This is a genomic window from Psychrobacter pygoscelis, from assembly GCF_004335015.1.
In the GTDB taxonomy this organism is placed as follows: Bacteria; Pseudomonadota; Gammaproteobacteria; order Pseudomonadales; family Moraxellaceae; genus Psychrobacter; species Psychrobacter pygoscelis.
In genome coordinates this window covers 1-57671 of record NZ_RQRU01000006.1, presented here as the reverse complement: position 1 = coordinate 57671, position 57671 = coordinate 1, and the positions used below count along the sequence as shown (strand labels likewise).

At 43.9% G+C, this 57671-nt stretch carries 47 protein-coding genes, 2 tRNA genes and 1 pseudogene (1 of these 50 running past the window's edge); 29 read left to right on the top strand and 21 right to left on the bottom strand.

Annotated elements, in window-relative coordinates:
• The 22 genes from EGV92_RS11890 to EGV92_RS11785 form a co-directional block, all read left to right on the top strand.
• Positions 1 to 80: the 3' portion of a head maturation protease, ClpP-related gene (locus EGV92_RS11890; RefSeq protein ID WP_131669523.1), read on the top strand. The gene continues 790 nt to the left of window position 1, outside the view; the window shows 80 of its 870 coding nt (coding positions 791–870); its start codon lies off the left edge, out of view; its stop codon occupies positions 78 to 80.
• Between the two features lie 68 nt (positions 81 to 148).
• Positions 149 to 1384, top strand: coding sequence for a phage major capsid protein (locus EGV92_RS11885; RefSeq protein ID WP_131669522.1), 1236 nt, complete (start codon positions 149 to 151; stop codon positions 1382 to 1384).
• A gap of 76 nt (positions 1385 to 1460) precedes the next feature.
• The gene (locus EGV92_RS11880; protein WP_131669521.1) at positions 1461 to 1754 is read left to right on the top strand and encodes a hypothetical protein; all 294 of its coding nucleotides are present in this window, start codon (positions 1461 to 1463) and stop codon (positions 1752 to 1754) included.
• Positions 1755 to 1768: 14 nt separating this feature from the next.
• Positions 1769 to 2086 (top strand): head-tail connector protein, encoded by a 318-nt coding sequence (locus EGV92_RS11875; RefSeq protein ID WP_131669520.1) that lies wholly within the window; start codon positions 1769 to 1771, stop codon positions 2084 to 2086.
• A 2-nt stretch (positions 2087 to 2088) separates the two neighbouring features.
• Positions 2089 to 2421, top strand: a complete 333-nt coding sequence (locus EGV92_RS11870; protein ID WP_131669519.1) for a phage head closure protein — start codon at positions 2089 to 2091, stop codon at positions 2419 to 2421.
• Entirely contained in the window at positions 2418 to 2906 is a 489-nt protein-coding gene (locus EGV92_RS11865; protein ID WP_131669518.1) for an HK97-gp10 family putative phage morphogenesis protein, read from the top strand. The genes EGV92_RS11870 and EGV92_RS11865 overlap by 4 nt, the downstream gene beginning before the upstream one ends.
• 5 nt (positions 2907 to 2911) lie before the next feature.
• Positions 2912 to 3274: a tail completion protein gp17 gene (gene gp17 / locus EGV92_RS11860; protein WP_131669517.1), complete on the top strand. Its 363-nt coding sequence runs from the start codon at positions 2912 to 2914 to the stop codon at positions 3272 to 3274.
• Between the two features lie 19 nt (positions 3275 to 3293).
• Positions 3294 to 3722, top strand: coding sequence for a hypothetical protein (locus EGV92_RS11855; protein WP_131669516.1), 429 nt, complete (start codon positions 3294 to 3296; stop codon positions 3720 to 3722).
• Positions 3723 to 3809: 87 nt separating this feature from the next.
• Positions 3810 to 4169 (top strand): phage tail assembly chaperone family protein, TAC, encoded by a 360-nt coding sequence (locus EGV92_RS11850; protein ID WP_131669515.1) that lies wholly within the window; start codon positions 3810 to 3812, stop codon positions 4167 to 4169.
• A 47-nt stretch (positions 4170 to 4216) separates the two neighbouring features.
• Complete coding sequence (locus tag EGV92_RS11845; protein ID WP_131669514.1) at positions 4217 to 4504, top strand: phage tail assembly protein T; 288 nt, start codon at positions 4217 to 4219, stop codon at positions 4502 to 4504.
• Between the two features lie 36 nt (positions 4505 to 4540).
• Positions 4541 to 4960, top strand: a complete 420-nt coding sequence (locus tag EGV92_RS11840; RefSeq protein ID WP_131669512.1) for a hypothetical protein — start codon at positions 4541 to 4543, stop codon at positions 4958 to 4960.
• A gap of 78 nt (positions 4961 to 5038) precedes the next feature.
• Complete coding sequence (locus tag EGV92_RS11835) at positions 5039 to 8740, top strand: tape measure protein (protein ID WP_131669510.1); 3702 nt, start codon at positions 5039 to 5041, stop codon at positions 8738 to 8740.
• Positions 8741 to 8798: 58 nt separating this feature from the next.
• Positions 8799 to 9134 (top strand): phage tail protein, encoded by a 336-nt coding sequence (locus EGV92_RS11830; protein ID WP_131669508.1) that lies wholly within the window; start codon positions 8799 to 8801, stop codon positions 9132 to 9134.
• Between the two features lie 11 nt (positions 9135 to 9145).
• Positions 9146 to 10072: a hypothetical protein gene (locus EGV92_RS11825; RefSeq protein ID WP_131669507.1), complete on the top strand. Its 927-nt coding sequence runs from the start codon at positions 9146 to 9148 to the stop codon at positions 10070 to 10072.
• Positions 10059 to 10865, top strand: a complete 807-nt coding sequence (locus EGV92_RS11820; RefSeq protein WP_131669505.1) for a phage minor tail protein L — start codon at positions 10059 to 10061, stop codon at positions 10863 to 10865. The genes EGV92_RS11825 and EGV92_RS11820 overlap by 14 nt, the downstream gene beginning before the upstream one ends.
• Before the next feature lie 8 nt (positions 10866 to 10873).
• Positions 10874 to 11641: a C40 family peptidase gene (locus tag EGV92_RS11815; RefSeq protein WP_131669503.1), complete on the top strand. Its 768-nt coding sequence runs from the start codon at positions 10874 to 10876 to the stop codon at positions 11639 to 11641.
• Positions 11625 to 12197 carry a tail assembly protein gene (locus EGV92_RS11810; RefSeq protein ID WP_131669502.1) on the top strand — a complete coding sequence of 191 codons (573 nt, stop codon included), beginning with the start codon at positions 11625 to 11627 and terminating at the stop codon, positions 12195 to 12197. Before EGV92_RS11815 ends, EGV92_RS11810 begins: the two co-directional genes overlap by 17 nt.
• A complete protein-coding gene (locus EGV92_RS11805) occupies positions 12197 to 17131 on the top strand; it encodes a TipJ family phage tail tip protein (protein WP_131669500.1) in 4935 nt (1644 codons plus the stop codon). Before EGV92_RS11810 ends, EGV92_RS11805 begins: the two co-directional genes overlap by 1 nt.
• Before the next feature lie 3 nt (positions 17132 to 17134).
• The gene (locus EGV92_RS11800; RefSeq protein WP_131669499.1) at positions 17135 to 17323 is read left to right on the top strand and encodes a hypothetical protein; all 189 of its coding nucleotides are present in this window, start codon (positions 17135 to 17137) and stop codon (positions 17321 to 17323) included.
• Between the two features lie 35 nt (positions 17324 to 17358).
• On the top strand, positions 17359 to 17877 hold the full coding sequence (locus EGV92_RS11795; protein WP_131669498.1) for a hypothetical protein: 519 nt from the start codon (positions 17359 to 17361) through the stop codon (positions 17875 to 17877).
• A gap of 324 nt (positions 17878 to 18201) precedes the next feature.
• Complete coding sequence (locus EGV92_RS11790) at positions 18202 to 18750, top strand: N-acetylmuramoyl-L-alanine amidase (protein ID WP_131669496.1); 549 nt, start codon at positions 18202 to 18204, stop codon at positions 18748 to 18750.
• Between the two features lie 343 nt (positions 18751 to 19093).
• Positions 19094 to 20038: a tetratricopeptide repeat protein gene (locus EGV92_RS11785; protein WP_131669495.1), complete on the top strand. Its 945-nt coding sequence runs from the start codon at positions 19094 to 19096 to the stop codon at positions 20036 to 20038.
• 52 nt (positions 20039 to 20090) lie between these two features.
• On the opposite strand, the gene EGV92_RS13975 is transcribed toward EGV92_RS11785, so the two are convergent.
• Positions 20091 to 20264: a YdcA family protein gene (locus EGV92_RS13975; RefSeq protein ID WP_165525615.1), complete on the bottom strand. Its 174-nt coding sequence runs from the start codon at positions 20262 to 20264 to the stop codon at positions 20091 to 20093.
• Positions 20265 to 20432: 168 nt separating this feature from the next.
• Positions 20433 to 21479 carry a protein kinase domain-containing protein gene (locus EGV92_RS11780; RefSeq protein WP_131669494.1) on the bottom strand — a complete coding sequence of 349 codons (1047 nt, stop codon included), beginning with the start codon at positions 21477 to 21479 and terminating at the stop codon, positions 20433 to 20435.
• A gap of 198 nt (positions 21480 to 21677) precedes the next feature.
• Between EGV92_RS11780 and EGV92_RS11775 the strand changes: the two genes are divergently transcribed.
• Together EGV92_RS11775 and EGV92_RS11770 are read left to right on the top strand one after the other, a co-directional pair.
• Positions 21678 to 22565 (top strand): ATP-binding protein, encoded by an 888-nt coding sequence (locus tag EGV92_RS11775; protein ID WP_131669610.1) that lies wholly within the window; start codon positions 21678 to 21680, stop codon positions 22563 to 22565.
• 237 nt (positions 22566 to 22802) lie between these two features.
• Entirely contained in the window at positions 22803 to 24383 is a 1581-nt protein-coding gene (locus EGV92_RS11770; RefSeq protein WP_131669493.1) for an alpha/beta fold hydrolase, read from the top strand.
• Between the two features lie 356 nt (positions 24384 to 24739).
• Here EGV92_RS11770 and EGV92_RS11765 read toward each other — a convergent pair whose 3' ends face one another.
• The 5 genes from EGV92_RS11765 to gyrA all read right to left on the bottom strand — a co-directional run bounded on the left by EGV92_RS11765 (position 24740) and on the right by gyrA (position 31302).
• Positions 24740 to 25822, bottom strand: coding sequence for an MBL fold metallo-hydrolase (locus tag EGV92_RS11765; RefSeq protein ID WP_131669492.1), 1083 nt, complete (start codon positions 25820 to 25822; stop codon positions 24740 to 24742).
• 141 nt (positions 25823 to 25963) lie between these two features.
• A complete protein-coding gene (locus EGV92_RS11760) occupies positions 25964 to 26218 on the bottom strand; it encodes a hypothetical protein (protein WP_131669490.1) in 255 nt (84 codons plus the stop codon).
• A 30-nt stretch (positions 26219 to 26248) separates the two neighbouring features.
• The gene (locus EGV92_RS11755) at positions 26249 to 26917 is read right to left on the bottom strand and encodes a glutathione S-transferase (RefSeq protein WP_131669488.1); all 669 of its coding nucleotides are present in this window, start codon (positions 26915 to 26917) and stop codon (positions 26249 to 26251) included.
• Between the two features lie 328 nt (positions 26918 to 27245).
• The gene (gene rarD / locus EGV92_RS11750) at positions 27246 to 28337 is read right to left on the bottom strand and encodes an EamA family transporter RarD (protein ID WP_242678721.1); all 1092 of its coding nucleotides are present in this window, start codon (positions 28335 to 28337) and stop codon (positions 27246 to 27248) included.
• A gap of 169 nt (positions 28338 to 28506) precedes the next feature.
• Complete coding sequence (gene gyrA, locus EGV92_RS11745; RefSeq protein WP_131669487.1) at positions 28507 to 31302, bottom strand: DNA gyrase subunit A; 2796 nt, start codon at positions 31300 to 31302, stop codon at positions 28507 to 28509.
• Positions 31303 to 32047: 745 nt separating this feature from the next.
• On the opposite strand from gyrA, the gene EGV92_RS11740 reads away from it, so the two are divergent.
• Positions 32048 to 32974: a methyltransferase domain-containing protein gene (locus tag EGV92_RS11740; RefSeq protein WP_242678720.1), complete on the top strand. Its 927-nt coding sequence runs from the start codon at positions 32048 to 32050 to the stop codon at positions 32972 to 32974.
• Between the two features lie 121 nt (positions 32975 to 33095).
• On the opposite strand, the gene EGV92_RS11735 is transcribed toward EGV92_RS11740, so the two are convergent.
• From EGV92_RS11735 to EGV92_RS11695, 8 genes are all read right to left on the bottom strand, one after another.
• Entirely contained in the window at positions 33096 to 34346 is a 1251-nt protein-coding gene (locus EGV92_RS11735) for an ABC transporter ATP-binding protein (protein ID WP_207401798.1), read from the bottom strand.
• Positions 34347 to 34406: 60 nt separating this feature from the next.
• A complete protein-coding gene (locus EGV92_RS11730) occupies positions 34407 to 35981 on the bottom strand; it encodes an ABC transporter permease (RefSeq protein WP_242678725.1) in 1575 nt (524 codons plus the stop codon).
• A gap of 319 nt (positions 35982 to 36300) precedes the next feature.
• Complete coding sequence (locus EGV92_RS11725; protein ID WP_131669482.1) at positions 36301 to 37416, bottom strand: Fe(3+) ABC transporter substrate-binding protein; 1116 nt, start codon at positions 37414 to 37416, stop codon at positions 36301 to 36303.
• 466 nt (positions 37417 to 37882) lie between these two features.
• Positions 37883 to 38758, bottom strand: coding sequence for a 16S rRNA (uracil(1498)-N(3))-methyltransferase (locus tag EGV92_RS11720; RefSeq protein ID WP_131669481.1), 876 nt, complete (start codon positions 38756 to 38758; stop codon positions 37883 to 37885).
• Positions 38759 to 38975: 217 nt separating this feature from the next.
• Positions 38976 to 40754 carry a 3-deoxy-D-manno-octulosonic acid transferase gene (locus EGV92_RS11715; protein ID WP_242678719.1) on the bottom strand — a complete coding sequence of 593 codons (1779 nt, stop codon included), beginning with the start codon at positions 40752 to 40754 and terminating at the stop codon, positions 38976 to 38978.
• A 363-nt stretch (positions 40755 to 41117) separates the two neighbouring features.
• Positions 41118 to 41438, bottom strand: a complete 321-nt coding sequence (locus EGV92_RS11710; RefSeq protein ID WP_131669479.1) for a hypothetical protein — start codon at positions 41436 to 41438, stop codon at positions 41118 to 41120.
• A gap of 294 nt (positions 41439 to 41732) precedes the next feature.
• Entirely contained in the window at positions 41733 to 43235 is a 1503-nt protein-coding gene (locus EGV92_RS13970; protein ID WP_165525614.1) for a tetratricopeptide repeat protein, read from the bottom strand.
• 74 nt (positions 43236 to 43309) lie between these two features.
• Entirely contained in the window at positions 43310 to 44851 is a 1542-nt protein-coding gene (locus tag EGV92_RS11695; protein ID WP_131669606.1) for a cardiolipin synthase, read from the bottom strand.
• 716 nt (positions 44852 to 45567) lie between these two features.
• Here EGV92_RS11695 and EGV92_RS11690 point away from each other — a divergent pair.
• Positions 45568 to 45643 (top strand) — tRNA-Val (locus tag EGV92_RS11690).
• Positions 45644 to 45679: 36 nt separating this feature from the next.
• Positions 45680 to 45756 (top strand) — tRNA-Asp (locus tag EGV92_RS11685).
• Between the two features lie 133 nt (positions 45757 to 45889).
• On the opposite strand, the gene fecE is transcribed toward EGV92_RS11685, so the two are convergent.
• The 5 genes from fecE to EGV92_RS11660 all read right to left on the bottom strand — a co-directional run bounded on the left by fecE (position 45890) and on the right by EGV92_RS11660 (position 52097).
• Positions 45890 to 46660 carry a Fe(3+) dicitrate ABC transporter ATP-binding protein FecE gene (fecE, locus tag EGV92_RS11680; RefSeq protein WP_131669476.1) on the bottom strand — a complete coding sequence of 257 codons (771 nt, stop codon included), beginning with the start codon at positions 46658 to 46660 and terminating at the stop codon, positions 45890 to 45892.
• Positions 46660 to 47688 carry a FecCD family ABC transporter permease gene (locus tag EGV92_RS11675; protein WP_242678718.1) on the bottom strand — a complete coding sequence of 343 codons (1029 nt, stop codon included), beginning with the start codon at positions 47686 to 47688 and terminating at the stop codon, positions 46660 to 46662. The genes fecE and EGV92_RS11675 overlap by 1 nt, the downstream gene beginning before the upstream one ends.
• A gap of 57 nt (positions 47689 to 47745) precedes the next feature.
• Positions 47746 to 48861, bottom strand: a complete 1116-nt coding sequence (locus tag EGV92_RS11670; protein WP_242678717.1) for a FecCD family ABC transporter permease — start codon at positions 48859 to 48861, stop codon at positions 47746 to 47748.
• Positions 48862 to 48873: 12 nt separating this feature from the next.
• Positions 48874 to 49908, bottom strand: a complete 1035-nt coding sequence (locus tag EGV92_RS11665) for a Fe(3+) dicitrate ABC transporter substrate-binding protein (RefSeq protein ID WP_131669473.1) — start codon at positions 49906 to 49908, stop codon at positions 48874 to 48876.
• Positions 49909 to 49997: 89 nt separating this feature from the next.
• Positions 49998 to 52097, bottom strand: coding sequence for a TonB-dependent receptor (locus tag EGV92_RS11660; protein WP_131669472.1), 2100 nt, complete (start codon positions 52095 to 52097; stop codon positions 49998 to 50000).
• Positions 52098 to 52288: 191 nt separating this feature from the next.
• Here EGV92_RS11660 and EGV92_RS11655 point away from each other — a divergent pair, with 191 nt between their 5' ends.
• Positions 52289 to 54451 (top strand): TonB-dependent receptor family protein, encoded by a 2163-nt coding sequence (locus tag EGV92_RS11655; RefSeq protein WP_131669470.1) that lies wholly within the window; start codon positions 52289 to 52291, stop codon positions 54449 to 54451.
• A 108-nt stretch (positions 54452 to 54559) separates the two neighbouring features.
• On the opposite strand, the pseudogene EGV92_RS11650 reads toward EGV92_RS11655, so the two are convergent.
• Positions 54560 to 55255 (bottom strand): annotated as a pseudogene (locus tag EGV92_RS11650) (DDE-type integrase/transposase/recombinase); the annotation flags it as partial.
• Positions 55256 to 55820: 565 nt separating this feature from the next.
• Between EGV92_RS11650 and EGV92_RS11645 the strand changes: the two are divergent.
• The gene (locus EGV92_RS11645; RefSeq protein WP_207401797.1) at positions 55821 to 57500 is read left to right on the top strand and encodes a multidrug ABC transporter permease/ATP-binding protein; all 1680 of its coding nucleotides are present in this window, start codon (positions 55821 to 55823) and stop codon (positions 57498 to 57500) included.
• Positions 57501 to 57671 lie beyond the last annotated feature (171 nt).

Here is a 57671-nt window from a genome sequence, read left to right as displayed (position 1 = left end):
ATGACGCTACCGAAATACCGCAGGATCTGATCAATGATTTGCGTGCTGTAGCCGCTAAATTTGAGCAGTTAAACGCTTAACCCTCAACCAGATTAAACATTAGAAACCCACCATTTGGTGGGTTTTCGCATTTATGGAGATAGGCATTATGTCTGACCTTGAAATTAAAAACACGCTTGAAGCTGTGAACAAGCAATTGAAAAAAGCTAACGAAGAGTTGCTGCCAAAAGCGGAAAATGCGCTTAAAAAAGCTGAGAAGTCTGAAGAGTTATCTGCTCAAACAAAAAATGAGTTAGATAAACTAATAACAACCGCCAACGCTTTGGAGGTTGCTAAAAACGATCTTGAAGTTCGTATTGGTGAAGCGGAGCAGTTATTCGCACGTCACAAAAGTGATGCAGGTAATAAAACCTTCCAAACAGCCGGCCAAATTGTTGCTAACCACGAAGGCCTACCAGAATTTGTAGAGGGTATTCAGGCGGGTCAAAAAATCCGCATTCCAGTTGGCAACGCTATTACATCACCTGATGTTCCCGATGGTATTATCGCACCAACTCGCATCCCTGGTATTGACCAAGCACCTAAACAGCGGTTATTTATTCGCGACTTAATCGCACCCGGCAAAACAGATAGTAATGCTATCTTCTGGGTACAAGAAAGCGGATTTACCAACAATGCAGCTGCTGTCGCTGAAAACGCTCAAAAGCCTTACTCTACCATGACTTTTGATACCAAAATTACACCAGTGGCTACCATTGCCCATATGTTTAAAGCATCCAAACAAGTGTTAGATGACTTTAAACAGTTGATGTCTACTATCGATGTAGAAATGCGTTTTGGTTTAAAGCAAAAAGAAGAAGAGCAAATCTTATTTGGTAATGGTACTGGAGCAAATCTAAACGGAATTATGCCCCAGGCCGAAGAGTTCAATCCTCTTATTAAGCTTGCTGGTGAGTCTACTAACATTGATGTGGTACGTTTGGCAATGCTGCAGTGCCGCCTTGCACGTATGCCTGCCACTGGCACAGTGATGGACTTCTTGGAATGGGCGAAAATCGAACTGACTAAAAACAGTCTTGGTAATTACATTATTGCCAACCCAATGGGGTTCTTGGAAAAAACGCTATGGGCCTTGCCAGTTGTCGATACTGACGAGCCAAACTTCAAAGGCAAGTTCTTAACTGGCGCCTTTGCAAGTGGTGCTCAAATCTTTGACCGCGAAGAAGCTAACGTGGTGATCTCTACTGAAAACGTAGATGACTTTGAGAAAAACATGATCTCTATCCGCTGCGAAGAACGTTTGGCGTTAGCGCTTAAGCGCCCCGAAGCGTTTGTTAAGGGTGAATTTGCTACGGCAGTTGCAGGTTTGAACGCAGATTCTTAGTCATCAATGGTCAGTGGTATCAAAACAATCAAGAAAGACAGCTATTAGCAGCTGTCTTTTTTATGGAGATAACATCATGTTTGTACGCACACTTACCGACGTCATGGTCGGTAATAAAACTATTATGGAAGGCCACACGGCCGAAGCAACAAAAAGCGAAGGGCGTGACCTGATCGCAAAAGGCTACGCCGAAGAAGTTGATGCATTAGACGCCAGTGACGTTGAAGCTAAGGCTAGTGATGTAGCTGATATTGACGACATGACTGGTCCAGAGCTTAAACAGTATTTAACTGAGCGAGGCGTTGAATTTAAATCGAGCTCTAGAGTCGATGATCTGAAAGATTTGGCCAAGTCGATTAACCAGTCTTAAAACAAAGGTTAACCATGATTACTCTTGAGCAAGCCAAATACCAATGCCGAATCGAGCAAGATGAACACGAAGAAGATGCCTTGCTTGAGGGTTATATACGTGCTGCTCGTAGTTATTGCCAAGCTTGGCTAGATCGGACTATCTATGATACTGCGGTACCAAGTGATGACACGGACGGCATTATCGATAACGCCTCTATAGACCAAGCTTGCTTGTTGCTAATTGGACACTGGTATGCCAATCGTGAAGCTGTTGTGATTGGAACGATAACAGCTGAAGTGCCATTGGCAGTACAAGCTTTACTCCAACCATATCGTCGCATGGGGGTTTAAAAATGGCAGTCAAGGCTGGCAAGCTACGCCATCGCGTCAAAATATATAAACCTGTTACCAAATCAGGTCCACTGAACAGTGGATCAAAGCCCACATGGGAGCATGCACTTACACTATGGGCGGAGTTTACGCCGCTGTCAGTTAAAGACGTAATCAATGCCAAGGCGGCGGATAGTCAGATCCGCGCTCGCTGTAAGCTGCGCTATCGCACTGACATCACTAGCAAAATGCGCGTGGAGTACATGGGACTGATGTATGACATCGATGGCGATCCGCTACCCGATGACAACAGCGGCCGTGAATATATTACTTTGATGTTAAAGAGTACGAGATGAGCGATGATTGGGGCAGCATTGAGATCAACGGGCTCAATGAGCTTGATGCCAAGCTCGCTGAACTTGATAACGAATTGGCAGGTAAGGCGCTATTTAGCGCACTTAATGTCGCATTGACGCCGGTGGTTAAGGAGGCAAAGCAAAGAGCGCTGGTCGCACCTGAACCGCACACCATGACTAAAAAAGGTGGTCAAAAAGTGTTAGTGCAACCGGGGCTTTTATCATCTGCTATCCGTAAAAAGCGCCTCCCAAAATCCGAGCACATTGGCGAATTTGCTCAAGGTGCAGTAATGGGCGTCTATGTCGGCAAGGGCACTAAGCAAAAAGAGTTTCCAAATTACTGGCACATCCCCGAGTACGGCAGTGTCAAGCAGCCCGCCACTCCTTATCTGCGACCCGCTTTTGACCACAATGTTGATCTGATGATTGAGCGATTTAGCGACAAGCTCGCTAAAAATATCGATAAATATACGACAAATGGATAACGCTAATGATCGCTGCCGTACAGCTAGAAGCCATCTTAAACTCACTGGTCAGCAATCGCGTCTATGCAGACGTTGCAACCGAACACGACGACAGCACCCTGCCTTATATCACATACACCGACGTCAGCACCGTACCAGAAAACACACTAGACGGCTTCACCGGCCACGAGTGGGTGCGGATGCAAATAGACGTCTGGCACGATGATAAATACGAGAGCATATTATTAGCCAATAAAGTTATTAATGCTATTAACAGCAATATTAAACCCTCTGTATATGGCGGTAAAACTGGCTCGCGCGATACAGAGTCAGGACTTTACCGCCAGTTAATAGAATATGAATTTTGGCAAACCACCCCAACCGAGTAATTAAACCTAGGAGTACACAATGGCAGTAGAAAATCTAGTCGATAGCTTTTATCAACTTTTCGTCAGTACTGACGGTTCAGTGTTTAATAAAGTAAAGCATCTACAGAAGTGTGACCCACTGACGCAAGAAAAAACACTTGATGATGTCACCGCTACAGATGACCGTCGCACCGTCAAAGCTGTCGTTGACTTTACAGAAGATAGTGAGATTGAGTTTGAGTATGTACTTGATCCAACCGATGCTCAGCACACTGTAATCCAAACTGCTTTTGATGACGGTACGGAGCTAACTTGGCAGTTAAAATTTGTTGAAGCATCTGGCTTGAGCCGTGAGTTTAAGGGCATGGTCAGTAAGCTCACACCGAGTGCAGATGACAACAAAAAGAAAATCCGTATGAGCGGCACAATCACTATTACTAGCGAACCAAGCAAGTCCCTTACTCCCTAAGTCAAAGTATTTCTAACTAAACCCATTCTAAAATCAACCCAATGCCCGCTTGCTTAATGCGGGCTTAACTATTTAAGGCAAAGAAAAATGGCTAAATCAACCATGTTAAGTAAAGCGAATATTTTATCTGCTATCAGTACTGCAATGACTCCTGAGCTATTATCAATTCCAGAGCTAGGCGGTGATGTCTATATTAAACCGCATACCGCTGGAGAGCGAGAAGCATTAGAGACTGCTTTTGGTGAGCAGAGGGACAAGAATGGCATTCGTGCCACCGTATTTGTCCATAGCGTTTGCGATGCTGAGGGTAACTTACTATTTGCTGAAGATGACATTGAGCAAGTGAAGCAGCTACCCGCCAAGATAGTCTCTAAAGTGTTTAACAAGAGCAATGAAATCAACGGCATCTCTACTGATGCAGTAGATAAAGCAGGAAAAAACTCTTAAGCCGTCCAACTCGTAGATTTTTATTTAAGCTCGCCGCGCATCTTGGCATGACAGTCGGCGAACTGTCTGCCAAGCTGTCTGCTAGCGAGCTATATGAGTGGATGGCTTATGATAGATTCGACCCAATTGGCGGCTACAGACAAGACATACAGACCGCGCATCTGCTCTATGCAAAATATAGAGATGATGAAAAGAAAATCAGTGACTTCTTACCAATCGATCCAAATCCGATGACTGATGAGCAACGGGCCGAATATGAAAAACGACAACAGATAGAACAGTTACGCTTGCAAACTGAGCGCTTGCAGGCGATGTTTGACAAGCCGTCGCTATAAGTAGTAACTTGATTGCTACTTATAGCGGGGGATGTTATGAAAAGATTTTTAGTAATAGGATGTTTGATAGCCACTTGCCATACATATGCAGATGATGACATTCAAAATGCCATCGATGAGCTAAGTAATAAAGCTCATAATACAGGCATGTACATAAAAAAGAATGAAGACGGTGAAGTGGTTTTGACTAATGAACAGCCACAAAATAACTTTGACAAGTTTTCTAGAAAAGTGCCTTTACACTATGCGCCTGAGCTTTTTGATTCACCCTTAGATCGCTCACCAAATGTCAAAATAGGCATGACCAAAGCACAGGTAGAAGCACATACTACTTGGGGCATACCTTCAAGTGTCAGCAAAACTACGGACGCTTATGGCGTTATAGAGATATGGCATTATGATGTGTCTAAAATGCTTGTTTTTAAAAATGGCAGACTCGTGACAATTTACGAATAAATTTTACGAATAAATAAGAGCCTCAGTCAGTGATGACTGGGGTTTTTTAATGCCCAGAATAAAATAAGGAACTGTAGCATGGCAAAAGTATTATCCCGTCTCGATATTTTGCTACATGCTAATACAGCTAACTATCGTCGTGATATTAGACGAGCCAGTGACGATACAAAGAAAGAGCTGATGAGTATCGAATCAGCCAGCAAGTCACTGAAAAAGAATCTTGCCATTGGTTTTGGCGGTGTGGCTGGTTTGGTTGGCGGGCTAGTCTCACAGCTTGTACCCGTGCAGCGGGAGTTTGACACACTTAATGCACAGCTCATCACTGCGACTGGCGGCATGGATAACGCTAGTAAAGCATTTAGCGCGCTACAAGATTTTGCGACCAAAACTCCCTACAGCTTATCGCAAAGTGTCGAGGGCTTTAGCCAGCTAGTAAACCTTGGCTTGCATCCATCAGAGCAAGCCATGATGTCGTTTGGCGATACGGCGTCAGCGATGGGCAAAGACCTGTCGCAAATGATCGAAGCCGTAGCTGACGCAGCCACTGGCGAATTTGAACGCTTAAAAGAATTTGGTATCAAAGCGAAATCTGAGGGCAATAAAGTCGCTTTCACGTTCCAGAACGTCACAACTACGATCGGTAAAAACGCTAGTGAGATTGAGCAGTACCTTATTGATCTTGGCAAAACAAACTTTGCTGGCGCTATGGCGGAGCGTATGAGTACGCTCGATGGTGCGATATCGAATCTGGGAGATAGTTATAATAACTTGCTACTCAATATCAGCCAAAAAGTAGAGCTGTTAAAAGACTCAAGCATTGGTCAAACTTTAGCAGACAGCGTACGTGTTGGTATTACCGCACTTGATACGCTTAACCAATTCATCGACTCCGGTTTGCTAACAGATATATTACCCGGTGCTGTACTGACTACCGCAGGCGCTTTTGTTTATCTCAACCGCACCGCTTTGGCGTCGGTCGTCGTGCATGGCGCCGCGGCTACGAAAGCATTTGTGAGTAATGCTGCTGCGGCCACGGCCAATGCTACTAGCACCGCACGACTTGCTGCCAGCTTAATGGCCATCGTCAATGGGACGACCCCAGCGCAACTTGCCATGCACAGATATCGCACTGCTATTGTCAGTGCAACCCAAGCCTCGCTTGCTTTTATCCGCACCTTTCCCGCAACCATATCTGGACTACGTGCAAAAAGCGTCGCTGCCATGACTGCAGCTAGGTCTATGCTCAGCTTAAGCGCTGCCAGTAAAGCAGGCGCGGCGTCCGTTGTGTTAGTTGGACGTGGCGCAATGGGCGCGGGCACAGCGTTAAAGTCACTTGGTACTATTATTAACCGTCACCCAATTATGTTTATGGCTGGCGTATTGGCAACCATCGTCGTTGGTACAGAGGGCTTAACTGGGGCGATGGAAAGCTTAGGCGATGCGCTTGGCGTAACGGCGCTAATTATGTCAGACCTTGCAAGCGCTGCAGTACAAGGCTTTGGCATGATGTGGGATTCAGCCAGCAACTTCCTCGGAAGCCTAGTATCTGGATCAGATAGCGCCACCAGCACGGCTGGTAATTATTTCTCAAGCTTATTCGCTGGTACACAGGGCGGCTTTGTTGGATTGATACAAGTAGCAGCGTCTGTGTTTGATGATATGGGTACTGCAGCACTAACTTTTACAAAGTTGACATGGCAAAACACTAAATCCATGGGTGTCGCTGTCAAAAATGTATTTAAAGGTGTTGGCAACACAGCTATTAGTATTTTTGAGGGTATGACAAACGGCATTGTCAGTCGCATCAACTTCGTCATAGGCGGTGTTAATTTATTAATTAAGGGTGCAAGCGCCGCATCTGAGCTGTTTGGCGGTACCAAGTTTAGTGAAATAGGTAAACTTGGTAATGCCAACTTCGGACGCCTCTCGTATGAAGACGCTGGGTTCGGTTGGGATTGGCAGGGTGAAAAAGCCAAAAACCAATTAACTGGACTACGGGATTACACAGATGGAGTGGTTAATCAATTTAACCGCCAAAAAAACGCCGCAGTTAAGACAACATATAGCTTAGATGACTTAGCTATAGCAAACGATACAGCAGCACAGTCCGCAGAAGATGCAGGTAAAGCAGCCGATAAGTCGGGCAAAGCTATTAAAGGTATGGGTAAGAAGGCAAAAGATAGTGCTAATGATATGAAAAGCTTGATAGACAGCTATTATGATTACATAGCGGGTATCGAGCGTGAAATGTATGAGTTAACACCGCCGTTTACTACTGAACTGTATAAAATCCAGTTTGAAATAGAAAATATAAACGGTAAGTTTAAAGACTTACCAAAAATCATGAAAGACAATTTGCGCGAAGCAGCGGCAGAATTAGATCAATATCGATTGGCAGATAAATTTAGATCTATCGCTATAGATATGGATAAAGATTTCGCTTTAGCAGGGAGCAACTCAACTCTGGCGCAATGGGTTTATGATTTAAATGATGCTAGCAACAGCATGTCTCAATTGAATGACACTTTAAAAGAGAATCTTAAACACTTGGCGGCGCGTGCCGATCAATCCAAGTTTGATCTATATCATAAAGAGCAAACAGATGATTTAGTCAAACAGAGTGCCTTATTGTATGAACAGTCACAACTACATAAGCAATTCTTGGAAGCTGATCATGAAAAGCTAGATGTACTAAAAGAATATCAAGCATTAGCTGATAACGGCTATCAAAAAGAGTTTGATTTAATCGAGAAAAAACTTGATGAAGTTGCAGCGTTTAAACGCCAACTGGCTACAGAGACAGCTTATCTAGAAATCAGGCAAAATCTGCGCTCAGAAGATGAGAAGCGTCTTGATGCGCTACGCGAGCAGCTTACTGTCTTGGATGAGATGGATAAACTTGGCGTTGATGTCAACCAACCTCGCAACCAAATATTAAACAGCTTATCTCTTAGCAAATATGAGTCTGCATATCAGTCAGTCGGTAGCAAAGCGGAAAGCGACATCATTGGTATCAACCAGATAGCATCAAAGGCCGCAGCTGAATACTCTGCTATCTATAAGACGTTAGATGCATTACGAGATGCAGGATTAATTGCTGAAGTAGAGTATCAAGATCGACTCTTAAAACTCGAAACTGAGTACGCTGACAAACGCTTAAAGATTGCCCAAGATCTAGAAGAAGCTCAAAGAGCGCTACAGATAGAGCGTATCCAATCCGCCGAAAATATGTTCGGTAGCTTGGCCGCAATCACTGGCGGCTTCTTTGGACAACAGTCTAAAGCTTATCGCGCTATGTTTGTCATGGAAAAATCGATGGCTATAGCACGCAGTATTATGGCGATAAAGACAGGTATAGCTCTGGCTGCAGCACAACCATTCCCAATGAATCTAGGAGCTATCGCTAGTGTTGCTGCCGCCACAGCAGATATTGTCAAAAGCATACAAGAGATTCGCCAACCTGCCATCATTGGCCAAGCCCACAGCGGCTTGGATTATGTACCTCGCGAAGGCACTTACTTACTTGACCAAGGTGAAGCGGTCATCAAGCGCCGTGAAAACGAACGCTTAAGTAAGTTTTTGGATAACCCGAAGAGTAGTAATGATAGTCCTAACATCAACGTTAACGTCTCAGTAACGGTTAATGCCAGCGGCGGCACATCCATTGAGTCTCAAAATAAAATGGGCGCAGAGATGGGCAATGTCATTGCTGCCGTCGCGCAGAAACAGATCATCAAAGAGCTCAGCCCTGGCGGTGAAATTTATCGGCGGATGCGCTAAACCACTAACCCAACCATCTATCCCAGCCCTGCGCTGGGTTTTTTAATGGGAAAAATAAATGAAGACATTTAACTGGCGAATGAACATGGGTCCCAGTAAAGAGACCCAGTTTAGAGTCAATCGTACCCAGTTTGGCGATGGCTACGCGCAGCTATCGACTATCGGCATCAATAATAAATCACAATCGTGGTCTGGCAACAAGACTGGAGACTACCAAACGGTGATCAAACCTATCGAGCAATTTCTTGATGAGCACGCTGGGTCACGACCGTTCCTTTGGACCAATCCGCATGGCCAAACCAAACAATATATTTGCACTGGCTACTCGACGTCTCAGCGCAAAGGCAACATGTGGCAAATCTCCCTTAAGTTCGAACAATTTACTAGCGTATAAGGATTAATGATATGACAGTACAAATACCCGACCCCGGCTTAGGCGATGGTCGTACCGGCGATAATGAGTATGTTTTTAGGTCTAAAGTTAAGTCTAATTTTAGTGATCAGAGTAATGCGGCGAGTCGGTTGGTTGGTACAGAGAATAAAAATGTAATAGAAATAACAGGACTAGGGATGGGCAGTAGTGGATTAGGTGTAATACATGATCAGATACCTAACACAGTACATTATCCAGATTTTGATATAAATCAAAGCAACAAACTGCATAATGGACTATACGCAGTTGATTCAACATATCGCGTCGATAATCCCACCAAAGTGGCAGGTCTTACTACTAATTTTGCACTTTTAAACATAAACTCACGTATTGATGATAAACGTGGGTGTCAGATTGCATTACCCCGTTTTACAAATAAAGTTTTTTTGATGATGCGTACAATGAATGCAGATGAGGCAGGCGGTTGGACAGAGTTTTACAACTCAAAATCAACGAGTATTTATCAAACAACAACCGCATCATCACCAAACGTTTTTGTCACAAGCACAGGTGAGTTGCAACGCTCAACATCATCGGAGCGGTATAAAAATATCATCGCAGAGCTTGAGCTTGATGACGATGCTTATCAAAAAGCGCTAGCTGTTAAACCGATTGTTTATCGCTCCACCGCTCCCGCAGACAATCCTAATTGGCACTACTACTCGTTCAGCGCTGAAAAACTAGGTGAATATGATCCCGCTTTTACACTTTGGCGCAACACTGAAACTGTCACTGATGACGAAGGTAACACAGAGACAGTTGAGCTGGATACTCCGCTTGCCGAGGGCATTAACTTAAATGCTATCGTCGCTTTGCAGCATGCTGTCATTGTCAAACAGGGCAAGTTAATTGCTAGTCTTGAAAAGCGAATTATGGATGTTGAAAATGCTATCGAGTGATTTACAAAAGCTCAGCGTCACCGGGCTTGTCACGCTCTATGAGTTGGATGCTACCAAGCTAGGCGGCGACGTCTATCGGTGGCATGGCCATGTGTCATTTGAAGACTGGCGCTATATTTATGAATACACTAACAAGGCTGAATTTACAGACAAGACCAAGTTTATTGCCCCAGTGGGCAGAGACGATATTTATAAAAAAAATATCATCTGGCAAGGGCAGACTTTCAGCCCCATGCCTATCACCACCGACGGTTTAGAGATTCGTGGTGACAGTAGACCGTCCTCACCATCTCTCGCTATTGCTAATATGATTGATGGTCAACTTGGCGCTGTAGGTGTCCTTTGTGCTTACTTTAATGACTTCGTCGGCGCCAAGCTTAAAGTGATACGTGTCTTAGCTAAATATCTAGACGCTGCCAACTTCGCCGACGGCAACCCGTCTGCCGACCCCACGCAATTTGGTTTCCAGGACTGGGAAATCAACAAAAAAACAAGAGAGTCGCTAAGTGAATCATCAAGCGAAGTGGTCTTTGAATTAAGCACCCCTCTCACAGCTCAAAATCAAAAAATCCCCTCACGCACGATTACAAAATACTGTGATTGGTGTATCAAAGGCAAATATCGTGGCGAGTCATGCGGTTATACCGGCGCTGCTATGTTTACCAAAGACGGTAAGCCTACAGATAATCCAGCCTTGGATGAGTGCGGAGGACTTATTCGAGATTGTAAGTTGCGATTCGGTGAGAACCAGCCACTTAGGCACGGCGGGTTCGCTTCGTCGCGCATCAGTTAAGGTGAGTTATGAAACTGACTAAAAAAGCACAAGCGGCCATCATTGAGCACGCAAAAGAGTGCTATCCGCTCGAATGCTGTGGTCTCATCGTCAATCGGCAGTATGTACCGTGTAACAACATCGCCAGTCGAGATGAGGATTTTGTCATTGACCCACGGGACTTGGTGAAGGCCGAAGCGTTAGGCCAGGTGCAGGCTATCGTACATAGTCACCCCAATGGCACTTGTCAGCCACAGCTTGTAGATAACGAGCAAATTAATAAACACGGTGTCCCTTGGGTGATTGTTGGGTATCCTGATATTGAATTTGGTATCTATCATAAGGGCATTCAACAGCCGCTAATTAATCGTCAATATGTCCATGGTGAGCTTGACTGCTTTACGATTATCAAAGACTACTACGAGCGTGAGCTTGATATTAAGCTTGACGACTTTGAGCGTGTAGACAGGTGGTGGGAGACGGCAGATAGCAGCTTATATCTTGATAATTATGAATCGCAAGGCTTTGTACAAGTCGATGACTTACAGCGCCACGATATCATCTTGTGTGCTGTACAGCCCACTAAACAAGTCAATCACGCCTTAATCTACTTGGGTAGTGACGGGAGCTTAAAATCAGAAGACACTGAGCCGTGCGTAGGAGATCATATTATTTTGCATCATCCGTATGACAGACGCTCAAAGCGTGAGATTTATGGCAACGTCTGGCAGGGACGCACTGCGTTGATTATCAGACATAAAACTTTATTGAGGGATAGTCATGCTAAAAAAAATTGAACTGCACGGCGTATTAGCTGACAAATTTGGCAAGCATTTTGGCAAGCATTTTGAATTAGACGTGGCCACGCCTCGTGAAGCCTGTGAAGCACTAAGTTACCAAATTAAAGGCTTTAGAAAGTTTATGAAGACCGCTCATGATAGCGGTCTTTTTTTTGCCGTGTTTAATGATGATAAAAACATTGGGCCCAACGAGATATCACAGCAGACAGGAGCGTCAGTTATCCGCATTGTGCCAAAAATCATTGGATCTGGTGGAGACACGCTAGGGATACTGCAGGTGGTAGCTGGTGCTGCATTGATCGGTGCTGGGTTCTTCACCGGCAATCCAGGGCTCGTGGCCGCCGGTGCGGGAATGCTACTGGGTGGAGCTGCAACGCTGCTTATGCCCACACCTAATATTGAACCGCAAGACCCTAGTGGTAATAAACCAAACTATGGCTATGGTGGCGCAGTTACTAGTGTCAAATCAGGGAACTGTGTGCCCCTGCAATATGGCCGTGGTCGAATTGGCGGACATCTACTCGGCGGGATGAGTGTAAGCGAGGATACATAATGCAGTTGATCTACGGCTCTAAAGCTGGACAAAAAAAGCCTCACACTCCCCACATTGCAGATGACACAGTTGCATCTATCACCAAGATTACCGCCCTATATCTGTTGGGCGAGGGTGAGATTAAGGGGCTAGTTAACGGCTCAAAAAGTATTTTTTTTGAAAATACACCACTTGAAGATGAACACGGCAATCGCAACTTTGAAAACGTCGAATGGGAAATCCGCCACGGTACCGTTGATCAGACTTATATCCCGGGCGTACCGAGCGCCAGTACTGAGCAGATAGTCAACACCGAACTACGTAGCAGCACGCCTTGGACCCGGCTAATTGCTGATACCCAATTGTCCAGTGTTAATATTAATGTGTCGTGGCCACGCCTGAGCAAAATGGAAGACAACGGTGATGTGAAGGGCACCATAGTTGATTACGCTATTGACGTGCGTACTGATGGCGGCGCTTGGGTAACGATGGTCAATAAATCTCTGACCGCAAAGACATCTGGCCGCTATCAACGCACCCACAATATCACACTACCAGAAGCTGATAGAAACTGGCAGATTCGTGTCCGTAAACTCACCGCAGACGGTGATAACGAGCGTCTATTTAATAAGATGTATATCGATAGCATCGCTGAGATCATTGATGCTAAGTTGTGCTATCCCCACTCTGCCATCATCAAGCTTACCTGGGACTCAAGAGCTTTTAGCAACACACCCAAAGTATCGTTTGAAACTTACGGCCGTTATATCAAAGTGCCCGTTAATTATGATGCAGATACCCGCACTAGCACGGGTATCTGGAATGGTGAATTTAAAGAGGCTTATACAACCAATCCGGCTTGGATCTACTACGACCTGATTACCAATGACAGATATGGACTTGGTAATAAGCTAAAGCCATATATGATCAACAAGTGGGCCATTGAGTATATTGCTAAGTTGTGTGATGTCATGGTCGATGACGGCAAAGGCGGAATAGAACCACGCTATACGTGCAATTTGTATCTGCAAACCGCCGAAACTGCTTTTGACGTATTACAACATATCGCTGGGATTTTCCGTGGCATGGCATTTTGGAACGGCTCGCAAATCGTACTGGACGCTGATACTTACAAAGACTGCGACTATGTAATCACCCGTGCCAATGTTATAAACGGCGAGTTTGTAAAATCAGGTACTGCAGCCAATGAGCGTCACACCATCGCTAAAGTCGGCTACTCGAATCCAGACAACAACTACGAAGTAGATTACGTCTTTGTACGCAATGAGCGAGCCATTGCCGAGCTTGGCATCAATATACTCGATTTGTCAGCCATTGCTTGCACCAGTGAAGGTGAAGCTTACCGATTTGGTTTAGCAGCGTTGCTCACTGAGCAAAACCGCACTCAGACTGTATCATTTGCGATGGGCTTAGACGGAGTATTACCAAGCGTAGGCGACCGTATTGATATCCCTGATATTATGTTTACGGGCCACAATACTGGTGGTCGTATCTCTGGGGTTAATAAAGACCGTACTGTCATTACAGTCGATAGAGATAGTGTGCCGGTGGCCACGGGTGATAAACTGGTAGTCAATCTAGAGTCTGGCAAAGCACAAACTCGTGAGATCGTAAGCATCAATGACCGTGAGATAACCGTAGTCGCCCCATTTGACGATGTGGCCGCCGAAAACGTATGGGCAGTCAGCACTGACGAACTACCAACCATGCCATTTATTGTGCTATCAGTACGTGCAAACGAGGACGGCACTCAGTATAACTACACGGCATTGCAGTACGATGCGACGCTGCAGCAGCAGATTGATAACGGCACTATTATTGATAATAAGCCGCCAATGCCGCCATTGATATCAATGCTCATCGATGCGCCAACGTCAGTATCATTATCATCACGCCACCGCATCGTCCAAGGTCAAACACTCACTACACTTATCATTACGTGGGACCAGGTAAAAGATGCCGTAGCTTATGATATCGAGTGGCGTAAAGACGACGGCGACTGGATTAGACTACCTCGCACGGGCAATATCTCAGTAGACATCGACGGTGTCTACAGCGGTAACTATATCGCTCGAGTGCGCGCAGTCAGCGCTTTTGACGCAGTCTCTAAACCTACCAGCTCAATGCTAACTGCTATCAAAGGCAAAGCAGGTAAGCCGCCAGCGCTTGCCTCAATTAAAGCGACCGGCATCTTGTTTGGTATGCGCATCAATTGGGCATTTGCCCAAGGCTCTGGCGACACCGCATATACAGAGATACAAGTCGCCTCTGCACCCGATACTAATGTTACCCTGCTTGGCCAATACGCTTATCCGACAGATACAGCAGAGATTACCGGACTGCAAGGTGGGTTAACTCAATATTATCGTGGTCGTATCGTTGACAAACTTGGATTTAAATCCGATTGGTCAGATTGGTCAAGCGGTACGGTTGATGACAGCGCTGATAAAGTGCTCGACTTGATCAGCGGTCAGATTGAGCAATCGCATCTTAACCAAGCGCTTGGCCAAAAGATTGATAAGATTGAGACGGTTGAAGCTGGACTAAGCAAAGAGACTCAAGATCGCATCGATGCCATCACTCAAGCTAATAAGCAAATCTTAGCAGAGCGCCAAGCACGTCGTGCAGCGATTGAGCAGTCAGCGATTGAGCAACAACGTCAGCTACACGCAACCGCTGAAGCACTGGCAGATGATATACATACTGTCACTATCGCGCAGTCACAGACAGACTCTCAGCTTGCGACTATCAAAGAGCGGCAGCAGACATTGATTACAGATACCAGCAGCCAAGCTGAAACGCTCAACTACATCTCTGCCGAGCTAGACTTTGGCTACACCGATCGCAACCAATATACAGATAAGTCTAAAGGTGCAGTTTGGACGACTGCCAAGGCCATCGCCCATGCTGACTATGTCAATGCGCAAGCAATCCAAGGTCTATCAGCGGAGTATCAGCGCTCATCTGCTCGCTTTACTGAGCAGATTAATCTTAACGTCAGTAAGACCGCGTCAGTCGCTCAGCAGATTACAAATCTATCAGCGCAAATGGTTGGCGGCTATCAAGGATCTGACTTAAATCAAGTTACATCAGGACTATTACACCAAGAGCGTACTGCTCGTGCCACCGATGTTGCTGGTCTCTCTGAGCAAATTAGTCTGCTGTCAGCGGGCGTCGGTGAGCAGTTTGACCCATTTGCTATTTGGCACTTTGACGCCAATGCAGATGGATGGGCAAATGGCACATACGCAAATGGTTGGATTAACGTCCGCACGGAGACGCTCAATAGTCCCAACTTTGAGATCAAAGGCGGTGCTTATCATCACATTAAGTTTAGATTAAGACGATCCCGTACACCTACGTGGGCAGGTAAGATCATATGGTCAGGCGGTGACGTTGCAATACCTGAGCCTATCTTTGCCGATGATGTCGCCGTCGTTACGGTCAACGTACCGTGGTCGGGAATCATCACTGGTTTTAGTTTAAAACTAGCATCAAGTGCTGACAATCTTAATTACTACAGCATCGATTGGATTGCAGTTGGTCGCCCGAGTCCAGGTGCATCTTACTCAGCGCTACTTGATGAGCGCCGTGCAAGATCATCTCGTGACGAATCTTTAGCTCAATCTATTAACTCGCTAGACAGTAAGCTCAACACGCAAGTTAGTCAATTATCATCATCTATCAACCAGCAATTACAAACCCTCACTACTGCAACTCAGACTAATGCTCAGCAATTAACAGCGCTTAGCAGTGAGCTTGATAGCGTCAACAGTAATCTATCAGCGCAAATCAGTCAGACCAATGACACTCTCACTAATGCTCAGCAAGCTCAAGCGACACAGCTTAGCAAGATTAGCGCCGAGATAGATGCTGGCTTTACTGATAAGACGAAGTACACAGACCGAAACCGCTCTACCCAGTGGACATTTGCGACATCTCTCGCTCATGCAGACTATACGACCAATCAGCGGGTTACTGCTTTGCAGTCGGATTTTAATGATAACAGTGCTTTAATCAGTCAAGAGTTGACAACACTGACTAATGCAAACTCTGCTATCTCTAAATCTGTAGAGACGATTCAGACGAGCGTGGGTAAAAACACAGCATCAATACAGACTCAGCAATCTAGCATCGATGGCTTAAATGCTCAGTACACTGTAAAAGTAGACGTGGGTGGTAGAGTTAGCGGATTTGGTCTTGCGTCAAGCGATACAGTCAGTGACTTTGCTGTACGTGCGGATAAGTTTTATATCGCACCGCCATCAGGCAGCAGCAAGGGCAAAAGTCCATTTATGGTGCTAACCTCGTCACAAAACATCAACGGCACAACAGTACCTGTGGGCACTTACATAGACTCAGCATTTATACATGACGCAAGTATTGATAGCGCTAAGATCAAAAACGGTGCTATTACTAGCGCTAAAATAGATGATGCGGCTATTACGACAGCCAAAATTAACAATGCAGCAATTACCACGGCTAAAATAGGTGTTGCTCAAGTCGATACGCTACAAATCAAGGGGCAAGCTGTATCTGTTGTAGCGGCTGTAAACAAAGATATTGACGCGGATTCTCAAGGCAACAAAGTAGTAGCATTTAACAATTATAGAGGCACTGTACAGACTGTATTAACTCCAGTTTATCTAAATACGCAAGGCAACCTAGCGATATTTGATTTTCACTTACATGACGCAAAAATCGAAGCGCCTAATAACCTTCCGTCTTACGTTGAGATAAGCTTTGTGGTGGATGGCGAGGTTAAAGAGACCATTAGACATAAGAACTCATCATCGGTTATTACCGCAAGCTTTCGCGCATTGGTAACCGCGCCCAATAAAAGTGCAAAATTTGAAATAATTGTAACCTGCGGAGAGTTGTCTAGACTGATGGCGTCCAGCTACAAATTAATAGTTACATCTCTAAAAAGGTGATTTATGTCAGCAATTGAGCTTTATATCATAGATGACAAGGGTTTTTTTAGTCACAAAAGAGTGGGGGATATTGACTCTATTGTCACTGCCCTTGAGTCAGAAGGTGAGTTTTACACGCTTACACCACCACCAGATTATAACCATAGCTGGCGATGGCAAGATGACAAATGGATTACAGACGAGACCGCATAAGCGGTCTTTTTTATTGATTAAATTAAGGAGCAACTATGCCCGAGCGCTATTACACTGCCGCATACACGGCTAAGTGCTTACTACTATCAAGCATCGGCACCGCTGTCAGTGTCGCTGGAGCGGTATCAGCCACAGTTGAAAATAAAGACATCTGGGCACAGCTCAATGAGACTCATGTATATCTCGGGCTTAATGTACCACTGTGGTGGCTATATGCTCTGATCATTATTTTGCCATTTATTGGGGCTTTTTGGTCGCTGACTACTGATACGCTTAAAGGCAAAGGATCTGTTACTGGCAAGCTTCTAACAGCGGCAACTGTCGGACTGGTGGGTGCGTTTATCATTGTCCCCGCAATGACTGAGACACCAAACATTATTGTTATGATGATCGTCTCGCTGTTCGGTAGCTATGCCGGCACAGTATTGCTATTACTAACAGGTCGTCTACTCAACAATCAGTCATTGCAGGAGGACGTTGTCGATTCAGCAGCGGTGAGCATCGCAAATGCGTGGCGATGGGTGCTTAGCAAATTGCCCGGAGGTGACCAATGATCAATATCATCAATGGTAGTCTACCAATCTTGGGGATCGTCCAGTCGCTCTACGCGATACATATTCAGCGATACTATACTCGGCCAAGCGTCACCGGCGCATTCTTTATGCTCAGTCTAATTTTATGGCTATTTTTGTTATGGGCCGACTGGATCAATAACTTCATCCCGGTTTGGCAAACGACCCTTTCAAGATTTATCATATTTGTAATGGTCGGTCTGATCATGTACTTAATTAAAGTTAAACGATGCTCCGCTTACTGACTAACTTAATTCAATTCACACCCCGCTATATGCGGGGTTTTTAACGTCTGGAGAAAATATTATGACAATCGTAACTATCACAGCTGGCCACGGTGCCGGTGACCCGGGTGCGGTCAATGGACATATCACAGAGGCAAATATCGCTACTGACATGCGTAATATGATCACGCTTTATCTTGAGCGTAGAGGTATAACAGTAAGAAACGATGGCCAAGGTAGCGAGAATCAATCATTACGACAAGCTATTCGCTTAATCAAAGATAGCGACTTAGCTATCGAACTACACTGTAACGCATTTAGCAATGCTCGCGCGGGAGGTGTCGAAGCTTTGGCGCAAGCTAAAGACAAAGCAATCTGTCGCAAGCTTTGCGAAGCGGTCAGTGATGTCATGGGGATTGCAGTGCGTGGCAACGAGGGCGGTTTTAAGTCTGAAGGCAGTGGCCAACATTCGCGCCTTGGCTACGTGCGAGCGGGCGGTGTCATTTTAGAGCTATTCTTTATCTCTAATCCGTCTGAACTTGCGACATATCAGGCTAAAAAATGGCTGATCGCACGCGAGCTTGCAGATGTTATTGCTGATCATGTGGGGGTTAAGAGCTGTGTATCTTGACGCACTTTTTGACGCACTTTTATTCAAACTAGCACAAAGTAATGACAATCGGAAACCAGAAACCCCCAAAGCATAAGGGTTTCGTTTGCATTGCTTTGTACTATTTATAGGGGTTTATAGTTCGAGTCTCTCCAGCCCCACCATTTCTTTCTAGTAAGTTAGTATTCTGATTGACTTGGTCTCAACCTACATTAAAACCCGCTATAAAGCGGGTTTTTTATTGCCTAAAATTTACCTTAATCATTAACTATCATGATTCTTACCAATAAACTTATAATTAGTTAATCAGTCAATTCGTAGTACAGTATTGACTCTTTATCCCCTATTGTTTTTAAGGACAAAAATGAAACCGGTGACTGTTTATCAGGGCGTAGCTTTAGTATGTTCCGTGTTATGCTCAATTTCCACATGGTCTGCTAATCCCCCGACACCTAGCAATGTCACCAAAACGACCACCACCACTGTCACTTTTGAGCTCTTGGATGAAGATCACCCTATATATCAATATGAGATGGGCATAAGCAATGAGTTTGGTCGCGGCATGCCGCAAGACTATGGCAAAGCAGTTGAATGGTATCAAAAAGCTGCCGATCAAGGCTTGACAAGAGCTACAGACAGCCTCGGTCTGATGTATGTTAGGGGGCAAGGTGTGCCACAAAATTATACTAAGGCACGTGAATTATTTACCCAAGCAGCCCTCCAAAAATATGGTAATGCACAATTTAATCTAGGCATGCTGTATATGAACGGATTGGGTGTTCCTAAAGATGAAAGCAAAGCCTTTGAGTGGTTTAGTAAGGCGGCCAGTAACGGCTCTGCACCGGGTCAAAATAATCTTGCCTATATGTATGAGGAAGGCAAAATCATTCCAAAAGATATTAGTAAAGCCTTTGAGTGGTATCAAAAAGCAGCGCAGCAAGGACTTGCGCAAGCTCAGAATAATCTTGGCAATATGTACGCTAAGGGAGATGGTGTTGCGCAAGATAGAGCTAAAGCCTTTGAGTGGTATCAAGGCGCTGCTATTCAGGGCTATGCTAAAGCACAAAATAATCTTGGATTGTTGTATGCTAAAGGCAGCGGCGTCACTAGAGATGACAACAAAGCCTTTGAGTGGTTCAGTAAAGCGGCGCAGCAAGATTTTGCTGAGGCGCAATATCGTCTTGCTGTAATGTACGCTAATGGTAGGGGCACTGCTAAAGATAAGACACAAGCAATCTACTGGTACTGGAAGGCTTGTAACAATGGCTATAAAAAGAGCTGTGACAGCTACCAGATAAACCTTCCGTAAGAATTATCTTAGCTTATTTTCGATATTTTATATTTTGTGGTTAAGCAAGTGATTATCGGCAAGTCTTTTTCGATCGACTAATTTTGCCATTTTTGCAAACAAATTTGCCGTCCTTACAGTGTGATACACCGCCCATTTTGCCGGAGCAAGGTGTATTTTGAGCATTACTCTGAACCGCAGGTGCTAGCAGCAAAATAAACATACAAAAAGTTGACCACAACTTCATCTTCAATCCTTAGGCAGGGTAATAGTAAGCCATTAGTTATTTGTAATAACCAGTTATTATCTTGATAACTAAAAAGCCATTCGATTTTAAATTAACTTCTTGAATCTGTCGATAACAATCATATTTTTTCGAGTGATAACTATTATACCCATGCTAAGAGCGACTGAATTAAAGGGGTCGTCTATGTAACTCTCTTAATCTTTCAGTTACCACGCTCATATTATCAATTCTAACCTCCCTACGCTTCGCTAACATCCCCTCGACCAAAGGCTGATACCCTCGCCACGCTATTGGCAAGCTCGGAATAGCTGCTTGGCAATGCGCTATTGCCCATTTACTCACTATACTATCTTGTGACTCATCACTATTTTTCTGAATCTGATAAGGCTTTTCGCCCGTTAATACCTCTACTAGCATTACCCCAAAAGCATAAATATCACTTTGCAAACTTAGCCCCTGCCCTTGCCAGCACTCAGGCGCAAGATATGCTGGTGTACCTTGGGGCATAGTTAGAGCTTCATGATCGCCACCAGAGATGTTTAACCGTCCATCAATAGGCGTGGCCAAAGCAAAGTCATTTAGGACAAGCTCAAATGTAGAGACATCATCTGCTAATAAAAAATTGCTGGGCTTGATATCGCCATGAATCCAACCCGCATCATGCAAATTTGCAAGTATTTTCGCAGCGGTGAGTAACAAAGTTATTTTTTGAGTGCTAGAGATTTTATAAGTTTTTAGATAGTGCTTAAGGCTACCAAATGCATAATAAGGCCGCGCTGCGATACTAAGGTGGTAACGACTGCCTGCCAGCACTACGACCTCTGCCATATCCTCCAATAACGGTACACTAAGTGCTGAGTCGGATAATTGGCGTAATATATGACACTCATAAGCTAAGCTATTACGATTTTGAATCTGTAAGGTTTTAGAATGCTTGGTCTTATCAACGGCGTGCACCTCCCGTTTTAATAGCTCCCATTTTAACAATACCTCGCCAAACTGCCGGTGGGTAGCTCGGCATAACCCTTGCGACTTGTGAATAATAAGCGAGGTGTTGTTAAGGCTTTGTTTTAAGCCCCAAGAATTATCACTTTCAGGCTCAAAGCTAATCCGGCTTGCTTGCAATCTGTTATAGCCATAGCGACAAGCAACGTCATGAACCGCTGCAATTATTGGTTTTACTGCTCTATCAAATTCCGCCTCATTAATTATCATGACTCTGCCATTGTAGATTTTGCTTAGCTATCACCTCTACCACCTCTTCTAAACGCTGTATATGGCTATTCGACAATATTTGTCATCCTATATTGCAACCTACCACGATTACTGGCACTATTTTAATTTCGCGTGAACTACCAGTGAGCTGCTATGTCCCATTATTCTGATCTTAATACCACATCCAATACCTCAGCCATCGTATTAACTGATGAGCTTACAAAATTATTAACGCAGTATCTACGCCAAAAGCTCCCTGCTGCGATAACATTAGACCCAAACCAGCTGGCTTATCGCTGGGTAGGTGGTCGCAGTGGTCATCTCGAACCTATCGAAGTACATCTGCATCTGTCGCTAGATGATCTGCTGGGTATCGACAGTCAAAAGTCCAAGCTTATCCAAAACACTCAGCAGTTTCTGGCAGGATATCCAGCCAACCATGTACTGATGACAGGGACGCGCGGTGCAGGCAAATCCTCATTGGTTCGGGCATTATTACACGAGTTTCATAGTGATGGTCTGCGCATTATTGAGATTGCCCGTGATGACTTGCACGTACTCGACCAGATTCGTTCAGCGATTCGCAAGCTGCCTAGTGATAGCCCCTGCCGCTATATTGTCTACTGTGACGACTTGGCATTTAATGGACAGGATGAGAGCTATCGCAGCCTCAAGAGTGTACTTGATGGGGCACTTGATTCTGAGCAAGATAAGCTGCTGGTCTACGCGACCAGTAATCGCCGTCACCTATTGCCGCAGCTCATGAAAGACAATGTCAATATTTACGATGGTCAGACCGATGAGGTCAATCCTTATGAGACTATCGATGAGACCGTGTCGCTGTCAGATCGCTTTGGCTTGTGGCTGTCGTTTTATCCGATGGATCAGCAGACTTATCTGCAAATCGTTCAGCACTATATCGAGGTGGCCAAAAATGAAGCCGCCAACGCCTCTATAAGCGCCTGCAACGACGAGGTTAAAGCCGCAGCACTGCAATGGGCGTCTAGCCGTGGTGGGCGCTCTGGACGGGTAGCCTATCAGTTCAGCCGTCACTGGATCGGTCAGCAGTTATTGCAATCAGAGTAATCAAGCTGACGATTTCACTAAGCCGCGTGCTCATTTTAATAGGGTTAACCGCCAGTGTTTACGTTATTTATCATATAGTTAACACCTCAAGGCTCACTCTAAATCAGATAGAGTCATTAGCTTATGAGGCGGCATGGTTTTTATAATGTAGCCCTATTAAGACCATTAAACGTTAGTTTTGGTAAATGAGAACGCGCTCTAGTATTTACCATACTCCTACTTAGGAACAACTTGCTCATGCCCGTCAAAGCTCTTCGAGTTACTGCCTTGCTATGTTTGGCCGCTGCTTGCTCTAGTGGTACCATTCCAAAGACTGCAAGCTTAACTAGCAGCTCTAATTCACATGCCAATCTTCAAGCCAATTCACATGTTAGCGCTAGCTCTATTCATTGGCAGCCCTGTAATCAGCTTGGTTATTCAGGTTGGTTTGATGCTTATACGCTCAATATTGATGAGTTACAGTGCGCTACTCTTGAGATTCCCATTGCAGTGTCTACTAATAGCAAGGCTTTCCAGACGGTCAATGACGCTCCGTCGACGCGCACTCAGCCAGCTCGCACTATTAAATTAGCATTATCACGATTGCCGGCTACGGGTGATAAGATCGGTACGCTTATCAGTATCGCAGGAGGTCCGGGGCAGTCAGGGCTAGACACCCGTCCTAACAACTCTGCTAACTCTGCTAGGCTCAGAGAGCATTTTGATATTATTGGCTTTGCACCACGTGGTGTTTATCCGTCGATACCCAGTGTCACTTGTGACCCCAAGCATCGAGTCTTGTACCCAGAAGATAGTGAAGCCTTTGCTAAAGGCTGCTGGCAGCATACCCCTAATGACCTACTGATGCACCTTGGGGCGAACTATTCGGTCAATGATATCGAAGCCATCCGGCAAGCACTTGCTGAACCTAAGATCAGTCTTATTGGCTATTCATACGGTACCAAGATTGCGGCGCTATACGCTGAGCGCTACCCTAATAAGCTACGCGCTGGTGTCCTTGACGGTGTTGTGAACCTCAATGAAGATGAGCTACAGATCCAATTAAACCAAGAAGCTTCAGTACAGCAGACTTTTGAGCGTTTCGTTAAGCAATGCCGCCGAGAGCCGGGCTGCTTCTTTGCAGATACTGAGACCATCAAGGAAGCCGAGGCAAAAATCGCGAAGATTTATAGCTATTTTGATGATCATGACATTCGTGATCTTGATGGGCAACGTATCTCGCCTACCCATTTATCTTGGACTCTTTATGGGCTAATGGCGTGGCCAGATGGTTGGCCGGTATTAAATGAGATACTAAGCCAGCTTGAAGCGCAAGACTTTACCCTGTTAAAGTCGCTGATAGACGATGATAAAAACAATATAGATTTCGCCACATTCACCGCGATAGACTGTGCTGACCGAGCACCTAGCGATACAGAAAAACAGCATTATCTTGAAAATGCCCAACAGGTAACGGCGCAATCAACGTGGGACAATCATCGTCCAGCAACTAAAAATGAGCTGCTCGATGCCTGCTATTACTGGCCAGTAGTTGGCAGCGATAAAGTCCATGCCCCCAAGCTTGATGCAGCAGCACCAGCGCTACTACTGGTCGCACAGACCAATGATCCAGCTACCCCTTACGGTAATGCACTGGCAATGCAGCAATATTTGGACGCGATGCTATTAACCCGCCGCGGTGATGGGCATACGCTGGCCCTCTCCGACGTCAGCGAGTGTGTGGATAGACAAGTAGTGGATTATCTAATAGACCCAGATCGTATTAGGAAGCATAACCAGGCGAAGAATAATAAAATAAATATCTTCTGTGATGATTAAAGCTCAAGTCAGCAAGCCCACTGCCCACTCTTCTTTTATTAAGCGCAGTGTTTTTTGCTATCTTGAAGACGCTTAGCACGCAATTTAGCCGTGGCCTAGATAAGATAGTGACGCTAAAACCACGATGAACAGATAGAAAATAGCAGCTGTTACCGCTAGCCCTGACTGCAGCGGTTATCCTACTCGGCTGAGCGAGTTGCAGTGGCTAGAGTCTGAGGTAGTCTCGCAGCGCAGGAATGCCTCAGCTCTTGCCACTGCCTCGCTCAGATGAGTAGATAATAGCGAAAGGCAGGATTAGCTACCTATTGTTATCCCTCTAAAAATGCTCTGCAAAACTCGGCATGACCCTCACTCTCTTACGCAATCGGCTTTACTATATCGCCTACTTCGAATTGAGCAAAATCTTTGGCAAGCCAGAGCTGACCTTGATAGTACTGTTCGGCTTCTAAGCGAATATCCGCCATATTGGCGGTATCTGAAGCAGGGTCATCAAACAGCTGATAGCGAGCGCTAAAGTGAGTGAGTATCAGATTCGAGACGCCGGTCAGCGCCGCAAAGCGTGCCACCTGCCCTGCGGTGCTGTGCATGGGATCTATCGCGCTTGAATTGCTCTCTGCTTTTGTCTGAATTTTGTTGAGGACAGCATCGGTATAAGTGGCTTCGTGAACCAACAACGTGGCATCAGCGGCGGCTTTGGTCAGCAGCTCTGGGCTGTCATTATCGCCGGCGACGATCATCTTGGTGGTTTTGCTTAGGCTATCGACATAGTCTTGTGACCTAATCACTTGGCCATCAGCTAGCGTCACATCTTCACCACGCTGTAATCGCCCCCAAGACTCGCCAGCCGCTATGCCAGCTTGGTTAAGCTTATCTGTATTTAGCTTGTCCATCTTGAGCTGCTGGGTCAATACAAAAGCATGTGAGGCCACCCGATGTGACAGCGGAATAATCTCCACTGTCAGCTGGTGGCTAGGACTAAAGTTAAAGTGAACTTGACAGCCGCTCACAGCTTCGCTGCTTGACTTACCGGCTAATATATCTTCAATAGCGACAAACTCAATCGGATAGGTAAAGTACAGCTCGGTCGTGAGGGTTAAGGTATCAAGCAGCTGACCGATGGCCTTGGGCGCAATAATGGTAAGCTTAGTCTTGCGCCCAGACATAGCAAGGCTTGCTAGCAGCCCCGGTAGACCGTAACAATGATCGCCATGCACATGCGTAATACAGATAGCGGCGAGCTGATGAACGGACAGCTTGGTGTGAAGTAGCTGGTGCTGAGTGGCTTCGCCGCAGTCAATCAGTAGCCAAGGGCGGTTATATTTGCTTTGCTGCTTGTCACCGGCAAGGTAGGGATTGACACATTCAATGGCCAGTGCGGTGACGTTGCGCTGCTTAGTGGGAATACCTGCTGAGGTCCCCAAAAAGGTCAAATGATACATAATTACTTATACTTATATAATAGTGACTAAAAGCCATTATATCGCTATTCGCTGGCTAATAATTGTCAATGGCAGGGTGGCTAAGTATCGCTCTTAGACCACCAGTACCAACTCACTATCTCCTAGCCTACTGCTGGCGTATCAATGCCACTCACAGCTAAAGACTGGCGAATCTTGATTTACCTGCCCACCTGATTGTAAGCAATTGCGCACCATACTAGACTCGTGCGCTTGCCAGCCTGCATAAAAACTCATAGCACATAAGGCAATGACCAGCAGCTTTTGTAACCACGATTTAATTGAGACAGGATTGGCAGTATAGTGCTCGACTAACTCCTCACTGCTAGATGCCGCTGAAGGGGGTAATGAGTCAGTCGACTTTTGACGTTGATCCATAGTATTGGCCTTTATTGGTTATCGCTGATATTAGAACGCCAACTTACCACCCCTCTCAACCGCGCGATTAAAAGCAGGCCGCGCTTCACAGCGCTTCATCCAATTAAGAATATTGACGTATTTAGTGGTATCCAAATCGACTCTTGAGTTGGCTGCTGCCGCTACAAAATACATTTGAATATCCGCTGCGCTAAATGATGCCCCCGCGAACCAATGATTATTCTGTAAATGCTGCTCCATAAGCTTAAGTGCTTTTTCGATATTGCCGCGGATCATAGTATCTTCAACTTGCTTACGGATACCTTTACTCACAGGCTTGATCAAAGCGGGGGATTTATCGACAATTTTGTTAAAGACCAATCGCATGACCAGCGGTGGCATGGCTGAAGCTTCCGCAAAATGCATCCAAAAAGTATAATTCTCCCAAGCGCTCTCATCGTCGTCCTTTGGTTTAAACTTTTGTTCATTATCATAGTGCTTTAATAGATATTCAATGATGAATCCTGACTCAACCAAAGGTCGGTCATCGACCACCAATATAGGCGCTTTGCCCATTGGATGGACCTGCTCCAAGATCTTAGGCGCGAGATACGATTTATCTCGTTGGTAGCAAGTCAATTGATACGACTCACCAAGCTCTTCTAATAGCCAGACAATGCGAAATGAACGCGAGTTTTCAAGATGATGAAGATGTAGCATTTTATTTCCTTATTCTAAGACAATTCAGTGGTATTGCTATGAATACTATTTCATTAAATCATCAGTTACTAAATGACCACTGCTAGCGTAAAGCAGAATATAAAGATTGAAAATCTCTTCAATCTTATCAACATTAATCAATCGCGGTAGTAATTTCGAAATTTATCATAACGCAGTTGTCACGAATTTCCTATTAGGCTTTGGTGCTAATTTTGCCATGATGATTACCTACATTTTAAACGTGGTTTTTTATAAAACTCTTATCATTTGTCGCCTAACTTCACCAAATGTTATGCAGTTAATGTAGCAGCAGTATCTGGCAAACCTATCACTGTGTCTTCTCACTAGCCCCCAGCCGTTCAAGTTTTTTTTCTATTTTATTTATTTTTTGTTGATAGCGTTTAATTTTGTGGAATCGATGCGCAGCCAACACCCCTTTAATACGATTTTTCTTAATTCGACGCCGCGGCGGGAAGGTAGCAATCTGCGGCTCATGATATCCATGCAAGCGGTTGGCACGTTTACGCTCAAGGTAACCTCGCGCGCCATCGATGACCATCAATACGAGCGCCACAAATAACATCGCATACATAATAGTAGAGCCACTTTCTTCAGCGTGAGCGGATAAAATCGTAAGAGAGAATATGAATAAAAATACAGGCTCAAGATAGCAAAGCGTCCCAAACAAAGACACTGGCAAATAACGACTGGCACTCATGGTCAGTGACATTGCCCCAGTACTAATAATGCCAAGTAGGGGTAGCAGATACCATAATTTCGGGGCCGCTGACAGCATGGTTAAGCCATCAGATTGAATAAGTATGGCGATAACGATCGGTAGTAATAGTACCAAATCTGATAGCAGTCCTGTGATAGGCGGTACCGCCAGCTTTCGGCGCATAAGATAGTATGGAGGATAGCCTAGACACACAAACATTGTGGCCCAAGAGATACTTCCGTACGCCACCACTTCATAAAAAATACCGAGCACCGCAAAGCCAGTTGCCAACCATTGCAACAAACTCATCGATTCATGATAAAAAAATCGGCCAATGACAATCATAACCAGCGGATATAGGAAATACCCTAGCGTGACGTCCAAGCCTAAGCCATTGACTGGACCCCACATAAATAGCCACATTTGCGCCCCTAGTATTGGCGTTGGCAATAAGAATATCAACCACTCTTTAGGGGACTTGAGGGTTTTTAGATAGTCAAAGGTATGCTGCCACTGCTTAAGCAAAGTGACCAATATCACTAGACTCATAAGCATCATCACCAGACGCCAAGCAGCCACTTGTGTCCCTGAAAGTGGCTGTAAAAACAACCCAAACAAAAACAAAATTGAATACAATAAATTAGACAATACCGCCGCTATTGTCCCTTTTGTCATCGATCCCATAGCAGTTATAGTGGTCATTGGCTGCCCTCAATCTGTAAAACTAGTTTCGATATACTATTTGAAACATTAAGTAGAATAAAAAACAAAAGCCTCCAGACACTAAGGTCAGAGGCTTTGTTAAGATATTTAAGCGTTAAAGGGTTATCACTCATGACCCTTTAACGAGATAACGACAGTGGCAGTGAAGTTAGTCGTCGGTATTATCGATATCGCTACCTTCTGACTCACTGCTATCGTCTGAGCCGCGCTCTAAGCCAGCATCAGGTGAGGTCTGCATGTCATCAAGCTCATTGACGCGGTCTAACCCATCATGCGCCCCTTGTTGATCCTCAATACCGCTGTCGCTAGCAAAGACACCGTCTTGTTTCAGTGCTTCGACCAAGGACTCATCCTCTTCTTCGTTTTCGACGCGTGCCATAGCGACCAGCTTTTCATCTTTCGATAAGCGGATAAGGGTCACGCCTTGAGTATTTCGACCTGCCGAAGCCACTTGTGCTACAGGCGTCCGTACCAAAGTACCTTTATTTGAGATTAAGATAATGTCATCTTCAGGCTCTACCTTAGTCGCGCGCACCAGCGCTCCATTTCGTGCACTGGTCTTGATGGCGATGACACCGCCGCCGCCACGTTTTTGTGCATTAAACTCATCAATCAAGGTGCGCTTACCGAAGCCATTTTCACAAGCAATCAATATCTCGTTAACTTGATTATCAATGACTACCAGCGACTTAATGGCATCACCCTTACCGATGCGCATACCGCGGACCCCTTTTGCAGTACGGCCCATAGAGCGAGCATCATTTTCATCAAAGCGAATTGCTTTACCGCTAGAGGCAAAGAGCATCACATCTTGACTACCATTAGTGATACGGGCACTGATTAGCTTATCACCGTCTTCAAGACCGATGGCAATAAGACCATTTGAGCGAATATTGGCAAATTGCTCAAGCTCCACGCGCTTCACCGTACCATTCGCAGTGGCAAAGAACACATAGCGGCCTTCTAGCTCATCACTCATCTGCGGTATCGGCAGAATAGTGGTTACCGTCTCATCTGCATCTAGCGAGATGAGATTGACCAGTGGTCGGCCGCGAGCACCGCGACTGGCTAGAGGTACTTCAAAACCTCGTAGGCTAAAGACTCGGCCGTTATCAGTAAAACAAAGCACGGTTGCATGAGTGGAGGTCACGAGTAGATGGTCGATGACATCGTCTTCTTTCATCGCAGTCGCTGACTTGCCTTTACCGCCACGTTTTTGTGCCACATAATCATCAATTGGCTGCGTTTTGGCATAGCCGGTACGCGAGATGGTCATGACCACGGTCTGCTCTGGAATCAAGTCTTCACGGCTAAAGTCACTGCGCGAATCGATGATATCAGTTCGGCGCTCATCACCGAAGTTATCACGAATCTCAATCATCTCATTCTTAATGACTGTCATGAGCATGTCAAAGTCATCTAAGATATCTTCTAATCGAGCAATCTCACGCAGCAGATCTTGGTACTCCTCGGTCAGCTTGTCTTGCTCAAGACCAGTCAGACGATGCAGCTGCATCTCAAGAATAGCGTTAACCTGCTCAAGAGATAGACGATAGCGGCTGTTGTCATCGATAAGCCCATACGGGTTATTAAGATCTTCGCCTTCGATAAACTCAGGTCGCACTGAGCGCACTGCTGTCTGGCTATCACCGCCACGACCCGCAGCCGTTAGCATTGCTACCACAGTTCCCGACTCCCAGGTATCTGCTAGTAGCTTTTCTCTTGCTTCACCGCGATTTGCCGACTCTTTAATCGTAGCAATAATGTCATCAATATTGGCCAGCGCCACAGTTAAGCCTTCTAATAGATGGCCCCGAGCTTTGGCTTTGTTCAACTCATAAATCGTACGACGGGTGACGACTTCTTGACGATGACGCACAAAAGCAGCAATAAGCTGACGCAGGGTCATTAGCTTAGGCTGACCGTTATCAAGCGCCACCATATTGATGCTAAAGCTAGACTCTAATGGCGTCTGCAAGAATAGATTGTTAACAATAACCTCAGCGACTTCGCCGCGGCGCAAGTCAATAGCGATACGCATACCATCTTTATCAGACTCATCTCGAATCTCAGTGATACCCTCGATTTTCTTATCACGAACCAGCTCAGCTATACGCTCAATCAGCTTGGCTTTATTGGTTTGATAAGGGATTTCGGTAAAGACAATACGCTCACGATCACGGTTAACACCATTTTCACTCATCGGCTCAATAATGTAACGACCACGGACGTGTAAACGGCCTTTACCAGTGCGATAGGCATCCAAAATTCCAGCTCGGCCGTGAATAATGCCACCTGTCGGGAAGTCTGGGCCTGAGATATGTGTCATCAGCTCTTCGCCAGAGATTTGCGAGTTCTCAGCGTAAGCCAGACAAGCATTGATGACTTCGGTTAAATTATGCGGCGCCATGTTGGTCGCCATGCCGACTGCAATACCCGTAGCACCGTTGACCAATAGATTGGGCACTCGCGCAGGCAAGACACTTGGCATACGCTCTGAGCCATCGTAGTTGTCTTCCCAATCGACCGTATCTTTATCAAGGTCTGCTAGCATTTGATGGGTAAGCTTAGTCATGCGCACTTCGGTGTAACGCATAGCAGCAGCAGGGTCATCATCGACTGAACCAAAGTTACCTTGACCATCAACCATAGGGTAACGAAGGCTAAAGTCCTGCGCCATACGTACGATAGCATCATAGACCGCTGTATCACCATGGGGGTGGTATTTACCGATGACATCACCGACCACACGTGCCGACTTTTTATAGGGCTTATTGTAGTCGTTAGACAGCTCGTGCATGGCGTACATCACTCGGCGATGCACCGGCTTTAGACCGTCACGAACATCAGGCAATGCCCGTGAGACGATCACACTCATCGCATAATCCAAATAGGATTGCTTTAACTCATCCACGATGGCAATTGGACTGACCGAATCGCTCATACACACTCCTTCACTGTCATTCTCCCAGCAATTATCGCTCTCACAACATACGGTATGCCGTCACATAAAATACTTCATGTGGACCGCTTATCCATCAAAATAAGTATATCGTATAAATATCTCACAACATACCGTCACATCATAGCGCCAGTGTCAGTAGATTGCCTATTTCAATCAGGCTATCAATACCGACGAAGATTAAGCTTGATCAGATAATTTTTATCTATAAAACCAGCTGTACAACGATGTTTTTCAAGGGGTATCACCGACTAGAAAATCAATAATTATTAGGGGAATTGGTTGGTTTACAAAAGCCGTTATTTTACCACAGTTTTGTGCCAAATAGGGCAGAAACCCACGCAATAAAGCTACTAATTACGGGGTATTAGTCACTTGGCAAGACAGCAGCCATTAAGGTGTAAGCTAGAAGTCAGACAAGGCTTATAGCAGCTAAAAGTAGTCGCTAAAATAGGAGCTGGATTTAAGCAATTATTAAGGCAAATCTAATAGTAAATTACGGTTATATGACAAGATTATGTAGCGGACAGTGGACTTATCAGCTGATATCGTCAATTCAAATAACAAAGCACATGGCATAAAGAAGTAATTTTTGCTCAGACTTAGTCGTCCCTTTGGTTTACTAATACCACAATACAAACGTTATCCTGTGGGCTTAATTTACTGCTAAAATATGATCCAGCGCCAACATTCTTGGCATAATGTCTTAGTTTTGGATAGATACTCAGTGACCGATAATTCGACCCAACCTCATAACACCCCCTCCCCTGCTCCTCAAAACCTCGAAGACCGTAGTTTTGATGCGATTGCTGATCACTTTGAAAAAAAGGTCTACGGTGGTCTTAAAGGAGCCATTCGTCTTGCGGTGTTGCGTCGAGACTTATCCGCACAAGTTAGCCAGCTAAGTGCGCGATTAGGTCGACCACTACGAATTTTGGATGTGGGGGCAGGCCTAGCTCAGCTGTCTATAGAATTTGCCACAGCGGGTCATGAGGTGACCATTAATGATATCTCGCACAATATGCTCGCCAAAGCAAAAGCGGCAGCAGCAGAGAGTAAATCAGCGGCCTCAGCAATAGAAAAGGAGGAAGGTATTGAAAAAGTCAATAGCACAGACGTTGATACTAATGAGCCAGTTAAGGCAACAAATGCTGCACTGACTAATATTACTTGGCTTGAATGTCCCTATCAGCTGCTAGATGAGCAGCTCGATGGCAAATATGACCTAATACTATGTCATGCCCTACTAGAATGGCTGGCTGAGCCGCAGGCCATTATGGACTTTTTTGATCGCTGGCTTGCCGAGCACGGGGTGTTATCTTTATGTTTTTACAACCCTGTGAGCTTTGACTATCGTAATCTAATTATGGGCAATTTTAATCTGCTTAACAATAAAGACTATCAGGCAGATAATAAAAAAAGCTTGACCCCTAACAATCCTGTACCTAAAGAAGCGGTTAATAACTGGCTGACCACACACGACTATCAGCTCCTAAGCGCCTCTGGCTTACGCGTGTTTCATGATTACTCGCCGTTAAAACGCGGTGGTCATGCCTTCCCAGAAGCGGTTATAGAGATGGAACTACGCTACTCTAATCAAGACCCTTATAAATGGCTTGGACGCTACTTGCATTATATGGCCACGCGCGCCTAGCATGACTAACCGTCATGTATTGGTGAGCATAACGCTAAACTCTTGAAGTAAAAAATAGAGTCACACGCAAAGACAGTATTAGAAGCGGCTAATACTATTTATAAACTCAGTACCAGTACCCTTAGCGATAAGCTTTGCTCACTTGGCTCTCTTCAAATAGCACCAAATGCTTAAGCTGCGGCTGAATACCAATGCGTGAGCCAATAGCATGATCGTGGTGGCTAGGTACCAAAGACAAGACTTGCTGACCGTCGTCTAGCTGTAGCTGATACAGATAGTTAGCACCGCGAAATACTCTACCAACGACCAAAGCTGTCATACCACTCGTATCATCATGGACGATATCATCAGGTCGTACCAACACCTTTACAGTAACACCTGTAGCGAAGGTTTTGGGCGGTGTCGCTGTCATATCGTCATTGCAGTGGTATGGATCTAGCGTAGGATCAAGGGAGATTGGACCAAGCGCCGATTCGATATGATTGCTGCGCATAGTACCAGTAATCATCGCCCCTTCTCCAATAAACTCTGCCACAAAGGGGCTGTTAGGCTCATGATATAAGGTACTAGGCCGCGCCCACTGGATTAGCCGACCATCTTGCATCACACCTACTTTATCGGCCAATGCGAACGCTTCATTTTGATCATGAGTGACTAAAATCGCTGTAGTCTGGGTGCGCTTTAGGATATCGCGGACACTCATTGCCAGCGACTCACGCAGGACGACATCAAGGTTGGAGAATGGCTCATCAAGTAATAGCAGCTTCGGCTTAGGGGCTAAAGCTCGGGCTAATGCCACGCGCTGCTGCTGACCGCCAGAGAGTTGACTAGGGCGTTTGTTGGCATGTTCAGTTAGCCCCACCAGCTCTAACATCTCACTCACGCGGGCTTTTTGCTCACGTTTGCTGCTTCGATGAATACCAAAAGCGATATTCTTGGCCACGCTTAGGTGACCAAAGAGCGCATAATCTTGAAAGACCATGCCCATACTTCGTTTGGCAGGCAGTACCGAATATATCTCGCCTGAACAATGCTTGGTCAAGCAGCGATCATTTAAGTAGATGCTACCGCCACGTACTGGCTCTAGCCCAGCAATAGCACGTAACGCGGTGGTCTTCCCACAGCCACTATATCCTAAGAAACAACCAATCTCGCCTTGCTGCAGCGCGAACGACATGCCATCAACAACTGTTAACTCCCCATAACCGACGACCATATCCTGAACTGAGAAATAATGATTGCCTGACTCAACGCTATGTCTAGCAGAATCACTGGCATTCGTCGCTGCTAATTTGGCAGCCGCAGCTTCATTATCCGCTCTAGACGCAACATAACTATCAGGATTGGTCGGCGTAGCAAGGTGCTTGGTCATAAGGCATATCTACTTTAAGAAGACAACAATATCAAGAATAATGGTCTAGATTAAGCTAATTTAACGAGTTTTTTCACTTTGCCGCAATAATATCCACACTGGAATAAGACCGACAAGTACAATAAGTAGGCTTGGCAGTGCCGCTCTCCCCCACATACCTTCGCTGGTCATCTCAAAGACCCGAACCGCGAGGGTATCCCAGCCTTGACGACGAGTCATTAAGGTAATCGGCATCTCCTTCATTACCTCAACAAAGCCCATAAGTAAGGCGGTCAATACGCCAGGCTGCAATACCGGCAATATGACTTGACGCCAGCGCTGCATTTTACTATCAGAAAGTAGCCTTGCCGCTGCCTCTTGATTCGGTGTTAAACGCTGTAACTGCCGATCAACTGGCTGATAGCTAACTGTCATAAAGCGAGTCGAGAGCGCCAGTAACATCACTAGCACACTACCTGACAGCACCTGACTGTTACTGATACCCAGGCCGATTAATTGGTTATCTAGCCAAGCGATTGGAATAAAAACACCCACCGCCAATACTGTTCCTGGCACCACGTAGCCTAAATTAGCCATTGTCGCCATGAACCTCGTTACTCTATCAGGATATTGACGCTTTACCCAAGCGACAATAATAGCAAGTATCGCAATGAATACCGTAGTCATTGAAGCGATCGTTAAGCTATTAATCACAAAGTCCACATATCTTGCGTCAAAGTCTTGCTGATAGTTCTTTGCGGTCCAGTAAATCAGCTGAATAAACGGAATTAAAAACGCCAGTAAAAAGACACTAAGACAGACTAAGCTCATCAGCAGGCTGGTAAGTAACGAGGTCTCAAAGCGGCGATTGTCGCCTTGCGTCATAGTGCTGCTTCGACGACTGCCCCAGAACTGCTCAAAGAGCATCACCATAAAGACTACGACAATCAGTAATGCAGCAAGCTGAGCGGCGGTGGTTAAACTAAAAAAGCCAAACCATGCCTTATAGATGGCCGTAGTAAAGGTATCGACATTGAATACAGACACAGCACCAAAGTCGGCCAAAGTCTCCATACAAGCCAACAATAATCCACCGATAATCCAAGGTAGCGCTTGCGGCAATGCCAACTTAAAAAAAACTTGCAGCCGACTGAGACCTAGCATTTGACCAGCCTCAATAGCCCGGCGACCTTGAGATAAGAATGCTTGGCGCGCCAATAGGTAAATATAGGGATAAAAGGCCAACGATAAAATAATACCCGCACCCCATACATTACGCACTGATGGAATACCAGCATCTATACCCATTGCCCGCAGGCCAGTCTGTAACGGCCCACTATAATCAATGATACCGACACTGACAAAGGCAAGCACATAAGCAGGGATGGCCAAAGGCAACATTAGCGCCCAAGTAAAGAAGCGCTGGCCTGGGAAACGATACATACTCGTTATCCATGCTAGCAACGTGCCCAAACTACCGGCTATCACGATAACCATTGCTAATAAGATAGCAGTGTTTTTGAGGACCTGGGGCAACACGTATTCATACATGTGTGACCATATATCAGCCATTGGCTGAAACCAGGACAATAAAACAATAATAATTGGCACTAGCATAAACAGCGAAATCAGTCCTAGGACTGATTTTGCAATCATAGCATTACCAGATTGCTGAATATTTAAGGTAGCGAGTAACTTGGAGGATAATGATTTGGACATGGCTACCTTTTATAGCAGCGTATAGGTATGACTGAGCACCGCTATTACGGCACTAAGATAAACTAAGGAAACGGCCTTTTTGTAGACGCGAGACGATTCAGTATAGCCGAAAAATAACACTTAACCACCTGAATATCAATACGAAGTTATGAGCCAAACTAATCGCGCCTAAAACTTAGAACCACTAAGTTTTAAGCGCGGTAGTTAGAACGTCATCTTTAGGGTAACCAGCTCTAGAATAGCCAGCACTTAACGGTTATTTATAACCTGCTTTATCCATCAATTGGATAGCCTGAGTCTGAAGCTCACCGAATTTTTGAACATTAATGTCATCGGCTTTAAAGTCACCCCATGAGCGCAGCAAGTCTGACTCATCGACGCCCACTTTTACTGGGTATTCTTTGTCAGAGCTGGCGTAGAGCCCTTGAGCTTTATCAGATGATAGCCATTCCATTAGCTTTAACGCGCCTTCTGGGTTATCAGAGTTAGCGACAACACCGGCACCAGAGACATTTACATGGGTTCCTGTAGTACCTTGGTTGGCCCAGAATAGCTTAACTGGGAAATCAGGATTCTCATCTAAGATTCGGCCATAGTAATAGCTGTTTGCGATACCGACTTCACACTGTCCAGAGGCGATCGCTTCTAACATGCTTGTGTCATCACTAAATACGTCAGTAGCAAGATTATCTACCCATCCCCGAATGATTTGCTCTGTTTTTTCAGCACCGAGATGCTCAATCATACTAGCAACTAAAGACTGGTTATAGACCTTTTTAGAAGTACGCAGACACAGCTTGCCTTTCCATTTAGGATCGGCGAGGTCCTCGTAGGTCGATAGGTCATTCGTCTCTACTTTACTAGGATCGTAGAAGATAGTACGCGCACGTAATGACAGCCCAGTCCACAGCCCTTGAGGATCGCGGTACTTAGCAGGGACATTATTATCTAGCGTTTCAGACTGTACGGGCTGTAATAAGCCTTTTTGCGAGGCTTGCCACAAGTTACCCGCATCGACAGTCAATAGCATATCTGCTGGGGTATTAGCGCCTTCAGCTTCCAATCGCGCCATCAACGGACCTGTCTTGTCAGTAATCAGCTCAACATTGATTCCTGTCTCTTCGGTGAATTGATCCAATAGCGGCTTAATCAACTGCTCATTTCGTGATGAATAAATCGTTACTGTTTGTCCATCTGTAGCTGTTGGCGTAGTTGCTTCTGCTTCTGCTGTCTCTTCTACTACTGGTGTTTCTGTTGTCGCCTCCTCGGCAGGCGCTTCTGTTTTATTGCAGCCAGCTAGGCCAAGCATAGTAGCAAATACTGCTACCGACAAACTAACTTTAGTAGATAATAAAGATGACACAGTAGACATAGCATTCTCCAAATGATTGCGCAACACTGTTCAAAAGTTTGGATATTCTATTTTGAATACTTCAGTGAATAGGTTGTATCCAAAAGAATTTCATCTACTATCACTAATTAAATAGCTTTTGATGAACACGTTGCTTTATTAACATATCTTTTATAGGTCGGCATTGCGCTCTTACCCTTATAATTTAGGGCTACGCTTATCAAAATTAGTATGTTTTAAAAGTGTATTAAGCTTATGTAAAGGCAAAGCTATTATTTACTAATCATTACTAAGCAGTGCTGATACCCAATACCAAAAGGCATATTAATACAAATGATAGTAATTATCAATATTTTTAATTATCACTATTAATTAATATTGCTTGGAGCTTTAGCTAGTCTTTATAATTTAACAATAAATTTTAATTATTTACTTTTCAATGATGTATGAGCTGTAGCATAGATTCAATCTACATCATTGACTCATACTAGACTAACCATTGCCCGATTAGCGCATTGACTGCGGCTTCTGTGCGCAATATTCGCGCGCCCATAGACACTGGCTGACAGCCCTGTGCTTGTAATAGCTCGACTTCATAATCAATCCAGCCTCCCTCAGCACCTATACATATAAGCGTGGGTAGCGCTCTTTTTACGGACTGTTGACGGCTCTCTTGATCATCTTCCAATCTGGCTTCTAGCGCCAAGCTGCGATGAGATTTAGTCAATGCCGTGTCCTCAATGGACGATAGATAGTCCCGCAAACTTAAGGGTGCATAAGGATGAGCAACTATAGCTTTCCCTGCCTTGCAGTGTTCAGCCAACTCATCTTCCACAAAAGGCTTAAAGCGTTTTTTCAAAGTAATGCTAGGTGCTACGGTATCACACGCCTGCTGCAAACCCTCAACAACGAACTCATCAAGACGCTGTAAAAGCGGACTTTGCCAATAGCTTTTTTGACTGCGATAACTATTGACTAAGATAATATGCTTGACCCCAAGAGCGGTCATGTCCATGATCAAACGGCGTAGTACTTTTGGCCGGGGCACTGCCAATACGATCGTTAATTCTAGCTTACTTGGCGGCGCAGTATTAAGCGCCACATCGACTAGAGTGATGCTACCAGCCCTAATCGACCCAATCACGCCCGATCCTAGATTGCCATTTTTTTGACCAATCTTTAGGGTATCCCCTACTTTTGCACCAAGCACATCTTTAATGTGCGCCAATTGCTGAGTATCAGTAATCTTTGCTTGGCAATATGCGTGTGCCCTAGTGTCATCTGCTAGATGACGATCGGACGCTAGTAGCGGATCAGGATATGAGGGAGTAAAAGCTGACTCGGGCAATAGCAAACAGTTCATCTTATTGATACTTCCAGTTCATCTTATTGATACTTCCAGTTCATCTTATTGGTACTTCCAGTTCATCTTATTGGTACTTCCTAAAAAATTGCTATAGAACTCGAGAAGAATATAAGAAAGGATAAGACAGAACTAGAGCAAGTCCCATCCAAACACTGACTCTGAATAGAATCTCGCTAACTCATAATCTTACCGATTCGAGACGCTGGTTTAAAATTTACCAAGCGTGAGCTTTTATTACTGTTTTGATCATATCGAGCTGACGTTGCAAGACCAGCTGGTGATGCTCGACTTCTTTATACCCCAACTGTCCTGCATGATGCGCACTGTCTAGATTTATCAGCCACCTCTCAAGCTGAGCTTGTAAGGCAGATTGAGCTTTTGCAGGCGACTTTGTGGCTGGTAGCTGATACAAGGCCCCTTTGTCGACTAAGGTATCCACCACTTCCTGACAAGACTGGGTGAATGGCCCCATAATTACTGGAGTGGCCACGCTTAGTGGTTCTATAGGATTATGACCACCGATATCTACCATGGAGCCGCCAACCACGGCCACATCTGCTATTTGATACCAGTGCATCAGCTCTCCCATCGTGTCCGCTAAATACACTTGGATGTCCTCGGTAATCGACTGGTGCAAGCTACGGCGCGCCATCGTAAGATTAGCGCGCTCAATCAATGCTGCGACCTCACTGAAACGCTCAGGATGTCTTGGGACAATAATCAGTAAAGGTTTGGTCAACTCTGAATTTGTGAGCAACTGCTGCTGCACAGCCAGTGCGATTGACTCTTCCCCCTCATGAGTACTGGCTGCTACCCAAACTGGCCGTCCTTGAGTAGCAACCGTTAATTGATCATTCAAGCTTGGCTCATCAGTGCAGTCTGATAACACATTTACCTGAGGCTGATTGACGACCCATTTGAGCGAGCCTGCCACACGAATCTTGGCGCTTGGCGCACCTAGTTGGCGAAAGCGCTTGGCTGATTCGGCATCTTGAGCGATGATCAAGCTAAGATTCTGCATCATACTGGCAGTGACTTTGTCTATCTTTTGATAGCGCTTAAATGAGCTGGCCGATAGCCTAGCATTGACCAATATCGCTGGAATCTGCTGACTAGCAAGTCTTGATAGTGTCGTCGCCCACAGCTCAGTCTCGACGAATAAAGCCGCCACAGGTTGAACATGCTCTAAAAACGCCTCAACGACTGGCGTACTATCCACAGGCACATAGCTGTGACTCATGTGCCCTGCCGCTATCTGCTTAGCAAAGCGCGACTCAGCTCGAGCATGACCCGTCTGAGTCGTATTGGTCAACCAGATACCAAACCCTTCAGCGAGCAGCTGTTCTAATAGTGGCGCGATGGTATTAGTCTCGCCCAGCGATACCGCATGACACCATATGACGCCTTGCTTATGACGAGTATGAAGCGTCTCGTCTATTATTACTGTATCACTCGGCGCAACGCGCTGATGCCCATGATCCTCATAATACCCTTGATGACTCTGAGAACTTTGCTTAACTGGCTTGTCACCGCTATCTATCCGGTCTACTTTATTGCTCGCTGCCTGATCTACAACTGCTTTACTAGAGCTTGTTTTGCTGCTGCGCCCTTTATGGGTACTGATATGGGGCGGTACTGGCCGCGAGGGATAACTATGACCAAAACGCTCAGCAACCTCATTGTCATAATTATCATTATTTTTAGAACGTCGCCAAACTGACAGTCGATATAACGGCTTTAGTAAGCTCATCACGCTCAGATAATACCAAGGTGGCGCCGTGAATTCGCCGCGACAATCATTGCCCCGTACAGCCTGAGTACCACCCTTATGATCATGATCCAGACCATCTTCACATTGTGGATCAATTATTGGACTTGTGGCTAGATTTGAAGTTATAGATAAGGCATCTGTAGCAGAGGTAGAAGCTGACTTTGACGGGCGCGTTGGGCTACTATCGTCGAGACGTTCTGGATCGGAGGAGGAGATGGGCATGATTCAGCCTAAATGCGGGCAAAAAGAAAGTGGATTTTAGCGCAAATAGATATAAAACAAAATCTTAACAATGAATTAGACCATAAAAATTTATAATTCTGCGTTTATTAATTATTGTACTAAACATTGTGCACAACGACTTAGAGACTGATATCGCCCGATACTATCTAAAGCTTACTAGACACAGCGGCTTGGTTATTAGCCCATGATACTGACAACTACCCTACTCACAAAAACACCAGTGATATGACGGGTCATACAGCCAATACCATATAAAATCATTAAGCCCTTCATCCGTATGTCAGGCTAGAATAAAGGAGCTATACAACCTAAGTAATACTGATAACTATCGCTAATAGACAGCTATTCATCAGTGCCACATATTTTTTTCACGAGTAATACTTGCGGAAATTGGTTTTTATTAGCTTGGGTATTGTTAATTAGCACACCACTTAAGCAAACCCGAAAGGACTGAACCAACACCCCATTATTATTATCCAAGATCTCATCTAATATGGCTTTATTATCGATTAATAAATAGGTCTCATTTGCGGTCTTTAACAGCTTACCAGTATCTGTCTGAACAAGCACACCCTGAAACTCTGTGAATTTTAAGTTGTTCTTACTGCTCGCAGCGACACTATTAGCGTGCGACACTACCATAAAAGGGAAAATATTTATCAAAAGTAATACTATATAAGCGAAAAAGCGCATAAAATCCTTAGGTCATCATCAAAGCATAAAATTGTTTTACACTTTAGTCTTTATACCTCATAACAGAAGCTTTGTAACAACTAAACAAACCAACAATCACGTTACCATAGCATTATACCTTTGGTCTGTAGTGGATACTGGATTTTTTATTGGTTATAGTCAGGTTATTTGTATAAATATAGTCGACTCTAAATAAAATACCGTCCTCATAATGTGATGCGCAACTGTGATGAGTTCCTATTAATAACTGCCATCTTTTTAGCTTTAAATGGCCACAAATAAGATCACTGCCAGCACCAGCACTATAGCAAATAGTAGACCATAGCGCTTATTTGACGTTTGTGATTGCTTTTTTACCGTGGTCAGTACTTCTGCTTGCTGCCACTGAGTAATAATCTGAGCGGCTTCAGGGTGACCATTGTTAGCCGCTTCAGTTAGCCAGTATTTACCCAAAGTAATATCTTGCGGTACTTTAAGCCCCTGATAATGCAGCTTACTCAGTAGTCGTTGGCCGCGTGAATCGCCCTGAGCTGCGGCCTTATTAAGCCACTCAATACCAGCGGCTTGATCCTCGATATCCCCATCACCGAATAGCTGTAGCAATGCCAGTCTAATCATTGCCGCACTGTGCCCTAAGTCTGCGGCTTCCTTAAGTTGCTCAATTGCGCTTTGCCGCTTAGCGTTAGCCAGTTGCGATAGTTCATCTTCGTTAAGATGATAAAGCTGTGATTGGGACTCACCTTGCCCTTCATCGAATTCATTTAATACCTTAAGTGCTTGTTGATATTGCAAATCTCCGGCGTTTTGCTGCTTATCAATGCTCTCTAATTCTTTAATCACCGTGTCTATTAAGTTAACGATAGGGTCTGTGGAGCGTGTAGTCGCGGCTAAGTCACCATTAAGCCTTGGCGTCGTCTCTGACTCTGAGTGCTGACTAACCACTCCTAAATCTTTTGATTGCAAGGCCTCGTTTTGAATAGCTTGGTTTTGAATAGCTTGGTTTTGAATAGCCTCGTTTTGAATAGCTTGGTTTTGAATAGCCTCGTTTTGAATGGCTTTAGGCTGTTCCACGTCTTGTTGAGCGACCTTAGTTGGCAAGCGCTTATCTATTGCCCAAAAAATACTGCCTTCAACCGCTTCGCCATTCACGGAGCGAAATGGTCGGTCTATACTGGCAAACAGTCTCGCACCGATCGGCTCAAGGGCAAAATATACTGCGTCGAAGGTAGAGTGGGCATTCTTAGATAGGGGCTGCGCAGTAACAGGGTTATCATCTAGCGGCTGATAGCGGCAGGCCAATTGCTGATAGAAGTTATTAGGCTCTGGAATGGCGCCGACCTTTTTACTCCACTGAGCGATCTCTTTTTCACTTAACCAATACGCTTGGTTATGCCACTGCTTTGCCAATACTTGTCCACTATAGCGCCCGACAAAGCGAAGGAAGCGTTGACAACTCGGCTGGGCCAAAAATGTGGCTTCAGTCAAATTGTTGGCGATTAGCTCATGGCGAATTTTAGATATTAGTAAGTCTATCCGTTTGAGACTGTCGATTGAATAGTCGAGCTGGCACTGTTGTAGCTGATGACGATAAGCCATCGTTGCCCCGTCATCTTGACTTTTATTAGTTCGTGTACTTCCTAATGCTGAGGCCGTGCTGGGACTTGAGACAACTACCAAAGCATCTTTATTAGCAGCATTTTTATTAACGCTTTCTTTATTATCCGTGTCTTTATTGGTAGATGACTTAATTAAATTATCAACGGGCATCAAGGTCAATCCTCTATAGTTTAAGCCTTATTGAAAGTAATGCTTAATCAGGGTATTTACAGGCTAACGCTAGGTTACAGCAAAGGGCTAAACAGGCGCATACCATTATCGAACAATCGCTTAAAGTTATGCCGCTGCTGCCACTGCTCTAGACACAAAATCTCACAGTGATTAAGATAGGAATCCTGACAGGCAGCCACCTGAGCCACCATAGCTGGCGAGTAAATAGCCAGACTGACTTCCATATTGAGATAAAAGCTGCGCATGTCGATATTGACAGTACCGAACAGACAATATTCATCATCGACAACCACGGTCTTAGTATGCAGCAATCCACCGCGAAATAAGGCTATCGTCACGCCAGCCTCTAATAGCTCCTCATAATAAGCTTGCGAAGCATGCTGCACCATAAAAGAATCAACAGTTTTGGGAATAATCAGCGTTACCTCGACCCCACGCTTGGCCGCCGTCGTCAATGCACCAAGTAGCGCTTCATCCGGCACAAAATAAGGTGTCGTGATCTGAATCCGCTCATCAGCGCGATGAATGACGGTCACTAATGTATTGTAAATCACATGCGCTGTCACTTGCGGTGCTGAGGGAATAAGCTGAGCAGTGACTGGCTCTACCGCTGGTAAAGGTGCAGAGACGACCTCACCGCTAATAATCCAATCCTCCTCTGCCTCAGTCATCAGTCCAACCACTCGATCGGCTGAATCGTTAACATCATTAATCCGCGGATTCATCATGTACAGCTTTCGAGTGTAGGTATTAATTCGTTGATTCAACGCATCTAAATTACTATTACTCTCAGCGCCAATGTCAGTCACGACTACTTTTGCCATTGCCGTCACGATACTGATCGGTTTACGGCTTTTGATGCGTACCATAGTATCGATCCACTGCCCGACATCTTTATCTTGCTTAAAATATGCTGGGTCCACTAGGTTAAAGCTGCCGGTATAGCCGATATCTTCATCAATGACGATAATCTTACGATGATTACGTAAGTCAGTTCGCTTAAATAGGGTCTTAAATAAGCCTACGGGTAAAGACTGATGCACGATTACCCCAGCATGACTTAACTTATGATAAAACGATGAGTTAAAGAAATTGAAGCTACCGACACTGTCAGCTAGCAGATGACACTCGACACCACGCTGTGCTGCTGCTATTACTGCGTCTAATACCTCACAAACTCGGCCTTCTGGATAAACGATATAAAACTCCATCAAAATCACACGCTGGGCAGAATGAATATCGTGAAGTAGCTGATTAAATATCTCATCAGGCTCGGTCAAAAGCTTCATTTTATGATTATCATAGACCCCAAAGCCCGTCCAAATCGTCCCGATACGACTGACCCCGCGATAGGTCTCAGGCAATAGCTCTTGACCTTGGTCAAATATCAAGCGCTCTCGCTGAGCCATCTCATTTAATAGCGCCCGTGCCTGCTCAGTTCGTTGCAGATAACGGCGGCCAATCATTGGTTCGCCTACCAATAGATAGGCAACCATGCCAACCAAAGGTAGCGTAAATAAGATAACCAACCAAGCAATCGCCACACCGACATTACGCTGCACTGACAAGATACGCAGCGTGAGTAATATCATCATCACAACATGAGCCAGCAATCCCAGTTGCGCCACATCAATCCATGACCACGCCTCAAACAAATGATCAAAAACCTGAGTATCTATGACTATCTCCTCGCAAACTCTTACGCGCCTATCTCAAAGGTAGCTTATCATAATGATTTATATATTATTGTCTATCATCATTACGACTAACTCACCTATTCAACTTATACTAGCTATATAAAATTGTTCAAGTTAATTTAAGATAAGATGGATATCTATCTTAGTGTCTAGTGGGTCGTTTTCTAGCTAACTTGAACATACAACTATGCAAAGTGCCTAAGATGTCAGCTAGAGAAAGCTCACGCTAGCTGAATTGAATTGACTCTACAAAGTTCCTACTATATTCATAAGCTCACAGTGGCCTCCTTAAGACCAATAAATTGAGTCTGAGCAATAGTGTTAATCGGTCTCACTAAATAAAAATAAAAAAAGATTTGACAGCCAATCTCAAATCTATATAATACACACCCACAGCGACGGACCTTAGTAATAAATTGATTAAGGCTACGTTGTTTAAAAATCTGAGTAGAATGTGACAGTTACTTCTTAGATTAAATAGAAAATCTCTTATACTAGATTTTCTGTTGAAATAAAAGGTTATACCTAAGTGAAGGTATTGAGCTTTTAGAATTTGCGAATAAGCAAATTCTCTTGCGCTCGGACGAAGCAGTGCTTCGTTGCTTCCTCGCTCAGGGTGATTAGCTCAGTTGGTAGAGCGTCTGCCTTACACGCAGAATGTCGGCGGTTCGAATCCGTCATCACCCACCACTTAATAGCTTGTGGTAAAAAAGCTAGACGACCTAAGCAGCGGTAGTTCAGTTGGTTAGAATACCGGCCTGTCACGCCGGGGGTCGCGGGTTCGAGTCCCGTCCGCTGCGCCATATTTAAAACTAAATTAACTTAGTTAACGAAGTTTCAACCCCAAGTATTTATTTGCTTGGGGTTTTTTTGTGTCTTTAGGTTTTTGGTTTGATTAAGCCAAATAACTTAATCTTGCAGATATCCAGTCATATATCACAAATACAAACACATCGGAGCTCCTGAAATAGGCTCAGAGATAATTTGGGCTTGTACATCAAACACATCAGCGAGCATAGCTTGTGTAATGACCTCTTGTGGCGTGCCAAAACCCTGTAGCTTACCCACTTTGAGCAATACTAACCAATCACAATAACGAGCCGCTTGGTTTAAATCATGCAACACGACAATGATGCTTTTTCCTTGCTCTTTTAAGTCTCGCATAAGTTTCATTAGCTCAATCTGATAGGCAATATCCAAAAATGTAGTAGGTTCATCAAGCATAATAATGTCAGTATCTTGAGCTAATATCATAGCAATCCAGACACGTTGCCGTTGTCCACCTGATAGTGCCTCTAATGCCGTATCAGATAGTGATTCAATAGACATCTCTGCCATTACCCTATCGACAATTTTATTATCTTGCTGACTCAGTTTACCCCAGTGCGATACATAAGGTGTTCGACCATATTCTACCAACTGCCTAACGGTTAGACCTTCAGGGTGTGTTTGGCTTTGTGGTAACACAGAAATTTGTTGAGCAATTTGCCGATTGCTCAAGCTTGCCATATCAGTGTCACCTAATAACACTTTGCCTGCTTGTGGCTCAATTAAGCGAGACAATCCTTTTAATAAAGTTGATTTGCCACAGCCATTTGGACCAATAAGTCCGATGACTTTATTTTTTGGTAACTCTAAACTTAACTCTTTAATAATGGGATCACTGTTGTGATGATAGCCTAACTGTAAGTTTTGAATAGAGAACATTACCACCCTCGATAGCGAGAAAGCAAAAAGATAAAATATGGCGCACCAATAACAGCTGTCAGTACGCCTGCGGGCAATTCAACAGGAGCAAACAAACTACGAGCCAGACTGTCTGCTAAAACTAAGATAATAGCTCCTATTAAGGCAGATAGAGGTATCAATAGGCGATGCTGATGCCCAAATAACAAACGGGCAATGTGTGGTGCAAGCAATCCAATAAAGCTGATAGTTCCTGCAACTGATACTGCCAAACTGGCAATAATAACGGCGGTTAATAAGGTAGTAAACTCAATGGGTCTGACAGATATACCCAAGTGATGAGCCGTTTGCTCTCCCAGTCCCAGTACATCCAATCGCCACGCCAAATAAAAGCTTAGTAATAACAGTAACCCAAAGGTTAATAATAATGCAGGAATATGTTGCCAACCTCGCCCCCACAAGCTACCTGTTAGCCAAATCATAGCTGTATTGATTTCGACAGGATATATCACTAATAAAAAGTTAATCGCACTTGCCAAAAAAGCACTGATAGCCACCCCAATTAATGCTAATCGTGCAGGGGTTGGATTGCTGATTTGTGCCAAAAGCACAATCAAACAAAATGCCAATAACCCTCCCAATAAAGCAGCAATAGACAGCCACCATGTTGGTGAAGCAGGCACCATCACCAACAGCAAGGTAGCACAAAACCCCGCCCCAGCACTGATACCTAATAAATCTGGTGACGCTAATGGATTGCGGATAATACCTTGTACCAGACAGCCTGATAGCCCAAGACTTGCTCCCACTAATATTGCCAATATCGTACGAGGCAAACGGTGTTGCCACACCACAAAATCTTGCTCACCGACAAATCCTTGCCATAAGTTTTGCCATATTTGCCCATTGCTTAATGAGCTTGCCCCCATAAAAATACTGCCAATACTCAGTACAAGTAGTACCAGTACAATCAAACCTATCAACATAGGATGTGATAATGACAAAAAAGAGCTTTTTGTTTGCTGCGACTGTAATGGTGAGTTTGACATGAGTATTTTTTAGTTCTCTAAGTTTTTAAACATCTAAAGCCCTAAATATCTAACTTTCTAAGTCTCTAGGCGTCGTTGACAGGCTAAGGCAATAAAGATAGGTGTTCCTATCAAGGCAGTTAATAAACCAACTGGCGTTTCAGCAGGAAAAGCGATAGCACGTGATAACACATCCGCCCATACCATCAAAATACTACCTAAAAGCATACTTAGCGGTACAAGCTGAAGGTAAGACAATCGACTAACTTGGCGTAATAGGCGTTTGGCAATATGTGGAATAATAAGCCCTACAAAGGCAATCGGTCCTGCCACTGCCACACTAATTGCCGATAAGATGACAATCAAAGCACCACAAGACCATTGCAAACTGCGTAAATTAATACCTAAACTACTGGCAACATCATCTCCCAATACCAATACATTGAAGCGAGGTGAAAGCCAAATAGTATAAGCCAAGCATATAAGTGAAATAGGAACTAATATAGACAGTTGTTGCCATTGGCTATTAGCAATCGACCCTGCCAGCCAATACAGCACGCCGTAAGCTTGCTCATCAGTGACAATCAAGGCTGCACGAGTGATACCAATGAGTAATGCATTAATCGCCACCCCTGATAATATCAGGCGTACAGGATGTACCCGTCGCCCAGAAAAATATCCTGCTAAGCTAGCAACTAAGCCACAAGCAATCACAGCACCCACTAAGGCTTGCAAAAAAGTAGAGTGTAAAAAGCCAAATCCTAAGCCAATAGAGGATAGGGCAACCACACAAGCTGACCCCGAATTAATACCCAGTACCGCAGGTGAAGCTAAGGTATTGCGAGTTATAACCTGCATCAGCAGACCTGCTACTGCTAAATTTGCCCCAACAAAGACAGCAACCAATACTCTAGGCAAGCGCACATTCACAATAAGCTGGCTGGCTGTTGCTGTACTAGAAGCTTCATTTGCAAGCCTAGGTAACCAATCAAAAGGTAGGTAAGAGCTAATATATTGAGCAAGCAGTCGCCATAAATCTACGATGGTTAAATGGAACTTAGAATAGGCGGTCAACCCTTGCCATATACCAATGCACAATACAAATAGTAAGCCCACCCATAATAGCAACAGTAACCAACGTGACTGCTTATTGACTTGCTTTGTAGATGGATTTATCACTGATTGAGTAGCCACAGTAATGGACTCTTATTGGCTTATGTTGATGATATCTTGAGCCATGTGTTCAGCTGATTGCATACTACGGTTTAATGCCCAATAAGTAGGATCAACTTCAATCACATGATTATTTTTTACCGCTTTAAGCTGCTGAAATAATGGTGAGGATTGCCATTCATCATATACAGTATGGTCATTATAACGACCAATGAGTAACCAATCTGGATCCGCTGCGACCAGTTGTTCTAGACTGGTGGGAATATATGCCTCTTGTGTTTGTTTAGGAATCGGACTGTTGATATTAAGATATTCAAGTACAGTACCTGCATAAGAGCGAGGGCCATGAAACCACATACCTTTATCAGAGATAATGGCAAATTGGACGCTTTGGTTAGCTAACTTACTATCGACTAGTTGGGCTTTATAACCATGCATGGTTTGCAGGTGTTGATTGATGGCTTGTGCCATTTTTTCATCTTGATGGACGATATGACCGACAAGCTGTGCTGATTGTAGATTTTCTTCATAAGTTTCCCCCCGACTTTTTAGCACTACTGTTGGGGCAATGTGGTTTAACTCATCAGCAATAATAGTATGGCGTTCTTCATCAGCAATGATTAAATCTGGCTTTAGATCAGCGATAGTTTCAAGGCTTGGCTGATAGCGTGATCCAACTGAAGTATAGTCGTTCACTTCACTACTAAATTCAGGGATAATGCTGTCAGGCTTATTGTCATCAGCAACACCAACAGGCTGTAACCCTACCGCTAAAATATCTCCTAAAAATGAAAACTCCATCACTACAATACGCTGAGGATTTTGTGGGAATTTATCTAAATTGGGGACATGTTGGGTGATTTGTTGCTCAGTAAGTAAGTGAATACCATCTTCTAAATTTTGACTGGTAGCACTGTTGACATTATTGTCAGCATCATTAACATTAATACTAGTAGTTTCTATCGTACTTGAAGAATTTTTCTGGCTGATAATAAACCATCCACCACCGACTATAATAAGTGTAATCACAAAAACAGGAATAATAATGGCAAGACGATGTTGGCTCATGGCTGGATAACCCTTAGATTTAGATGAGATGAGAGCATATTGGGCCCCAATATGCTCTAAGTGAGAAAAGCTAGACTAAGCTTTAAGAACTAAAATTCATAGTTATACGTCAATAGCCAAGTTCTAGGTGCCCCCAGACCAATTTGATTCAGTCCTGATTTACCATTAGTTGCTCCAAGTGCGTATTTTTTATCTAGAGCATTATTAAGATTTAACTGAATGTTGTGTTTACCTATGCTATAGGCGGACATCAAGTCAAGAGTGGTATAACCATCTAGTTTTACCGCTTCATTATCACCTGCATAACGATCGCTGACATAGTTAACCCCACCACCGATACGCCATTGCTCCGTTGGTTGGTAGGCTGTCCAGACAGAGAAAGTTTGATTTGGAATATCGTTGGGTCGTAAACCTGTCTCAGTATTTTCTGCTTTAATGTAGCTATAGCCAGCAGATACATCCCAATTTTCATTAACTTTACCACGAGCTTCTAGCTCAATGCCTTGATGGCGAAACTCATCTTTAGCAATTACTTCACGATTTTCATTAGTTTTGGGCTGTTCTTGGTCAATGCGATATAGTGCAGCATTGAGCATGATCTTACTATCATTTAGATAAGTCTTAATTCCCAACTCTTTTAAGTCAGCTTGATACAATGCGCTCAATTTTGGATTGATATAAATCCCTGCATAAGGCAATTGCCATGAGCGTCCCATCGTAGCGTAAGCTGAAGTATCTTCACTAAAGTCATACACCACACCAGCTCGATAACTTAACTTATCATCTTTTAGCTCACTGTCTTTTCCTTTAAAGGTTTGCTCAAGTTTTATATCATCATAACGAAGATTACCAACCAGTGACCAATCACCTAAATGAAACACATCTTGAGCAAATACACCAATGCTTTGTGTGCTGTTTTTACGAAATGGCGGAAAACTAGGATTAGGTGTATCGATACTGACGGGATTTATTAAGGATTTAGAAGGAATGTTTTTGTCAGATGCTAGCATCAGATCAATATCAATATTATTATAATCCGCCCCGAATAATAACTCATGGTCGCCTAAATTCCATTCTAACTCAGACTGTAAAGTAGCAGTAGTACGAGGATCATAACCAAAATTATTGACCGTTTGAGCAATGGTATCTCCTGTCACTGGCGTAGTGGCTTGACGTGTGCCTTTTTGCTCAAGCGTAATATGATTATAAGAAGCACGATTTGTCCAGGTCATGTTCTCATTAATGTTGTATTGATGATTAACACTGGCATGCCAAGTATCTGAATCCTGAAAATCATTGGGAGCACCATAGTAAGTGTTAACTTCTACATCAACAGGCTTACCATCTTTTGAGGGGACACCACGATAAGGTACTAAGTGCTGATGCATATAATCTAATGAGACATCTAGAGTATGTTGGTCATTAGGTTGCCAACGCAGTGTCGGAGCGATAAAGAAGTCATTGGAATCCACATCATCTACATAAGAATCACTACGACGATATTCAGCATTAACTCGAGCATTAATTGTATTAGACAACTTATGGGAGCTATCAATACGAGCCACCGCTAAGCCATCACTACCGACTTGTGCTTGTACTTTGTTAAATTCTTCACCCTCTGCTTTTTTATTAACGAAGTTAATAACACCACCAGAACTACCTCGACCATATAATGCACCTGCAGGTCCTTTAACGACTTCGACACGTTCAACATTTGCCAAACTGCGGTATGATTGCAACTTACCATCATCACGCATGCCATCACTATAAATGTCATTTAATCCATTAAACCCACGGATAATAAACTCATCACGGCTACCCTCCCCTAGCGTATTATTCAGCCCTGCCACCCCTTTCATTGCCTCTAATACACGCACAGCCCCACGGTCTTCTAATTCCGTTTTAGTAACTACAGAAACTGACTGAGGTACATCCAGCCATTCAGTACTGGTTTTTGTTCCTGAGGTTGGTGCATATTCTGCATAGCCTTCATAAGTTTTTGCAGTAATCACAATAGGATCAATTGTAGTAGATGGTAAAAATGTTGTGCTTGTTTGTGATGGATAAGCCGTATTAGAACTATCTTGAGCAAAAGCATTTGCATTAACTAATAACCCTGCTCCTAATACAGAAAAAGTCAGGACATGTTTTATTGCTTGAACCAAAGGTTTTTGTACAGAGTATTTCATAGTAAGCCTACTATTGAAGTCATGCCATTTAAGAAAACGCAGGTGTTAGATATAAAAGAGAAATCTAGTATTAATTAAAACTAATATTATTTGCAAATGATAAGCAATGTCGTTTAAAATTGCAATAATTCAGTAACATACAATTAACTTACTATTATTTTTAATTTACTTAAAAAATACTGGAAATCATTATGGCTAGTCCTCTAAGACATACAACTTTGTGTGTGGCATTAGTGCTTGCTTATCAGCAAAGCTTTGCTGATAACAATACTTCAGAAAGTATACAAGGCTCTTCACAATCTACTCCAGATAATACTTCGACGATGACTCTTGATACTATCGTAATAACTGCCGAAACTTTAGGTGATTCTAGTAGGGATACAGTGAAAGATTTTGCCGGAAATCGTACTGTTATTGAGAAAGAGGTTATAGAAAAAACAGCATCTAATTCTATTGATGGTGCATTACAGCATATACCGGGTGTAAAAGTTCAAGATGAAACAGGAACAGGTGTATTACCCAATATCGCCATACGTGGTTTAAATTCTAGTCGTAGTGGACAAGCTCAATTTTTAATGGACGGCATTCCATTAACCCTTGCTCCTTATGGACATACAGGGCAATCAATATTTCCTGCTACTTTATCAAATATTGATCGTATTGATGTGGTACGTGGTGGTGCGGCCACACAGTATGGCCCAAACAATGTTGGTGGGGTAATCAACTTAGTCACTAAGCCAATACCAGGTAAGACACAAACGGAACTTAGTTCAGATGTCACTTTATTTGAGCAAAATGGTAAATCACTTACTGACTTATATGCTAGCCATAGTCGATGGCTTACCGATAATTTAGGTGTACAACTCGAAGCCAACTATTTAACAGGGGATAGTTTTCGTGATCACTCGGATACTAAAGTAGCCAATATACAGGCCAAGGCGCTTTGGTATATCGATGATACCCAAGAACTCGAGGGATTTTTACAATACTATGATGCTGATACACAAATGCCTGGTGCATTATCACCTGATGCTTACAAGCAAAATGTTGAACAGTCACAACGTCCACTAGAAGCCTACCAAGGCAAATCTACTCGTTGGCACGCTAGATATAAAAACTATTTAAATTTTGGTAATCAAGCTGTGGCAGATGTAACTGCCTTTGGACATCATGCAAATCGTAACTTTGAGTGGGGGTTTAATTCACAATTTAAGAAGCAAGGTGTTCACTGGGCAGATCCTGCTGTTGCTTCTGATACTCTGCGTACCTCCCCACGTGAATTCAACGTTTACGGTGTAGAGCCAAAATTCTCTATTGAGTTTGGAAGCCCTGAAACTGCTACCCATCATGTCATTAGTGGTATTCGTTATGTCAATGAGGAGATTGACTACAAGCTAACCCAACGTAAATTAGGTGATTCTGCAATTAGTACACCTCGAGATTGGCATCTAAAAACAGATGCTTGGGCAGGTTATATCAGTGATGAAATTGGTTTAATGAATGGCAAGATAAAAGTCACTCCAGGGCTACGTTATGAAACTGCCAAAATGGTATTCAATGATAAAGGTAAAAACACTCAAGATAAAAATACCATTACCGACTGGCTACCAGGTTTGACTGCTTCTTATCAGCTTAGTGATGTCAATGATAAAGATAACTTATGGATAGCGTACGCCAATGCTCAAAAGTCCTTACGTACCCCACAAATTGCTTATATCCGTGGTAAAGGTGAGGAAGGTAGTGAACTGGCTTGGAACTATGAAGTTGGTACTCGCTATACCAACGATAACTTACAAGCCAACTTAGGGCTATATCGAATTGATTTTAAAGACCAACTACAATGGAACAGTGCTCAGCAATCCTTTGATAATGTTGGACATACCTTACATCAGGGTTTAGAAACATCCATCCGCTATACACCTGAGCAGTTTGATAGTTTAGATTTAGGACTATCGTATAATTATTTAGACTCTACATTAGAAGAAGGAGATGACAAGGGTAATCAACTGCCTTATAGCTCAAAACATCAGCTTGGCTGGTCAGCCAGTTATGGTTATGAGGACTTTGTTGGTACACTATCAGGCATTTATTACTCTAAGGCCTTTACGGATAATGCTAATACAGTAGAAGAAAGTGCTGATGGTGGAAAAGGTGAAATACCTGCTTACACAGTATGGAACTTCAACCTCCAAAAAACTATCAAAGATACAGATGATAAAAAATTATCAGTACAGTTTGGTATTAATAATTTACTTGATGAGCAGTATTATTTCCGTGGTATTGATACCAGCCCTGTAGGGCGCTATCCTGCACCAGGACGCTCTTATAAATTTGGAGTCAATTATCAGTTTTAAATCTTAAACATGATTTAAATATATACTCTCTTATGAGTCATAAAAAGCGGTGCATTCTAAAGCGATGGAACTCAAGCTCTATCGCTTTTTTACCCTTTTAAAATAAATAGGCTTACCACGGCACTCTACCAGCTGACTTAAACTACGTATCACCCTTTGAACAGGCAGTGAGAAGTCTACCTCGATGGTTAATGCTTCACGGTTATAGTCATCAATGACATTAAACAGTCTAATAGCCCTACCATCAGTTAGCGCATCGTGCATAAAGTCCAGGCTCCAGCTTTGATTAATGCTAGTGGGCACAGTAGCTTTTGAGGTCTTTCTCGCTTAATACGACGTTTAGGCTTCATTCTAAGATTTAATTCAAGTTCACGGTAGATTCGATAAACCCGCTTATGATTGTAAGGCAGTCCTAGTACATTTCTTAGATACAAGAAGCACAGTTTAAAGCCCCAGTTCTTATGGCTGTTTGTCAGCTGGATTAACAGCTTAGCTATCTGATCATTGTCATCTACTGTCTTTGGCTGATAGTAGTAGCAGGTCAGGTGATGTTAAATACCATACAGGCCATGCGTATGCTTAAACCGTGAGCATCAACGTAATGCTGAGCTAACTCCCTGCGCCTTGCTGGCGCTACCACTTTTTTGACATGCCGTCCTGAAGAATGTCTGATTTAAGCCTTTCTTCAGCGTATATCTTTTTCAGACGAGCGTTCTCGGCCTCTAATTCTTTTAGGCGAGTGATTAGTGAGACATCCATACCACCTTACTTGGATCGCCATTTATAGAAGGTACTTTGACTAATATTACTACGAGCTTAGCTCTCCGTCTTGCACTTCGGGTTACTGTCCACTGGACAGTAACTTATCCTCGCTCATCCCGTAGTATGTCGCTGACAGGCACACCTTGTTCAGCTTGTTTGAGTATATTAGCGATTTGGGTGTCGGTAAGTCTTGATTTTGTCATGTCGAAATCTCCTGCTGATATTTTAGCAGTTAGCTTCTACTTTTAAGTGTTATTATTTTTTTGGGGTGATCACCGAAGGACTGATATTCTTAAGTCAAGTCTTCCTTTAAATAAATAGTAAGCTCTACTGGATCGATGTTTAACATTGTCTCTCCAAACGTTATAACTATCTAAATGAATTAATCAGACCGATAAAGATGACCTTAGTCACCGTATGTCTGAGACTAGATATAGAGCCACTTCAACCGGAGCTAGAGTATTTCTTGATTAAAGAGTGGCGATAAAAACACTTATCGACCCAAATACATGAAACATAAATCCTAAAAGATTTTATTAGTAATAATTATCATTCGCTATGATAGTATCTTATTTAACTAATAAACTCTAAACTTTTATAAGGTTTCATGCCCATGCATTTATGGCGATTAATAATTAATCAGTACCGATACCAGCTCATTTGGCTGACCTTTATTAGTATCGCCAGTGCCATCGCTGGTGTCAGTTTAATCGCTTATATCAACAACTCCTTAAGCCAATTTAGCGATGAGCCTTGGCGTATGCTGTATCAGCTGATTGGCCTGCTGATATTGCTATTCACCCTAAGCTGGGTGGCACAATTTAGCTTGAGCTACATTGGCCATAAGTTTGTCTTTGAGTTCCGAAATGGCTTAGTCAAACGTGTGCTGGATACTGATATTGCCACAATTGAGCGCATTGGCAGCTCTCGCATCTTAGCTACTTTGTCTAAAGACATTAATACTGTGCAATCAGCTTTCATGAGCTTACCTGCCTTTGTTCAAGCCTCGATTTTATGTATAACGGCCGCCGCTTATTTGGGCTATCTAGCTTGGGACTTATTTTTCGTAGTGATAATGATGATAGGGATGACAGGTGGCGTTGGCTCTTTACTGGTGAAGCACGTCTACAAACAGTACAAGATCGTTCGCGATGCCGAGGATGATATCTATCAAGATTTTGAGTCGATAATCAATGGTCGCAAGGAGCTGTCACTCAATCGGCTTAGAGCGAAGAGGCTATATCATCAAGAGTTTAAACAGCATGCGCTCAAGATTCGTAAGCACATCGTCTATGGCGATACCTTGCATTTTACTGCCCTAAACTGGGCCGATACCATGGTCTTAGGCACTATCGGGGTAGTGTTCTTTTTGGCGGTGATATTAGGCTGGGCCGATAGCGCCACCGCCACGACCTTTGCCGTGACCATACTATTTTTAAAATCCCCACTCATTCAACTACTGGGCATTATTCCTAACTTTTTAAACGCTCATGTCAGCTTTAATAAAATAAACGAGCTGCAATTGGCGGCTAAGCGATCAGGATTTGACGTGCTTACCAAGACCAAGCCATGGCAAACACTGCAACTACAAAATATCCGCTACCATTATACGGACGACGACGGCAAACCAAGCTTTGGGATAGGTCCAATTAATCTGACAGTACACAAAGGTGAGGTAATCTTTTTAATCGGTGGTAATGGCAGTGGCAAGTCCACACTGGCTAAGATACTTACAGGACTGTATCGACCACACTCAGGTCAGATACGCTTTGATGACTATAAGATCGACTTATCCTCTTATCGGCAGTATTTCTCAGCGGTCTATAGTGATTTACACTTGTTCAAAACCGTTTTAAGCCCGCATGGGTCTGATAGAGATAGTCATAGCTTGAACGAGTCTGAGCAGGCCCTGATGTCAGAGTGGCTCACGTTACTACAAATGCAAGATAAACTCGATATTGATAATCAAGGCAAGGTGCTCAATCAAGAGCTGTCGCAAGGCCAACGCAAACGACTAGCTCTACTATTGACGGTCATGGAGCAGCGCGATTTTATCTTGTTAGATGAGTGGGCGGCTGATCAAGACCCACAGTTTCGAAGGGTGTTTTATCATGAGCTAATTCCAAAGCTCAAGGTGATGGGCAAGACGCTGTTCATTATCAGTCATGATGATCACTATTTTGAACAAGCCGATAGGTTACTACAAATGCATAATGGTCAGCTTATTGAATTAACAGGTCAAGACAGAGTTAACGCCAGTCGCGATGCTATCGCACAAATCAACTAAGCAATTCATTTAAATCGATAAATCAAAAAATAAATAAGTATTAACCAACTTTATTATAAAAAATATCTAACTAATAATGATTAACATTTGTTAATGATATTTAATAATGATATATTGTTGAAGGTTTTAGTAACTTAACAGCAATATAGTAGTCATATTATGCCCTAGCAG

Excerpts from the sequence above, each read along its gene's own strand:
- EGV92_RS11885 (WP_131669522.1), top strand. The coding sequence starts at position 149 with ATGTCTGACCTTGAAATTAAAAACACGCTTGAAGCTGTGAACAAGCAA.
- EGV92_RS11880 (WP_131669521.1), top strand. The coding sequence starts at position 1,461 with ATGTTTGTACGCACACTTACCGACGTCATGGTCGGTAATAAAACTATT.
- EGV92_RS11875 (WP_131669520.1), top strand. The coding sequence starts at position 1,769 with ATGATTACTCTTGAGCAAGCCAAATACCAATGCCGAATCGAGCAAGAT.
- EGV92_RS11870 (WP_131669519.1), top strand. The coding sequence starts at position 2,089 with ATGGCAGTCAAGGCTGGCAAGCTACGCCATCGCGTCAAAATATATAAA.
- EGV92_RS11865 (WP_131669518.1), top strand. The coding sequence starts at position 2,418 with ATGAGCGATGATTGGGGCAGCATTGAGATCAACGGGCTCAATGAGCTT.
- gp17 (WP_131669517.1), top strand. The coding sequence starts at position 2,912 with ATGATCGCTGCCGTACAGCTAGAAGCCATCTTAAACTCACTGGTCAGC.
- EGV92_RS11855 (WP_131669516.1), top strand. The coding sequence starts at position 3,294 with ATGGCAGTAGAAAATCTAGTCGATAGCTTTTATCAACTTTTCGTCAGT.
- EGV92_RS11850 (WP_131669515.1), top strand. The coding sequence starts at position 3,810 with ATGGCTAAATCAACCATGTTAAGTAAAGCGAATATTTTATCTGCTATC.
- EGV92_RS11845 (WP_131669514.1), top strand. The coding sequence starts at position 4,217 with ATGACAGTCGGCGAACTGTCTGCCAAGCTGTCTGCTAGCGAGCTATAT.
- EGV92_RS11840 (WP_131669512.1), top strand. The coding sequence starts at position 4,541 with ATGAAAAGATTTTTAGTAATAGGATGTTTGATAGCCACTTGCCATACA.
- EGV92_RS11835 (WP_131669510.1), top strand. The coding sequence starts at position 5,039 with ATGGCAAAAGTATTATCCCGTCTCGATATTTTGCTACATGCTAATACA.
- EGV92_RS11830 (WP_131669508.1), top strand. The coding sequence starts at position 8,799 with ATGAAGACATTTAACTGGCGAATGAACATGGGTCCCAGTAAAGAGACC.
- EGV92_RS11825 (WP_131669507.1), top strand. The coding sequence starts at position 9,146 with ATGACAGTACAAATACCCGACCCCGGCTTAGGCGATGGTCGTACCGGC.
- EGV92_RS11820 (WP_131669505.1), top strand. The coding sequence starts at position 10,059 with ATGCTATCGAGTGATTTACAAAAGCTCAGCGTCACCGGGCTTGTCACG.
- EGV92_RS11815 (WP_131669503.1), top strand. The coding sequence starts at position 10,874 with ATGAAACTGACTAAAAAAGCACAAGCGGCCATCATTGAGCACGCAAAA.
- EGV92_RS11810 (WP_131669502.1), top strand. The coding sequence starts at position 11,625 with ATGCTAAAAAAAATTGAACTGCACGGCGTATTAGCTGACAAATTTGGC.
- EGV92_RS11805 (WP_131669500.1), top strand. The coding sequence starts at position 12,197 with ATGCAGTTGATCTACGGCTCTAAAGCTGGACAAAAAAAGCCTCACACT.
- EGV92_RS11800 (WP_131669499.1), top strand. The coding sequence starts at position 17,135 with ATGTCAGCAATTGAGCTTTATATCATAGATGACAAGGGTTTTTTTAGT.
- EGV92_RS11795 (WP_131669498.1), top strand. The coding sequence starts at position 17,359 with ATGCCCGAGCGCTATTACACTGCCGCATACACGGCTAAGTGCTTACTA.
- EGV92_RS11790 (WP_131669496.1), top strand. The coding sequence starts at position 18,202 with ATGACAATCGTAACTATCACAGCTGGCCACGGTGCCGGTGACCCGGGT.
- EGV92_RS11785 (WP_131669495.1), top strand. The coding sequence starts at position 19,094 with ATGAAACCGGTGACTGTTTATCAGGGCGTAGCTTTAGTATGTTCCGTG.
- EGV92_RS13975 (WP_165525615.1), bottom strand. The coding sequence starts at position 20,264 with ATGAAGTTGTGGTCAACTTTTTGTATGTTTATTTTGCTGCTAGCACCT.
- EGV92_RS11780 (WP_131669494.1), bottom strand. The coding sequence starts at position 21,479 with ATGATAATTAATGAGGCGGAATTTGATAGAGCAGTAAAACCAATAATT.
- EGV92_RS11770 (WP_131669493.1), top strand. The coding sequence starts at position 22,803 with ATGCCCGTCAAAGCTCTTCGAGTTACTGCCTTGCTATGTTTGGCCGCT.
- EGV92_RS11765 (WP_131669492.1), bottom strand. The coding sequence starts at position 25,822 with ATGTATCATTTGACCTTTTTGGGGACCTCAGCAGGTATTCCCACTAAG.
- EGV92_RS11760 (WP_131669490.1), bottom strand. The coding sequence starts at position 26,218 with ATGGATCAACGTCAAAAGTCGACTGACTCATTACCCCCTTCAGCGGCA.
- EGV92_RS11755 (WP_131669488.1), bottom strand. The coding sequence starts at position 26,917 with ATGCTACATCTTCATCATCTTGAAAACTCGCGTTCATTTCGCATTGTC.
- rarD (WP_242678721.1), bottom strand. The coding sequence starts at position 28,337 with ATGACCACTATAACTGCTATGGGATCGATGACAAAAGGGACAATAGCG.
- gyrA (WP_131669487.1), bottom strand. The coding sequence starts at position 31,302 with ATGAGCGATTCGGTCAGTCCAATTGCCATCGTGGATGAGTTAAAGCAA.
- EGV92_RS11735 (WP_207401798.1), bottom strand. The coding sequence starts at position 34,346 with ATGACCAAGCACCTTGCTACGCCGACCAATCCTGATAGTTATGTTGCG.
- EGV92_RS11730 (WP_242678725.1), bottom strand. The coding sequence starts at position 35,981 with ATGATTGCAAAATCAGTCCTAGGACTGATTTCGCTGTTTATGCTAGTG.
- EGV92_RS11725 (WP_131669482.1), bottom strand. The coding sequence starts at position 37,416 with ATGTCTACTGTGTCATCTTTATTATCTACTAAAGTTAGTTTGTCGGTA.
- EGV92_RS11720 (WP_131669481.1), bottom strand. The coding sequence starts at position 38,758 with ATGAACTGTTTGCTATTGCCCGAGTCAGCTTTTACTCCCTCATATCCT.
- EGV92_RS11715 (WP_242678719.1), bottom strand. The coding sequence starts at position 40,754 with ATGCCCATCTCCTCCTCCGATCCAGAACGTCTCGACGATAGTAGCCCA.
- EGV92_RS13970 (WP_165525614.1), bottom strand. The coding sequence starts at position 43,235 with ATGCCCGTTGATAATTTAATTAAGTCATCTACCAATAAAGACACGGAT.
- EGV92_RS11695 (WP_131669606.1), bottom strand. The coding sequence starts at position 44,851 with ATGATGATATTACTCACGCTGCGTATCTTGTCAGTGCAGCGTAATGTC.
- fecE (WP_131669476.1), bottom strand. The coding sequence starts at position 46,660 with ATGTTCTCTATTCAAAACTTACAGTTAGGCTATCATCACAACAGTGAT.
- EGV92_RS11675 (WP_242678718.1), bottom strand. The coding sequence starts at position 47,688 with ATGTCAAACTCACCATTACAGTCGCAGCAAACAAAAAGCTCTTTTTTG.
- EGV92_RS11665 (WP_131669473.1), bottom strand. The coding sequence starts at position 49,908 with ATGAGCCAACATCGTCTTGCCATTATTATTCCTGTTTTTGTGATTACA.
- EGV92_RS11660 (WP_131669472.1), bottom strand. The coding sequence starts at position 52,097 with ATGAAATACTCTGTACAAAAACCTTTGGTTCAAGCAATAAAACATGTC.
- EGV92_RS11655 (WP_131669470.1), top strand. The coding sequence starts at position 52,289 with ATGGCTAGTCCTCTAAGACATACAACTTTGTGTGTGGCATTAGTGCTT.
- EGV92_RS11645 (WP_207401797.1), top strand. The coding sequence starts at position 55,821 with ATGCCCATGCATTTATGGCGATTAATAATTAATCAGTACCGATACCAG.